The sequence below is a fragment of the Pseudarthrobacter scleromae genome (assembly GCF_014644515.1).
GTDB lineage: Bacteria > Actinomycetota > Actinomycetes > Actinomycetales > Micrococcaceae > Arthrobacter > Arthrobacter scleromae.
In genome coordinates this window covers 1-56134 of record NZ_BMKV01000003.1, presented here as the reverse complement: position 1 = coordinate 56134, position 56134 = coordinate 1, and the positions used below count along the sequence as shown (strand labels likewise).

The 56134-nt window shown below is 65.8% G+C and carries 53 protein-coding genes, 5 tRNA genes and 1 other RNA gene (1 of these 59 cut by a window edge); 23 read left to right on the top strand and 36 right to left on the bottom strand.

The features are described 5' to 3' along the window. Window positions 1–1337, bottom strand: partial view of an isoleucine--tRNA ligase gene (gene ileS, locus IEX33_RS08360; RefSeq protein ID WP_188729328.1) — the start only. It extends 1996 nt beyond the left edge of the window; the window shows 1337 of its 3333 coding nt (coding positions 1–1337); it begins with the start codon at window positions 1335–1337; the stop codon falls past the left edge of the window. Between the two features lie 331 nt (window positions 1338–1668). Here ileS and IEX33_RS08355 point away from each other — a divergent pair, with 331 nt between their 5' ends. Continuing rightward, the gene (locus IEX33_RS08355; RefSeq protein ID WP_188729326.1) at window positions 1669–2748 is read left to right on the top strand and encodes an endonuclease/exonuclease/phosphatase family protein; all 1080 of its coding nucleotides are present in this window, start codon (window positions 1669–1671) and stop codon (window positions 2746–2748) included. 3 nt (window positions 2749–2751) lie between these two features. Here IEX33_RS08355 and IEX33_RS08350 read toward each other — a convergent pair whose 3' ends face one another. After that, window positions 2752–3510, bottom strand: coding sequence for an SDR family oxidoreductase (locus IEX33_RS08350; protein ID WP_188729325.1), 759 nt, complete (start codon window positions 3508–3510; stop codon window positions 2752–2754). Window positions 3511–3625: 115 nt separating this feature from the next. Here IEX33_RS08350 and valS point away from each other — a divergent pair, with 115 nt between their 5' ends. Continuing rightward, a complete protein-coding gene (valS, locus tag IEX33_RS08345) occupies window positions 3626–6247 on the top strand; it encodes a valine--tRNA ligase (protein WP_188729323.1) in 2622 nt (873 codons plus the stop codon). 347 nt (window positions 6248–6594) lie between these two features. On the opposite strand, the gene IEX33_RS08340 is transcribed toward valS, so the two are convergent. The 6 genes from IEX33_RS08340 to IEX33_RS08315 form a co-directional block, all read right to left on the bottom strand. Further along, entirely contained in the window at window positions 6595–7209 is a 615-nt protein-coding gene (locus tag IEX33_RS08340; protein WP_188729321.1) for a mycothiol-dependent nitroreductase Rv2466c family protein, read from the bottom strand. A gap of 146 nt (window positions 7210–7355) precedes the next feature. Next, on the bottom strand, window positions 7356–8636 hold the full coding sequence (clpX, locus tag IEX33_RS08335; RefSeq protein WP_188729320.1) for an ATP-dependent Clp protease ATP-binding subunit ClpX: 1281 nt from the start codon (window positions 8634–8636) through the stop codon (window positions 7356–7358). A 175-nt stretch (window positions 8637–8811) separates the two neighbouring features. Beyond that, window positions 8812–9471, bottom strand: a complete 660-nt coding sequence (locus IEX33_RS08330; RefSeq protein WP_188729318.1) for an ATP-dependent Clp protease proteolytic subunit — start codon at window positions 9469–9471, stop codon at window positions 8812–8814. Window positions 9472–9509: 38 nt separating this feature from the next. Continuing rightward, complete coding sequence (locus tag IEX33_RS08325; protein WP_188730089.1) at window positions 9510–10133, bottom strand: ATP-dependent Clp protease proteolytic subunit; 624 nt, start codon at window positions 10131–10133, stop codon at window positions 9510–9512. 234 nt (window positions 10134–10367) lie between these two features. Next, window positions 10368–11747, bottom strand: a complete 1380-nt coding sequence (gene tig / locus IEX33_RS08320) for a trigger factor (RefSeq protein ID WP_188729316.1) — start codon at window positions 11745–11747, stop codon at window positions 10368–10370. Between the two features lie 81 nt (window positions 11748–11828). Then, window positions 11829–11903 (bottom strand) — tRNA-Pro (locus IEX33_RS08315). 142 nt (window positions 11904–12045) lie between these two features. On the opposite strand from IEX33_RS08315, the gene IEX33_RS08310 reads away from it, so the two are divergent. Further along, window positions 12046–12119: transfer RNA gene (locus IEX33_RS08310), tRNA-Gly, on the top strand. A gap of 171 nt (window positions 12120–12290) precedes the next feature. On the opposite strand, the gene IEX33_RS08305 is transcribed toward IEX33_RS08310, so the two are convergent. From IEX33_RS08305 to IEX33_RS08295, 3 genes are all read right to left on the bottom strand, one after another. After that, window positions 12291–13226: an Fpg/Nei family DNA glycosylase gene (locus IEX33_RS08305; RefSeq protein ID WP_188729314.1), complete on the bottom strand. Its 936-nt coding sequence runs from the start codon at window positions 13224–13226 to the stop codon at window positions 12291–12293. Then, window positions 13226–13720 (bottom strand): ribose-5-phosphate isomerase, encoded by a 495-nt coding sequence (locus tag IEX33_RS08300; protein ID WP_104186080.1) that lies wholly within the window; start codon window positions 13718–13720, stop codon window positions 13226–13228. Before IEX33_RS08300 ends, IEX33_RS08305 begins: the two co-directional genes overlap by 1 nt. An 80-nt stretch (window positions 13721–13800) precedes the next feature. Continuing rightward, on the bottom strand, window positions 13801–14820 hold the full coding sequence (locus tag IEX33_RS08295) for a hypothetical protein (RefSeq protein ID WP_188729312.1): 1020 nt from the start codon (window positions 14818–14820) through the stop codon (window positions 13801–13803). A 167-nt stretch (window positions 14821–14987) separates the two neighbouring features. Here IEX33_RS08295 and pepN point away from each other — a divergent pair, with 167 nt between their 5' ends. Beyond that, the gene (gene pepN / locus IEX33_RS08290) at window positions 14988–17555 is read left to right on the top strand and encodes an aminopeptidase N (protein ID WP_188729311.1); all 2568 of its coding nucleotides are present in this window, start codon (window positions 14988–14990) and stop codon (window positions 17553–17555) included. 9 nt (window positions 17556–17564) lie between these two features. After that, window positions 17565–18038 (top strand): OsmC family protein, encoded by a 474-nt coding sequence (locus IEX33_RS08285; protein WP_188729309.1) that lies wholly within the window; start codon window positions 17565–17567, stop codon window positions 18036–18038. A gap of 8 nt (window positions 18039–18046) precedes the next feature. Here the strand turns inward: IEX33_RS08285 and IEX33_RS08280 are convergent, their stop codons facing one another. Further along, a complete protein-coding gene (locus IEX33_RS08280; protein ID WP_188729307.1) occupies window positions 18047–19039 on the bottom strand; it encodes a Rossmann-fold NAD(P)-binding domain-containing protein in 993 nt (330 codons plus the stop codon). A gap of 119 nt (window positions 19040–19158) precedes the next feature. On the opposite strand from IEX33_RS08280, the gene IEX33_RS08275 reads away from it, so the two are divergent. Both IEX33_RS08275 and IEX33_RS08270 read left to right on the top strand, forming a co-directional pair. Beyond that, the gene (locus IEX33_RS08275; RefSeq protein ID WP_066276677.1) at window positions 19159–19845 is read left to right on the top strand and encodes a mechanosensitive ion channel family protein; all 687 of its coding nucleotides are present in this window, start codon (window positions 19159–19161) and stop codon (window positions 19843–19845) included. A 2-nt stretch (window positions 19846–19847) separates the two neighbouring features. Then, window positions 19848–20297 carry a globin gene (locus IEX33_RS08270; RefSeq protein WP_308421969.1) on the top strand — a complete coding sequence of 150 codons (450 nt, stop codon included), beginning with the start codon at window positions 19848–19850 and terminating at the stop codon, window positions 20295–20297. Between the two features lie 22 nt (window positions 20298–20319). Here the strand turns inward: IEX33_RS08270 and IEX33_RS08265 are convergent, their stop codons facing one another. Further along, window positions 20320–20979, bottom strand: coding sequence for a hypothetical protein (locus IEX33_RS08265; protein ID WP_188729305.1), 660 nt, complete (start codon window positions 20977–20979; stop codon window positions 20320–20322). Between the two features lie 63 nt (window positions 20980–21042). Here IEX33_RS08265 and IEX33_RS08260 point away from each other — a divergent pair, with 63 nt between their 5' ends. Beyond that, complete coding sequence (locus IEX33_RS08260) at window positions 21043–22023, top strand: acyl-CoA thioesterase (RefSeq protein WP_174179897.1); 981 nt, start codon at window positions 21043–21045, stop codon at window positions 22021–22023. 108 nt (window positions 22024–22131) lie between these two features. Here IEX33_RS08260 and ettA read toward each other — a convergent pair whose 3' ends face one another. From ettA to IEX33_RS08245, 3 genes are all read right to left on the bottom strand, one after another. Next, window positions 22132–23814, bottom strand: a complete 1683-nt coding sequence (ettA, locus tag IEX33_RS08255; RefSeq protein WP_104186088.1) for an energy-dependent translational throttle protein EttA — start codon at window positions 23812–23814, stop codon at window positions 22132–22134. Window positions 23815–23866: 52 nt separating this feature from the next. Continuing rightward, window positions 23867–24523, bottom strand: a complete 657-nt coding sequence (locus tag IEX33_RS08250) for a DUF6993 domain-containing protein (RefSeq protein ID WP_188729303.1) — start codon at window positions 24521–24523, stop codon at window positions 23867–23869. A 134-nt stretch (window positions 24524–24657) separates the two neighbouring features. Continuing rightward, window positions 24658–25221 (bottom strand): single-stranded DNA-binding protein, encoded by a 564-nt coding sequence (locus IEX33_RS08245; RefSeq protein WP_188729302.1) that lies wholly within the window; start codon window positions 25219–25221, stop codon window positions 24658–24660. 216 nt (window positions 25222–25437) lie between these two features. On the opposite strand from IEX33_RS08245, the gene IEX33_RS08240 reads away from it, so the two are divergent. Next, window positions 25438–25513: transfer RNA gene (locus IEX33_RS08240), tRNA-Arg, on the top strand. A 120-nt stretch (window positions 25514–25633) separates the two neighbouring features. Here IEX33_RS08240 and IEX33_RS08235 read toward each other — a convergent pair. Beyond that, window positions 25634–26860, bottom strand: coding sequence for an ROK family protein (locus IEX33_RS08235; RefSeq protein WP_188729300.1), 1227 nt, complete (start codon window positions 26858–26860; stop codon window positions 25634–25636). Between the two features lie 131 nt (window positions 26861–26991). Here IEX33_RS08235 and xylA point away from each other — a divergent pair, with 131 nt between their 5' ends. Both xylA and xylB read left to right on the top strand, forming a co-directional pair. Then, entirely contained in the window at window positions 26992–28179 is a 1188-nt protein-coding gene (xylA, locus tag IEX33_RS08230) for a xylose isomerase (RefSeq protein ID WP_188729298.1), read from the top strand. 4 nt (window positions 28180–28183) lie between these two features. Next, on the top strand, window positions 28184–29602 hold the full coding sequence (gene xylB, locus IEX33_RS08225; protein WP_188729296.1) for a xylulokinase: 1419 nt from the start codon (window positions 28184–28186) through the stop codon (window positions 29600–29602). Window positions 29603–29707: 105 nt separating this feature from the next. Here the strand turns inward: xylB and IEX33_RS08220 are convergent, their stop codons facing one another. Genes IEX33_RS08220 through IEX33_RS08210 form a run of 3 tightly spaced genes read right to left on the bottom strand, consistent with a single transcriptional unit; the run spans window position 29708 to window position 32945 of the window. After that, window positions 29708–30547 carry a sugar phosphate isomerase/epimerase family protein gene (locus IEX33_RS08220; protein WP_188730085.1) on the bottom strand — a complete coding sequence of 280 codons (840 nt, stop codon included), beginning with the start codon at window positions 30545–30547 and terminating at the stop codon, window positions 29708–29710. A gap of 14 nt (window positions 30548–30561) precedes the next feature. Further along, entirely contained in the window at window positions 30562–31776 is a 1215-nt protein-coding gene (locus IEX33_RS08215; RefSeq protein ID WP_188729294.1) for a dihydrodipicolinate synthase family protein, read from the bottom strand. Next, on the bottom strand, window positions 31776–32945 hold the full coding sequence (locus IEX33_RS08210; protein WP_188729292.1) for a Gfo/Idh/MocA family protein: 1170 nt from the start codon (window positions 32943–32945) through the stop codon (window positions 31776–31778). The genes IEX33_RS08215 and IEX33_RS08210 overlap by 1 nt, the downstream gene beginning before the upstream one ends. 170 nt (window positions 32946–33115) lie before the next feature. Between IEX33_RS08210 and IEX33_RS08205 the strand changes: the two genes are divergently transcribed. After that, on the top strand, window positions 33116–34204 hold the full coding sequence (locus IEX33_RS08205) for a LacI family DNA-binding transcriptional regulator (RefSeq protein ID WP_188729290.1): 1089 nt from the start codon (window positions 33116–33118) through the stop codon (window positions 34202–34204). Window positions 34205–34206: 2 nt separating this feature from the next. Further along, complete coding sequence (locus IEX33_RS08200) at window positions 34207–34980, top strand: alpha/beta hydrolase (protein WP_188729288.1); 774 nt, start codon at window positions 34207–34209, stop codon at window positions 34978–34980. On the opposite strand, the gene IEX33_RS08195 is transcribed toward IEX33_RS08200, so the two are convergent. Next, on the bottom strand, window positions 34977–35879 hold the full coding sequence (locus IEX33_RS08195) for an aldose 1-epimerase family protein (protein ID WP_188729287.1): 903 nt from the start codon (window positions 35877–35879) through the stop codon (window positions 34977–34979). The two genes, IEX33_RS08200 and IEX33_RS08195, sit on opposite strands and share 4 nt — an antisense overlap. 122 nt (window positions 35880–36001) lie before the next feature. Between IEX33_RS08195 and IEX33_RS08190 the strand changes: the two genes are divergently transcribed. After that, the gene (locus IEX33_RS08190; protein WP_188729284.1) at window positions 36002–36706 is read left to right on the top strand and encodes a DNA alkylation repair protein; all 705 of its coding nucleotides are present in this window, start codon (window positions 36002–36004) and stop codon (window positions 36704–36706) included. Here the strand turns inward: IEX33_RS08190 and mptB are convergent. Then, window positions 36699–38255, bottom strand: coding sequence for a polyprenol phosphomannose-dependent alpha 1,6 mannosyltransferase MptB (gene mptB, locus IEX33_RS08185; protein ID WP_188729282.1), 1557 nt, complete (start codon window positions 38253–38255; stop codon window positions 36699–36701). The two genes, IEX33_RS08190 and mptB, sit on opposite strands and share 8 nt — an antisense overlap. Before the next feature lie 150 nt (window positions 38256–38405). On the opposite strand from mptB, the gene orn reads away from it, so the two are divergent. The 3 genes from orn (at window position 38406) to def (ending at window position 39934) form a co-directional block, all read left to right on the top strand. Then, window positions 38406–39032 (top strand): oligoribonuclease, encoded by a 627-nt coding sequence (gene orn, locus IEX33_RS08180; protein WP_188729280.1) that lies wholly within the window; start codon window positions 38406–38408, stop codon window positions 39030–39032. A 128-nt stretch (window positions 39033–39160) separates the two neighbouring features. Continuing rightward, window positions 39161–39233: transfer RNA gene (locus IEX33_RS08175), tRNA-His, on the top strand. 128 nt (window positions 39234–39361) lie between these two features. Then, window positions 39362–39934: a peptide deformylase gene (gene def, locus IEX33_RS08170; protein ID WP_188729278.1), complete on the top strand. Its 573-nt coding sequence runs from the start codon at window positions 39362–39364 to the stop codon at window positions 39932–39934. A 138-nt stretch (window positions 39935–40072) separates the two neighbouring features. Here def and IEX33_RS08165 read toward each other — a convergent pair whose 3' ends face one another. After that, on the bottom strand, window positions 40073–40813 hold the full coding sequence (locus IEX33_RS08165; protein ID WP_188729275.1) for an alpha/beta fold hydrolase: 741 nt from the start codon (window positions 40811–40813) through the stop codon (window positions 40073–40075). A 73-nt stretch (window positions 40814–40886) separates the two neighbouring features. Here IEX33_RS08165 and IEX33_RS08160 point away from each other — a divergent pair, with 73 nt between their 5' ends. Next, window positions 40887–41585 (top strand): helix-turn-helix transcriptional regulator, encoded by a 699-nt coding sequence (locus IEX33_RS08160; protein ID WP_188729273.1) that lies wholly within the window; start codon window positions 40887–40889, stop codon window positions 41583–41585. Between the two features lie 112 nt (window positions 41586–41697). Here IEX33_RS08160 and IEX33_RS08155 read toward each other — a convergent pair whose 3' ends face one another. From IEX33_RS08155 to rnpB, 5 genes are all read right to left on the bottom strand, one after another. Then, entirely contained in the window at window positions 41698–42495 is a 798-nt protein-coding gene (locus IEX33_RS08155; RefSeq protein ID WP_188729272.1) for an HNH endonuclease family protein, read from the bottom strand. Between the two features lie 113 nt (window positions 42496–42608). Further along, the gene (locus IEX33_RS08150) at window positions 42609–42818 is read right to left on the bottom strand and encodes a hypothetical protein (RefSeq protein ID WP_104186106.1); all 210 of its coding nucleotides are present in this window, start codon (window positions 42816–42818) and stop codon (window positions 42609–42611) included. Between the two features lie 75 nt (window positions 42819–42893). After that, window positions 42894–44372: a glyceraldehyde-3-phosphate dehydrogenase gene (locus tag IEX33_RS08145; RefSeq protein WP_188729271.1), complete on the bottom strand. Its 1479-nt coding sequence runs from the start codon at window positions 44370–44372 to the stop codon at window positions 42894–42896. A 255-nt stretch (window positions 44373–44627) separates the two neighbouring features. Then, window positions 44628–45173: a TspO/MBR family protein gene (locus IEX33_RS08140; protein WP_188729269.1), complete on the bottom strand. Its 546-nt coding sequence runs from the start codon at window positions 45171–45173 to the stop codon at window positions 44628–44630. Window positions 45174–45218: 45 nt separating this feature from the next. Then, an RNA gene (rnpB, locus tag IEX33_RS08135) (RNase P RNA component class A) lies at window positions 45219–45610 on the bottom strand. A gap of 57 nt (window positions 45611–45667) precedes the next feature. On the opposite strand from rnpB, the gene IEX33_RS08130 reads away from it, so the two are divergent. Further along, complete coding sequence (locus IEX33_RS08130) at window positions 45668–46432, top strand: YaaA family protein (RefSeq protein ID WP_188729267.1); 765 nt, start codon at window positions 45668–45670, stop codon at window positions 46430–46432. Between the two features lie 3 nt (window positions 46433–46435). Here the strand turns inward: IEX33_RS08130 and IEX33_RS08125 are convergent, their stop codons facing one another. Next, window positions 46436–47173: a zinc ribbon domain-containing protein gene (locus IEX33_RS08125; RefSeq protein WP_188729265.1), complete on the bottom strand. Its 738-nt coding sequence runs from the start codon at window positions 47171–47173 to the stop codon at window positions 46436–46438. 120 nt (window positions 47174–47293) lie between these two features. Next, window positions 47294–48247 (bottom strand): Nif3-like dinuclear metal center hexameric protein, encoded by a 954-nt coding sequence (locus IEX33_RS08120; RefSeq protein ID WP_377089944.1) that lies wholly within the window; start codon window positions 48245–48247, stop codon window positions 47294–47296. 101 nt (window positions 48248–48348) lie between these two features. Here IEX33_RS08120 and msrA point away from each other — a divergent pair, with 101 nt between their 5' ends. The 3 genes from msrA (at window position 48349) to epsC (ending at window position 50497) form a co-directional block, all read left to right on the top strand. Further along, window positions 48349–48873 (top strand): peptide-methionine (S)-S-oxide reductase MsrA, encoded by a 525-nt coding sequence (gene msrA / locus IEX33_RS08115; protein ID WP_104186111.1) that lies wholly within the window; start codon window positions 48349–48351, stop codon window positions 48871–48873. Window positions 48874–48937: 64 nt separating this feature from the next. Then, a complete protein-coding gene (cysK, locus tag IEX33_RS08110) occupies window positions 48938–49873 on the top strand; it encodes a cysteine synthase A (RefSeq protein WP_104186137.1) in 936 nt (311 codons plus the stop codon). A 39-nt stretch (window positions 49874–49912) separates the two neighbouring features. Further along, window positions 49913–50497 carry a serine O-acetyltransferase EpsC gene (epsC, locus tag IEX33_RS08105; protein WP_188729263.1) on the top strand — a complete coding sequence of 195 codons (585 nt, stop codon included), beginning with the start codon at window positions 49913–49915 and terminating at the stop codon, window positions 50495–50497. 104 nt (window positions 50498–50601) lie between these two features. On the opposite strand, the gene gndA is transcribed toward epsC, so the two are convergent. Continuing rightward, the gene (gene gndA, locus IEX33_RS08100; RefSeq protein ID WP_188729261.1) at window positions 50602–52038 is read right to left on the bottom strand and encodes an NADP-dependent phosphogluconate dehydrogenase; all 1437 of its coding nucleotides are present in this window, start codon (window positions 52036–52038) and stop codon (window positions 50602–50604) included. A 200-nt stretch (window positions 52039–52238) separates the two neighbouring features. Here gndA and IEX33_RS08095 point away from each other — a divergent pair, with 200 nt between their 5' ends. Continuing rightward, entirely contained in the window at window positions 52239–52964 is a 726-nt protein-coding gene (locus tag IEX33_RS08095; RefSeq protein WP_104186114.1) for a FadR/GntR family transcriptional regulator, read from the top strand. A gap of 216 nt (window positions 52965–53180) precedes the next feature. On the opposite strand, the gene IEX33_RS08090 is transcribed toward IEX33_RS08095, so the two are convergent. From IEX33_RS08090 to IEX33_RS08070, 5 genes are all read right to left on the bottom strand, one after another. Next, window positions 53181–53471: a hypothetical protein gene (locus IEX33_RS08090; protein WP_188729260.1), complete on the bottom strand. Its 291-nt coding sequence runs from the start codon at window positions 53469–53471 to the stop codon at window positions 53181–53183. A 148-nt stretch (window positions 53472–53619) separates the two neighbouring features. Continuing rightward, window positions 53620–53692 (bottom strand) — tRNA-Val (locus IEX33_RS08085). Between the two features lie 111 nt (window positions 53693–53803). Then, window positions 53804–54724 carry an NAD-dependent protein deacetylase gene (locus IEX33_RS08080; protein ID WP_188729258.1) on the bottom strand — a complete coding sequence of 307 codons (921 nt, stop codon included), beginning with the start codon at window positions 54722–54724 and terminating at the stop codon, window positions 53804–53806. 6 nt (window positions 54725–54730) lie between these two features. Further along, window positions 54731–55225 (bottom strand): peroxiredoxin, encoded by a 495-nt coding sequence (locus tag IEX33_RS08075; RefSeq protein WP_188729256.1) that lies wholly within the window; start codon window positions 55223–55225, stop codon window positions 54731–54733. Then, window positions 55222–55641 (bottom strand): DUF3052 domain-containing protein, encoded by a 420-nt coding sequence (locus tag IEX33_RS08070; RefSeq protein ID WP_066276773.1) that lies wholly within the window; start codon window positions 55639–55641, stop codon window positions 55222–55224. Before IEX33_RS08070 ends, IEX33_RS08075 begins: the two co-directional genes overlap by 4 nt. Window positions 55642–56134: the final 493 nt, after the last annotated feature.

The window sequence follows — 56134 nt, the reverse complement described above, 5'->3', positions numbered from 1 at the left end:
TGCTTGACCAGCCGGCCCTGGGCGCGCAGTACCTGCGTGATAGGCTTGTTCGCCTCGAAGACCTGCAGGCCCACGATGTCGTGCAGGTCGCCGTGCTTGAAGAGCGGGAGGAATTTGGCGCCCTCGTCCACGGACAGGACTACCGGGATGCCGGCTTCCTCACAGACTTTCTGGTCGTCCTCGCCGTAGGCCGGAGCCTGGTGCACGATGCCGGTGCCGTCAGTGGTGGTGACGTAATCGGCAACCAGGAAGCGCCAGGCGTTCTCCATGCCGTACTTTTCGTTGTCCGCGAAATCGCTCCACAGCGGCTGGTACGCCAGGCCTTCCAGCTCGGCGCCGGTGTGGGTGGAAACAACAGCGGCCTGGGCGGCCTCGAAATCGTCGTAGCCCAGGTCCTTGGCGTAGTTGCCCACGAGGTCCGCGGCCAGCAGGAAGCTGCCCGAGACGGGCGCGTCCGCGGAGGCGGCCTTGATTCCGTTGGGTCCGGCCGGCAGCACGGCGTAGGTGATGGAAGGGCCGACGGCGAGCGCGGCGTTGGTGGGCAGCGTCCAGGGCGTCGTGGTCCAGGCGAGGGCCTGGACGCCGGAGAGCTGCCGGGACAGGTCCGACTCCCCTGCCGTGATGGGGAAGGTTACCGTGACCGTCTGGTCCTGGCGGTTCTTGTAGACGTCGTCGTCCATGCGCAGCTCATGGTTGGACAGCGGCGTCTCGTCCTTCCAGCAGTACGGCAGCACGCGGTAGCCGTTGTAGGTCAGTCCCTTTTCGTGAAGCTGCTTGAACGCCCAGAGGACGGACTCCATGTACTCCACGTTGAGGGTCTTGTAGTCGTTGTCGAAGTCCACCCACCGCGCCTGGCGGGTCACGTAGTTCCGCCACTCGTCGGCGTACTTCATGACCGAGGCACGGCAGGCGTCGTTGAACTTGTCGATGCCCATGGCTTCGATCTGGGTTTTATCCGTCATCCCCAGCTGCTTCATGGCCTCCAGCTCGGCGGGCAGGCCGTGGGTGTCCCAGCCGAACCGGCGCTCAACGCGCTTCCCGCGCTGGGTCTGGTAGCGGCCCACCAGGTCCTTGGCGTAGCCGGTGAGGAGGTGCCCGTAGTGGGGCAGGCCGTTGGCGAAGGGCGGGCCGTCGTAGAAGACGAACTCGTTGCTGCCGGGCTCCCCGCCCGGGGCATCCGCGCTCCGCTGGTCGATACTGGCCTGGAAGGTGCCGTCCTGGTCCCAGTACTTCAGGATGCGCTCTTCGATCTCCGGAAACTTCACGGAGGCGGAAACGGCGGCACCGCCGCTGGGCGAAGGGCCGGTGGAGGCTGAGGCCTTGGGGTAATACGACATGTCGACATCCTGGGTTGAGCTTGGCGAACTGCCGGCTTGCGCCTTCTGTTCCGTTCAGGATGCGAGGACGGATCCTGTGGCGTCCGTCCGGACCCCACGCTCACCGCGGTACCACCTCACTTACCGGCGCTGCACGTTTCCCGGGGGAACGTGTGCCGCGACGGCCACTCATTACTGCTGTGACGGGCTTACCCGTCCGGTTCTACTGGCGCGTGCCCCTGTTGTTCTGCCAGGGCGGTCCGCGTGTTCTTCCGGAAGCTCACCGGTGATTGCCGGGTCATAGCCTTTTGAGTCTACTATTTCCGGGCCCGGGCCACCAATAATGGAACCTATGCGAGAGTACGGGGCCGGGGTGCGCGGCGGCAGGCCTCGCCGGCCGTGGTCCCGGTGGTCGGCTGCCGCCGTCGTCCTGGCCATGCCGGGTGCTGCCCTGGTGTTCCTGCGCATGGTTCCGTGGGACGTCGGCACCCCCTGGGTCCAGCTTCTGGCCATCTTTCCCGCGGGGCTGATCACAACGACGGCGGCGCTTGCTGCCGCCGTCGTCCCCCTCTTCCGTAACACCGGACCCCGCAGGGCCGTGGCCGCTGCCCTCGTGGCGGCGCTGCTGGCCGTACAGCTCGGCTGGGTGCTGGACCGCCTAGTGCCGCCCGGCACGCTGGCCACGCCGCCGTCCGGAAACGTGCAGCCGGCAAACGTCAAGTTCCCTGCCCCGCCAACGGACCTGGCCCCGGGGCCGGTGCTGACAGTCATGGCGGTGAACGTGGGGTACACGGGTGTGGACCCCGGCGCCCTGCTGGCAGAGGTCAGGAACCGCAATGTGGACGTCCTGGCCCTGCCGGAGCTTGCGCCCGCCGGCCTGAAGGCACTGGATAAGGCAGGGCTGGGAACCCTGCTGCCGTCGCGCGCCACGGATGTGGACTGGGACAAGGTTGGAAGCGCCCTCTTCTCGCGGTTCCCCCTCGAGCAGGTGGAACGCGTGCCCGGCTCGGCCTTCCATCAAAGCCGCGCCGTGGCCGGCATTCCCACCGCCTCCGGCCCGGTGCACCTGACGGCGGTCCACGTGGACTCACCGCGCAGGGGGCACATCACGTCATGGCGGGAGGAGCTGCGGCAGCTGGGCGAACTGTGGCAGGCGCTGCCGGACAGCCGGCTTGCCATCCTGCTGGGCGACTTCAACGCGAGCGCGGACCACGGTGAGTTCAGGGATCTCCTGGCCACGGGGCTGTCCGACGCCGCGCAGGTGACTGGTAAGGGGCTGGCCCCCACGTGGCCCGTAAATTCACCGGCCCCGGCTTTCGTGGCCATCGACCATGTCCTGGTCAGCCCCGGCATCGAGGTGGTGGACTTTGACGTGGTCACGCTTCCGGGAACGGACCATGCCGCGGTGGTGGCGCGCCTGGTCCTGCCCTAGGCGCTAGGCCTTGCGGATGAGCTTGTAGTTGGAGGCCTGCGCCACCGGCCGGATGACGATCTGGTCCAGGTTGACGTGGTGCGGAGCGCTGACCGCATAGCGGACCACGTCGGCGACGTCGCCGGCCGTGAGCGGCTTCTCCACGCCCTGGTACACCTTGTCCGCTGCCTGCCGGTCACCAAGCCGGTTCAGGGCGAACTCCTCGGTCTGGACCAGCCCGGGTGCCACTTCGATCACGCGGACGTTGTGCTCGGCTTCCTCCAGGCGCAGTGCCTCCGTCAGGGCACGCTGGGCGAACTTCGCCGCGTTGTAGCCGCCACCGCCCTCGTACGCCGCCAGCCCGGCGGTGGAGGTCAGGTTCAGTATTGTCCCTTCGCCGTTGGCCCGCAGCATGGGCAGGAACGCCTTGATGAGTTTCATGGTGCCCAGCACGTTCACCCGGTACATCCACTCCCAATCCCCGGTGCTGGCGGAGCCGATGGTGTCCGCGCCCCTGGCGCCGCCGGCGATGTTGACCAGCGTGTCGATTCCCCCCGCCTCGGTCACCTGCGACACAAGCCGGGACACGTCGTCGTCCTCGGAAATGTCGGCGGGGAGCGCGACGGCGCCGGTCTCCTTCTCCAGTTCGGCCAGGCGGTCTGCGCGGCGCGCCACGGCAAACACCTTCCAGCCGTCCGCCGCCAGGGCGCGGACAGTGGCCTCTCCGATTCCGCTGCTCGCGCCGGTCACTAAAGCTGCCTTCTTCTGCGAAACGTCAGTCATGGCACCACCATAGCGGGACGGCACGAGGGACGACGCCGACTTTCCCGCCAGGGGGAACTCGCGCCCGGCGCCGCAGCGGGCGGGCGGACAGGCCCGGACATGAAACAATTGGCACATGGCTGAAGACACGCAGGGTACAGACACGCCCACCACCGCCCCCATCAACGTTCCGGACAAGCCGGCCCTCGAAGGCCTCGAAGCTGCCCTCACGCAGCGGTGGCTGGCCGAGGGGACCTACAAGTTCGACCGGGAAACCACCCGGGACAAGGTCTACTCGATCGACACTCCCCCGCCCACGGCGTCCGGATCGCTCCACGTGGGGCACATGTTCTCCTACACCCAGACGGACGTGCTGGCACGCTACCAGCGGATGACGGGCAAGAACGTCTTCTATCCGATGGGCTGGGACGATAACGGCCTGCCCACCGAACGCCGGGTGCAGAACTTCTACGGCGTCCGCTGCGACCCTTCCATCCCGTACAACCCCGACTACCGGCCGCCGGCGCAGCCTGCGAAGAACCAGCGGGACTTCGACGTCGTCTCCCGCCGCAACTTCATCGAACTGTGTGAAGAGCTGGCCGTTGAGGACGAGAAGGTCTTCGAAAACCTTTTCCAGACCCTAGGCCTGTCCGTGGACTGGGAGCTCACTTACCGCACCATCGACGACAACTCGCGGGCAGTGTCCCAGCGCGCCTTCCTGGCCAACCTGGCCGCGGGCGACGCCTACATGGCAGAGGCACCCACGCTCTGGGACGTCACGTTCCGGACCGCCGTGGCGCAGGCGGAACTCGAGGACCGCGAGATGCCCGGCGCCTACTACCGCTACCCGTTCTTCACTGAGGACGGGGAGAAGATCTACATCGAGACCACCCGTCCGGAACTGCTGGCGGCCTGCGCCGCCCTGGTGGCGAATCCCGACGACGAACGGTACCAGCCGCTGTTCGGCAAGAAGGTCACATCCCCCCTGTTCGGCGTGGAGGTTGAGGTCAAGGCGCATCCGCTGGCGAAGGCGGACAAGGGCTCCGGCATCGCCATGGTGTGCACGTTCGGTGACCTCACGGACGTCACCTGGTGGCGCGAACTGCAGCTGCCCACCCGGGCCATCGTGGGCCGCGACGGACGGATCGTCAGCGAGGCGCCTGAGTGGATCACCACCGACATTAGCCGCGAAGCCTTCGCCGCGATTGCGGGCAAGACCGTCTTCAGCGCCAAGGAAGAAGTGGTGAAGCTCCTGACCGCCGCCGAACTGCTCGAGGGCGAGCCCAAGAAGATCATGCACCCCGTGAACTTCTATGAAAAAGGCGACAAGCCCCTTGAAGTGGTCACCTCCCGCCAGTGGTACATCCGCAACGGCGGCCGGGACGAGGACCGCCGCGAACGCCTGATCGCACGCGGGCACGAGATCGACTTCCACCCCGCCTTCATGCGCTCGCGCTACGAGAACTGGATTGCCGGCCTGAACGGCGACTGGCTGGTGTCCCGCCAGCGCTTCTTCGGCGTGCCCATCCCGGTCTGGTACCCGCTGGATGCCGACGGCAACCCGGACTACGACTCCCCCATCGTCCCGTCCGACGAGCAGCTGCCCGTGGATCCGGCTGCGGACGCAGCTCCCGGGTTCGACGAATCCCAGCGCGACGTTCCCGGCGGCTTCACGGGCGACGCGGACATCCTGGACACCTGGGCCACGTCCTCCCTCACGCCCAAGATCGTTGGCGGCTGGAAGCGCGACGAGGACCTCTTTGGCAAAGTCTTCCCCTTTGACGTCCGCCCGCAGGGCCACGACATCATCCGGACCTGGCTCTTCTCCTCCGTGGTCCGCGCGGACGCCCTGGAGAACAGCGCCCCCTGGAAGCACGCGGCCATCTCCGGCTGGATCCTGGACCCCGACCGCAAGAAGATGTCCAAGTCCAAGGGCAACGTGGTGGTACCCACCGACGTGCTGGAGGAGTACGGCTCCGATGCCGTCCGCTACTGGGCTGCCTCCGCAAAGCTCGGAGCCGACACGGCCTACGAGATTGCGCAGATGAAGATCGGCCGGCGCCTGGCCATCAAACTGCTGAACGCATCCAAGTTCGTCCTGAACCTGGGCGCCACGGAAGACTCCGTGCTGTCCACCGACCTTTCCGTCCTGGCCAATCCGCTGGACCGGGCGGTCCTGGCGCAGCTGTCGGAGGTAGTGGCCCAGGCCACCAAGGCCTTTGACAACTACGACTACGCACGGGCGCTGCAGATCACGGAAAGCTTCTTCTGGCAGTTCACGGATGACTACGTGGAGCTGATCAAGGACCGGGCCTACGGCGCCGCCGGTGAGGCCGAACAGGCTTCGGTGCTGGCAGCACTGGCCACCACCCTGGACACCCTGCTGCGGCTCTTCGCGCCCTTCCTGCCCTTCGCCACCGAAGAGGTGTGGAGCTGGTGGCGCAATGGCTCCGTCCACCGCGCCCAGTGGCCCGCACCGCTGGATGTCCCGGGCGGCGATACCGCCATGCTCGCAACAGTTGGGGTGGCCCTCAGCGGCGTCCGCAAAGCCAAGTCCGAAGCGAAGGTCAAGCAGCGCACCGAGGTCCTTACTGCGACCATCACGGCGCCGGAAGCACTGACCGCGCAGCTGCAGGCCGGCCTGGCTGACCTGAAGGCAGCCTCCAACGCCCGCGAGATCATCCTGGCGGTAGGCGAGGGCGAGCTGAGCGTCAGCGACGTGGCACTTGCTGCGACGGAAGAGCCGGCGAAAGCGTAGCGCACGTCCGGCCCTGTTTCAGGGCAAAGGGGAAGCCCCATCAGCGTTTTGCCGTTGGTGGGGCTTCGACTTTTCGGCCATCCGGTGACGTCTTGATGGTCTGGCAGGATCCTCTGAATCTTCAGGTCTTCCTACCACGTCACTGGTAGCTTGCATCTGGCTTTGCCGATGGCTGCGTCAGATGACATATCACTGAATCTTTGGTTCCTGCGTCCCTCTTCTTTCGAAGTGGGTAAGAACCATTGTTGTCCTGCCCACCGGCAAGCGCAAGAGCCCCGGTAGAACTACTTGGTTGTAGTTCTACCGGGGCTCTTGGAGCCCTGCCGTGCGGGCCGGGCGGACCAGGCCTAGGTGAACTCGGGCCGTTCGGTGCGGCTGCGCTTGAGCTCAAAGAAGTGCGGGTAGGCGGCAATGGCTGTGGTGGCGTCCCACAGCTTGCCGGCTTCCTCCCCGCGGGGAATCCTGGTGAGCACGGGACCGAAGAACGCGGTTCCGTTAAAGGCCACGACCGGAGTTCCGACGTCCTGGCCCACCAGCGAGATGCCCTCCTGGTGGCTCGCCCGGAGCTGGTCGTCGAAGGCGTCCGTGGAGGCGGCCGCGGCAAGGGTGGCGGGAAGCCCGCAGTCGGCAAGCGCTTTGGTGATGACCACGTCACGGTCCTGCTCGCCGGATTCGTGGATCAACGAGCCCATGGCATCGTAGAGCGCCTTGACTGTTGCATCTCCATGCTGCTGCTGCGCTGCAATGATCACACGGACCAGGCCCCAGGCGTTGTCCATGGATTCGCGGTAGTCAGGTTCAAGGTCGCGGCCCTCGTTGAGGACCGCCAGGCTCATGACGTGCCATTCCGTTTCGATATCGCGGACGCCTTCCACTTCGCCGATCCAGCGGGAAGTGATCCAAGCGAAGGGGCACAGCGGATCGAACCAGAAATCGGCCTTGTTCTTCACGGAATTCGTCATGGGGCATTCCTTCGCTGGTTTCCGTGGCGCAGGGATGCCACGGTGTGTTCGGGGGTGGTGCGGGGTGTCGGCGCCGAGCCGGTACAGACCGTCCCGGGACTGGCTGGTCGGGGACTGGCTGTTCAGGGACTAGCCATACGGACGAATCAGGCAGACTTACGGCGTTTGGTGACGTGCGGGACGATGGTTGGTTCGGCACCCTTCAGGACAACGTCCTCCGTGATGACCACGCTGGCAACGTCCTCGCGGCTTGGGAGATCGAACATCACGGGCAGCAGGACTTCCTCCATGATGGCGCGCAGCCCGCGGGCGCCCGTCCCGCGCTCCAGCGCCTGCTCGGCGATGGCGTCCAGGGCGGTGTCGTCAAACACGAGTTCAACGCCGTCTATCTGGAACATCTTCTGGTACTGCTTCACCAGGGCGTTCTTGGGTGTGGACAGGATCTGGATCAAGGCGTCGCGGTCCAGGTTGGACACGGTGGTGATGACAGGCAGCCGGCCGATGAATTCGGGAATGAGGCCGAATTTCAGCAGGTCTTCCGGCATCACCTCCCCGTAGGAGTCCACCTTCTTGCTTGCCTCGTTGAGGGGGGCTCCGAAGCCGATACCCTTCCGCCCGGACCTGGATCCGATGATCTCCTCGAGGCCCGCGAAGGCGCCGGCAACGATGAACAGCACGTTGGTGGTGTCGATCTGGATGAATTCCTGGTGCGGGTGCTTCCTGCCACCCTGGGGAGGAACGGAAGCAACGGTTCCCTCAAGGATCTTCAGCAGCGCCTGCTGGACGCCCTCGCCCGAGACGTCCCGGGTGATGGAGGGGTTTTCGCTCTTGCGTGAAATTTTATCGATCTCATCGATGTAGATAATGCCCTGCTCGGCCTTCTTGACGTCGTAGTCAGCGGCCTGGATGAGCTTGAGCAGGATGTTCTCCACATCCTCGCCCACGTAGCCGGCCTCGGTCAGGGCCGTGGCATCGGCGACGGCAAACGGGACGTTCAGCCGCCGTGCCAGGGTTTGGGCCAGGTAGGTCTTGCCGCAGCCTGTAGGCCCGATCAGGAGGATGTTCGACTTGGCGATTTCGACGTCGTCGTGATGCCCGCCATCGGCAAGGCTCCCGGACTTGGGTGCGTGGCCGGCCTGGATGCGCTTGTAGTGGTTGTAGACCGCGACGGCGAGGGAACGCTTTGCGGGCTCCTGGCCGATGACGTATTCCTGCAGGAAATCAAAGATCTCGCGGGGTTTGGGGAGTTCGAAGCTCCCCAGATCGGCAACTTCCGCGAGTTCCTCTTCGATGATCTCGTTGCAGAGCTCAATGCATTCATCGCAGATGTAGACACCGGGCCCGGCAATGAGCTTGCGCACCTGCTTCTGGCTCTTTCCGCAGAAAGAGCACTTCAGCAGATCCGTGCTCTCGCCAATCCGAGCCATATGTGAACCCCTTAGTATCTTGCTGCCAGGCAGCCTCGCACCGTTGCTGGAATCTTCACCAGCCTGCATGGACCGGTTGTGACAACATCCACTCTAGGTCACATTAGCTTCCCAGGGTGGAAGGAAAAGGCCGGTGGGGCCAATTGATTGGCCCCACCGGCCCATTACTTTACCGCTACCTGGTGATTGCCTGCGGTTTGATCTTGCGGGAATCCAGGACCTGGTCGATCAGGCCGTACGTCTGGGCTTCCGCGGCCGTGAGGATCTTGTCGCGCTCGATGTCGTTGTTGACCTGCTCCGACGTCCGTCCGGAGTGGTGTGCCAGCGTGTCCTCGAGCCAGGAGCGCATGCGCATGACTTCGGCAGCCTGGATTTCGAGGTCCGAGGCCTGGCCGCCCTGGCCGCCGGACAGGGCCGGCTGGTGGATCAGGACCCGGGCATTGGGCAGGGCAAGGCGCTTGCCGGGAGTACCTGCCGCCAGCAGGACCGCCGCGGCGCTTGCAGCCTGGCCCAGGCACACCGTCTGGATCTCCGGGCGGATGTACTGCATGGTGTCGTAGATGGCCGTCATGGCGGTGAAGGAACCGCCCGGGGAGTTGATGTACAGCGTGATGTCGCGGTCCGGGTCGGTGGACTCCAGGACCAGCAGCTGGGCCATGACGTCATCGGCGGAGGCATCATCCACCTGGACACCGAGGAAGATGATGCGGTCCTCGAAGAGCTTGGTGTAAGGGTCCTGGCGCTTGAAGCCGTACGGTGTGCGCTCTTCGAACTGGGGCAGGACGTAGCGGCTGGTCGGGAGGTTGCCGGCAGTCGATCCGAAGTTGTAGGTCATTTTTTGGTGCTCCTGATCTAAGTGTTCTAAATGCCGGGTTACTTCTCGGATGCTGACTCGCCGGATGTTCCGTTGGCAGTTCCGCCGCCACCGGACACCGAACCGGCGTGGGCGGCAATCTTGTCGAAGAAGCCGTACTCAAGCGCTTCGGTCGCCGTGAACCACTTGTCACGGTCGTTGTCCTTGAGGATGGTCTCAACGGTCTGCCCGGTCTGCTCGGCAGTCAGTTCGGCCATGACCTTCTTCATGTGAAGGATGAGCTCGGCCTGGATCTTGATGTCAGAGGCCGTGCCGCCAATGCCGCCCGACGGCTGGTGCATCAGGACACGGGCGTTCGGGGTGGCGTAGCGCTTGCCCTTGGTGCCGGACGAGAGCAGGAACTGCCCCATGGACGCAGCGAGGCCGGTGGCAACCGTCACGACGTCGTTCGGGATGAACTGCATGGTGTCGTAGATGGCCATGCCGGCGGTCACGGAGCCGCCCGGTGAGTTGATGTAAAGGTAGATGTCCTTTTCCGGGTTCTCTGCGGACAGGAGCAGCAGCTGCGAGCAGATGGCATTGGCGTTGTCGTCACGCACCTCTGAGCCGAGCCAGATGATCCGCTCCTTGAGGAGCCGGTTGTAGATGTAGTTGTCCTGGGCTGCAGGATCGACGGTCGCCATCCGGGGGGACTCTGGGTGCTGTGACATGTGTACTAACCTCTCGCTGGTGACGGTGACATCACTGAAAATCACTACTTGGACACTAACCGGTTTCACCGGCGTTTTGTTCGCGCAGCCGCGGCTGTTCGCTGACGGCGCACGATCGGCCGGGAAGGTCCGGCAGCGGCCGGATTTTAACGCGAAGGGCCCCCGGATCGTGTGATCCGGGGGCCCTTCGGCGGCGCGTCCTAAAGCCTAGGCCTTGGCCTCTGCCTTGTCTTCGTCAGCTGCGGTCTCTTCGGTTTCAGCTTCAACAGCCTCGGCTGCCGGGGCTTCCTCTTCGCCGCCGGGGCGCACGAAGTCGCTGAGGTCGACAGCCTTACCCTCGGTGTCGGTGACCTCGGCCTGGCCGAGGACAACAGCCAGCGCCTTGCGGCGGCGGACCTCGGAGACCATCATGGGCACCTGGCCGCTCTGGTCGATGATCTGGGCGAACTGGTTCGGGTCCATACCGTACTGGCTTGCCGTGGTGACGATGTAGTCGATCAGCTCGTTCTGGCTGACGTTGACTTCTTCCTTCTCGGCAATGGCGTCGAGGATGATTTCGTTCTGGAAGGCACGGGCCGTGTTGGCCCGGACCTCTTCGCGGTGCTCCTCGGTGTCGTGCTCACCTTCACCGTGTCCGTTGCCCTCCTTGAAGTGGGCCTCGAGCTGCTCCTCGACAACGGAGTCCGGGACGGGAACCTCAACGAGCTCAACGAGCTTGTCCAGGACCTTGTCGCGGGCCTCGACGCCCTGCTCAACAACCTTGGAGTCAGCGGCCTGCTTGGCCAGGTCTTCACGGAGTTCGGCCAGGGTGTCGAACTCGGAAGCAAGCTGTGCGAAGTCGTCGTTTGCCTCGGGGAGTTCGCGCTCCTTGACGGCCTTCACAACAACCTTGACCTGTGCCTCTTCGCCGGCGTGGTCGCCGCCCACCAGGGTGGTGTTGAAGATGGCGTCCTCATCGGCGCTGAGGCCGGTGACGGCTTCGTCGAGTCCGTCGAGCATGGTGCCGGCACCAACCTGGTAGGACAGGCCCGCGGCGGAGTCAACCTCTTCGCCATCGATGGTGGCGGTGATGTCGATGGTGAGGAAGTCACCGTCGGCAGCGGGACGCTCGACCGACTTGAGCGTGCCGAAGCGGCCGCGCAGTTCGTCGAGGGCCTTGTCCACGTCTTCGTCGGACGACTCGGCGGCTGCAACCTCAACCTTGATGCCGGCGTAGTCCGGGAGTTCGATCTCGGGGCGGACATCCACCTCGGCAGCGAACTTCAGGCCGCCGTCGGTAGCCGACGGGTCCGGAACCTCGGTGATCTCAACCTCGGGACGGCTCAGGGGGCGGATGCCGGATTCCTGCACGGCAGCCTGGTACCAGCCGTTGAGGCCTTCGTTGATGGCAGTCTCCAGGACGTAGCCGCGGCCAACGCGCTGGTCGATAAGCTTTGCCGGTACCTTGCCCTTACGGAAGCCAGGGACCTGGATCTGCGAAGCAACGGTCTTGTAGGCCGAGTCGATGCTGGGCTTCAATTCCTCAAAGGGGACCTCAACATTGAGCTTGACCCGCGTGGGGGTGAGGTTCTCGACAGCGCTCTTCACGGTCTAAGTACTCCTGGGTTTGTGGGATGGGTTTCTGCAAACGCAATGTTCTGCCCAGGCCAACAGGTCCGGGCCGCAGAGTCGGGGTGACAGGATTTGAACCTGCGACTTCCTGCTCCCAAAGCAGGCGCTCTAGCCAAGCTGAGCTACACCCCGTAAGTGCACAGGCAAGTCTACGGTCATACGCGCCGAGTTTGCACATTTGACACGTAGGCCATGGATTAGGTTTAGTTGTATCCGGCTTGAACAGCCAGCCCGAAGTCGCAGGCCTGCTAATGTTGCAGATGCAGCTTCTTCCGGGGACGTAGCTTAATGGTAAAGCCTCAGTCTTCCAAACTGATTACGCGGGTTCGATTCCCGTCGTCCCCTCCAGTAATAAAGGCCCCTCAACTGAGGGGCCTTTTTCATGTTCGAAGGACGACGGCACCGGCAAGCCGTCGTGGGGCGTCCTGAGGGCTCAAGTGCCGCAATCCACGGAGGCGGACGGCGTGTCCGTGTCGAAGTGCCCCAGTAAGGTCCGCCCCCGAAACGCCGGCGCCGTGTTCAGGCCTGGCAGGACGGGCACCAGTACAGCTTGCGGCCCACCAGTTCTGCGGCCAGCACCGTGGTGCGGCAGACCCGGCAGGGCAATCCGTCACGCTTGTATACAAAATGCGCGTTGTCCCGGGCGGGAAAGGTGCCGCTTTTCAGTGCGGCGGCTTCGGCCGCGGGTTTGGCCGCCGTGCCGTTTCCCGTCCAGTAGCGGGGTGTCGTGGTGATGATCCTGCCGTCGGCGACGCCGTCGTTCATCACGGAGACGACGTCGCGCCACAGCTTCCGTGCCTCACTGTCCGCAAGGTTACTGCCCGGCAGCCAAGGGTCCAGCCGCCGCCGGAACAGGACCTCCGCACGGTAGACGTTGCCCACGCCGGCAATGATCTTCTGGTCCATCAGGAGTGCGGCCACGGGTGCCTTGCGGCTGTGGAGGTTCGCGGCGAAACGCCCGGAATCGCCCCGGCGGTTGACCAGCGGATCCGGCCCCAGCCGGGCCCGCACCAGGTCAGCCTCGGCCAGGGTGATGGCTTCGCACGTGGTGGCACCCCGGAGGTCGGCCCAGCCGTTCGAGGCGGCAAGCCTGACCCGCACGGCGCCCACCGGTGCCGGCGGACCAGCGTAGGCACCGTCGTCGTTTCCGTCCGCGAAGGTCTCCTGCTCCCCCACGCGGCGCGGCGCTCCGATGCTGGACGATCCGGCGAAAGTGCTGTCGCCGCCGAAGCTCCAGGCCCCGTACAGCCCAAGGTGCACGTGCAGCACCAGGGCGTTGTCGAAGTGCAGGAAGAGGTGCTTGCCGTGCGCTTCGGCCGCGAGGAGCGTGTGCCCGTCCAGCAGCGCAGCACCTGCGCTGAACCTGCCCTGCGGACTGGACACATTGAGCCGCCGGCCGCCGAAGACGTCCCCGAACTGCCGCGCCAGCCTGCGGACGGAATGCCCTTCAGGCACTACTCGATAACCTCGCCGGTTGATTCGTAGGCGGCGATCTTGCCGATGCGGCGCACGTGCCGTTCGTCATTGCTGAATGGCTCCGTCAGGAAGGCCTCAATGAGCTCGGTGGCTTCCGCCACGGTGTGCTGGCGGCCGCCGACGGCAACAACATTGGCATCGTTGTGCTCGCGCGCCAGGACGGCGGTGGAGTGGTTCCAGGCCAGGGCGGCACGAACGCCTTTGACCTTGTTGGCGGCAATCTGCTCACCGTTGCCCGAGCCGCCGAGCACGATGCCGAGGGCGTGGACGCCTGCCTGCTGGTCCGCAACCACCGCAAGGGCGGCGTTGATGCAGAACGACGGGTAGTCATCCTGTGCGTCGTAGGCCTTGGGACCGTGGTCCACCACCTCGTATCCCTTGGCGGACAGGTGCTGCACCAGGTGGGCGCTGAGCTCCATGCCTGCGTGGTCGGTGGCGATATGGACCCGCGGGAAGGCAGGGGAAGAAGTCACGAGCAGAATCCGTTCGGTTGGGGCGCCGGCAGCCGGCCGGGACGGCGCAGGCCAGGGTCAGGACAACAGGGTCAAGGATACTAGGACTCCGGCTGGGAGGCTGGTGGCTGGCCGCCCCCTCCACGGCGTGCCCTTGCGGCAACACGGGTCAGGACTTCAGCCAGCCTGGCAGCGGACGCGGGGCTGCCGCCGCTCACCGCGAGGCGCTGGCCATCAGTTTTGCGGACGACGACGGCGGGGCCGCTGCTGACGAGCATGGCTGAGGTCCCGCCGTGGTGCCGGTAGCCCCACCCGCCATAGTCTGCCGCCTTCACATCCGCCGCGGTGGCGCCGGAGATGGCTCCCGCCGGCACGTTCATGACCGGCACGATGCCGGCCAGGAGGACCTTCAGGCCCTGCCGGTCGGCTTTGATCCGGGCGAACAGGAAAGCGGCGCCCACCACGGCGAGGAGCACCAGGAGCATCCCAAGCCAGGGCACGGCGACCGTGATCAGCGCGGAGGGAAACAGCGACGCTATGGCGATCATGATGAAGACCGAACTGCGGGCATGCACCCAGAGGCGGATGCTGTCCCGCGCCAGGTCCGGGTCCGCTTCCCTGGCGAGGGTGAGCTGGAGCGCGCGGTCATCGTCAAGAGACCACTGCTGGTCGGCCTTGAAAACAAAGGCGATGATGACGCCCAGCGCCACGGCCGCACCGCTTCCCAGCGCTAGGACCGTCATGTCCACATGGGATTCCCGGGCATCTGCCAGCCCTGCCTGCCCCACCAGGCCGGCAGCGACGACGCTGGTGACAAAAAGGCTGAGGAACAGTCCGGCACCCATCATGATCCGTCGCATAATGGCGGGCCTGTTGAGGCTCACAGCCTGGGAGAGGACCAGCCAGCCCGCCGCCACGATCGCCGCCGCCCCCACCCCCACATAGGTGCCGAACGGCGCGAAGGCCGCGGCGCCGTCGTCCGTCCACCTGACGGCGAGCGGCTCGGGAAGGTCCGGCCGGATCAGGAAGGCGCACACCACAAAACCGGCGGCAAGGACCACCGGAAACCCTGCGGCGAAGCGCAGCGCCCTGGCGTCCACCGAATCCATAAGCTTGCCCATGATCCAACGCTACTCCGGCTGTAGGCACCTGGCGTCCTGACTCTTTCCCCGTCCGCTGTGAGCCGCGCTACGTTTCCGGGGGTGAAGGAATGCAAGAATGAGCAGTGCCGCCGCTGGGCACCGCCAGCTGCGCAGACGCAATCTTTCTGGAGGGCCCTGTGCCAGGTATGAATCTCACGCGAGTTGAAGCCAATGAACGTGCCAAACTGATTTCCGTCGAGTCCTACGAGGTCAGCCTGGACCTGACCCGGGGCGGAGACGTCTTCGGCAGCACCACCACCGTGAAGTTCAGCGCCAGCCCCGGGTCCTCCACCTTCATAGACGCCATCACCTCCGCCGTCCACAGCGTCACCTTGAACGGCAGAAGCCTTGATCCCGCCACCGTGGCCGACGGCGTCAGGATCCAGCTGCCGGACCTCGCGGAGCAGAACGAGCTCACCGTCGTGGCCGATGCGCCCTACATGAACACCGGTGAGGGCCTGCACCGCTTCGTGGACCCGGTGGACAACGAGGTCTACCTGTACACCCAGTTCGAGGTTCCGGATTCGCGCCGGATGTTTGCCGTGTTCGAACAGCCCGACCTGAAGGCGGCGTTCACCTTCACGGTCACCGCGCCCTCGCACTGGGACGTCATCTCCAACTCCCCCACGCCCGCACCCCTGGAGACCACGCCCGGGGACGACGGCGGCGCCCGTTCCGTCTGGTCCTTCTCCCCCACGCCGAGGCTGTCCTCCTACGTCACGGCGCTGATTGCCGGCCCCTACCAGTCCGTGCGCAGCGAAGTGGTGAGCTCCGACGGACGGACTATTCCGCTGGGCGTCTTCGCCCGGAAGTCGCTGATGCAGTACCTGGACGCCGAGAACATCTTCGAGCTCACCCGCCAGGGCTTCGCATTCTTCGAGGCGCAGTTCGGCTGCCCCTACCCGTTCGAGAAGTACGACCAGCTGTTTGTTCCGGAGTTCAACGCCGGCGCCATGGAAAATGCCGGGGCGGTGACCATCCTGGAAGGCTACGTCTTCCGCAGCAAGGTCACGGAAGCCCAGATAGAACGCCGAGCCATCACGGTGCTCCACGAGCTCGCCCACATGTGGTTCGGGGATCTGGTAACCATGCGCTGGTGGAACGACCTGTGGCTCAACGAGTCCTTTGCCGAATACATGTCACACCTCGCGGCGGTGGAGGCGACGTCCTTCACCAGCGCGTGGACCACCTTCGCCTCCGTGGAGAAGTCCTGGGCCTACCGCCAGGACCAGCTGCCCACCACGCACCCGATCTTTGCCGAGATCAACGACCTGCAGGACGTCGAGGTCAATTTCGACGGCATCACCTACGCCAAGGGAGCCTCCGTCCTCCGCCAGCTAGTGGCCTGGGTTGGCCCGGAACAGTTCATGGCCGGGGTGCGTGAGTACTTTGCCAAGCATTCCTGGCAGAACACCGAGCTGAGCGACCTCCTGGTGGAACTGGAGAAGGCGAGCGGCCGCGACCTTGACGACTGGGGCCGGCAGTGGCTGGAAACCGCCGGCGTGAACACCCTGAAGCCGGAGCTTGAAGTGGACGGCGGCGGCGTGCTCACGTCCTTCGCGATTGTGCAGTCTGCGGTGGAGGAGTGGCCCACGATCCGGCCGCACCGCCTGGCGGTGGGTTTCTACAACCTCAACGGGTCCGGCAAGCTTGAGCGGGTGCACCGCGAGGAGCTGGATGTCGACGGCGGACGCACCGAGGTGCCCGGGCTGGTGGGGCTTGCCCGGCCGGACCTGATCCTGGTCAACGATGACGATCTCGCCTACGCCAAGGTCCGGCTGGACGAAAAATCCCTGGCAACAGCCACGGCCCACCTGAAGGACTTCAGCCAGAGCCTGCCGCGGACGCTGGTCTGGAACTCGGCCTGGGACGCCGCCCGCGACGGCGAGACACCGGCACGGCGGTACGTTGACCTGGTCCTCGCCAATGTGGCGGCAGAGTCTGATTCCTCGGTGATCCTGGTCCAGCTCCGCCAACTGGCCACCACCCTGAATTTCTACGTTGCGGAGAAGCACCGCGAGGCCACCGCGGTGGCAGCCGCGGACCGGCTGTGGGACCTGGCGTCCGGAGTGGCCGGCGGATCCGACGCACAGCTCCAGTTCGTCAAGTCCTTTGCACTGCTGGCCCGCAGCGGGTCCCAGCTGGACAGGGTGGCGGGGCTCCTGGACGGTTCGGCCACCCTGGAGGGACTGGCCGTGGACCAGGACCTGCGCTGGGAACTGGTGGCCTCGCTGGTGGCCGGCGGACGCCTCGGCCAGGACGGGATTGACGCCGAACTAAAGCGCGACAACACCTCCAGCGGCCAGAACGCCGCGGCCCTCGCCAAAGCTGCCATCCCCACCCCCGAAGCCAAGGCGGAGGCCTGGGACTCCATCGTGGTCAAGGGCGAACTCTCCAACGCGCTCCAGGGTTCAGCGGTCACGGGCTTCATGCGGGTCCTGGACCGCACCCTGCTGGAGCCGTACGCCGAGAAGTATTTCGAGGCCGTGCCGGGCATCGTCGGAGCCCGCACCCACGCACTGGCCCAGCAGATCGTCGTCGGACTCTACCCGGCCCTGCTGACCACCCAGGCGACCGTTGACCGTACGGACGGCTTCCTGGCGGCGCTTCCGCCGGCGAGCGCCGCGCTGCGGCGGATGATGCTGGAAAACCGCGACGGCGTTGCCCGGGCACTGCGCGCCCGCGCGGCTGATGTCCTCCCGGGCGAGGCGTAGGAGGCCGGGATGGGACTCAGTGAGCACCGGTATGGGCTGGCCGTCCAGTGGACGGGCAATACGGGTGAGGGGACGTCCTCCTACCGGGGCTATTCCCGGGACCACGACATCCTTATTCCCGGGTTGCCGGTCCTGAAAGGCTCAGCGGACCCCACGTTCCACGGGGACAAGGAGCGCTACAACCCGGAGCAGCTGCTCCTGGCGGCCCTGTCCCAGTGCCATATGCTCTCCTACCTGCACGTGGCCGTGAAGCACGGCGTGGTGGTCACGGACTACCGCGACGAGGCGTCCGGGCTGCTGAAGCTGAACCGGGACGGCAGCGGCCAGTTTGCGAGTGTGACGCTGCGCCCGACAGTTACGGTGGCGGATCCGGCGCATGTGGAGCTGGCCGGCCGGCTGCACCATGAGGCGAACCAGGTGTGCTTCATTGCCCGCAGTGTGAACTTCCCGGTGGGACATGAACCGGTGACGCTAACGGCCTGATGGCGGACTCAAAGGCTCCGAGGCAGCAGCCCGGCCAGCCGCGCCTCCGTCTCCGGCGCCAGGCCCGCCTTCCGCGGCCGGTCGAGTCCCCGGGCGCGTTCGTCCGTCAACGTGTCAGTCAGCGTTTCCTGCCAGGGCCGGAGCTGCAGGCCCTGGGCCAGGGCTGCGCTGTTGCTTCGGGCCATGAAGCCGCCGTGCCCGGGCGGGAGCCACAGCGGCAGCGAATCCGGGCCTGCCCAGTAGTTGACGCCGTGCTCCGCCAGCCACGTTTCCTCCGCCGGAAGGATCGTGCCGCGGTGGCCCGCAGCGTCCCGGGAAGCGGCAATGAATTCCCCGAAATGTACCTGTTCTCCCAGGGCGTTCAGCGCCCCGGTCACGCTGTCCCCGGCTGCGCACAGGATCCAGGCTGCGAGGTCGCGGACGTCGATGACCTGGGTGGGGCTGGTGTCAATCGCGGGCACGATCACCGGCCGGTTGTCCCGTGCGAACCGGGCAGGCCAGTAGCCGTAGCGGTCTGAGCTGTCCCCCGGGCCACCGATCAGGCCGGCACGGCACAGGTGGGCTTTCCCGACCGCGGCCTGCATGGTTGCTTCCTCGATGGCCACCTTGGATTCGCCGTACGTGTCCGGCGTGGACGGAGTCCCGGCCGCAAGCGCAGGCAGGAGGGGAGCGTCCTCGTCCGCGCCGGGAACCGAAGCAGCCGCATAGACCGAGCAACTGGAGACGAACGTCCAGTGTGCAGCGCGGCCTGCGAGGGCCTCAAGCGCCTCAGTGGCAGGGACAGGGTCGCGGGTGACGTCGACTACGGCGTCCCACTCCCCCGTCGCGTCGGCGTAGGCCTTCGCGCCCCGTGAACGGTCCGCCCTCAGCCAGGATGCACCCTGGGGCGGAACAGCCGAGGATCCGCGGGCCAGGCAGGTGACGTCATGCCCGGCCGCCACGGCGCTGCGGACGATTTCCGCGGAGAGGAAGGCCGTTCCGCCGAGGACGAGAATGCGCATGATGAGAGGCTACGGCGATAGTGTTGAAGGAGAACAGGGCCGTCCGCGCCGGGCGTAACCGGCAGCACGGCACTCCCTTCCCCGGCACAGCCAAACAACAGCAGGAGTACTACCCCCTTATGGTCAGCACGTTGTCCATCCTTCCTTCCGCCGCCAGCGAGCCGGACGGCATCAGCGTCACCGGTATCGTGATCAGCCTCGGCGTCGGCGTTGCCATCTGGCTGGTGGCCACCTTCGTCATCTCCCGCATCACCCGGCGCGTGGCGGCAGGCAGCAACTTCTTCAAGAAACCCACCTTCAGGTGGGCCGCCCCTGCCTTCAGGGCCCTGGACCATGAACGGCGCGTACAGCGTGCGGAAACCATCGGTTCACTGCTCAACAGCATCGTGGGAGTACTGGTGGTGGTCATCACCGGCATGTACGTCCTGCAGAACCTGGACATCAACATCGCACCCCTGCTGACCAGCGTCGGCATCCTGGGTGTGGCCATCGGCTTCGGCGCCCAGCAGCTGATCCGCGACTTCCTGGCAGGTATTTTCATTACCATTGAAGACCAGTTCGGCATCGGCGACGTGATCGAAACCAGCGAGGTGGTGGGCGTGGTGGAATCCATGGGGCTGCGGATCACCCGCGTCCGGTCCGACGACGGCGCCATCTGGTACCTGCGCAACGGCGAGATCCTGCGGGTCGGCAACCGGTCCCAGGGTACGTACGTGCCCCTGCACGAGTCGCCGGACGGCACCACGGACCAGGGCTCGGACCACGGCGCCGAGAACACCAAGACCGAGCAGAAAGCCGGAGAATAGCGATGACGATTCCCATCGAGCCGCAGCGGCCGCAGCTGATGCAGAACGATCCGTTCAGCAAGCCCGGCTACACCGACAACTTCTATGATGCCGTGGGCGGGCACGACACCTTCGTGAAGCTGATCGACGTCTTCTACGACGGGGTGGCGACGGATCCCGTGCTGCGTCCGATGTACCCCGAGGAGGACCTTGCACCGGCGAAGCGCCGCTTCCTGATGTTCCTTGAGCAGTACTGGGGCGGGCCCACCACCTACGGCGAGGAACGGGGACACCCCCGGCTCCGCATGCGGCACATGCCGTTCAAGGTGACTCCTGAGGCCAAGGACCGCTGGCTGTTCCACATGCGCAAGGCTGTGGACGCCCTGGAACTTCCGCCGCTGTACGAGGGCACTTTGTGGGACTACATGGAACGGGCTGCACTGTCCATGGTTAACAGCCCTTCGGCGCCCTGACTGATGGCGCCGTAACAGGCGGTTACAGGAGTCCGCTTCCGGTCCGCGCCAGGACATGGCCGCGGCTGCCCGTGAGGCGGAACCAGCGGCCGGCCCGGTAGAGCTTCTGGTCGCCATCGGCAAGGAACCCGAGGGCCAGTGCTGCGAAAGCGGCGCCGGCGGGCAGCCCCGACGCATCGAGTTCCCGGCCCCACACCGCGGCGCGGGCGTTGTTGACGATCAGGGCACCGGGCTTGTCCGGCACGATTCCGGCCACTTCGGCAATGCCTGCCTCGGCTGCCGCCCGCAGTTCCGCATCGGGCCGCGAGCCGATCAGCTCCCAACCGCTCCGCGGGGCGCCCACGCCCGTCCAGGACTCGGTGACGGTAGACGGCGGCACAGCAAGTTCGACGTCGTCCTGGCCGGCGCGGGCCAAACGGTCCAGGACCGCGGACAATGCCACGGTCACATCCGTCGCCGAGGGTTCTGCCAGGGCCATGGTGCGCAGCCCGAGGATCGTGGGGGTCGATTCGCCCAGGAGCCTCGGCCGGAGCACGCACACGTACGCGGCAAGGACGGAACCTGCCGCCTGAAGCCGGATGGCGCCGTCGTCAATGGCTTTTGCCCGCGTGGCGAAGGTCTTCAGATCGGCAAGATCCTGGGAGTCGGCAAAACGGAAGGACGAGGTGAGGAGATCAGACACACCAAGAACACTACCGGCTGGGGCTTTGTTGAGCAGTGCCGGGGCGCCGTCTAGAGTCGAACCATGACTGAAGCCGACGCCGGACTGCTGGCGCTCCCCAGCGAAGATCCCACCTCATCGCTCATCTCCCTCCTTGACCTTGGTGAGCTCGAGGGGGCGCGGACGGACGAGGACATCTTCCTGGGACCTTCCCAGCAGCAGCCCCACCACCGGGTGTTCGGCGGCCAGGTGCTGGCCCAGTCGCTCATTGCATCCATCAGGACTGTGGCCCCTGACCGTTTTGTGCACTCCATGCACGGCTACTTCCTTCGGCCGGGCGACGCCAACAAGCCCATCACCTTCGGCGTCCAGCGGCTCCGCGACGGCCGGTCCTTTTCGGCACGCCGGGTCCATGCCTACCAGGAAGGCACGCCCATCCTGTCGATGATCGCCTCCTTCCAGGGGGAGGATGAGGGGATTGAGCACCAGTCCACGATGCCCGGCGGCATTCCGGATCCGGAGTCGCTGCCCAGTACCGCTGACCTGCTGGGAAAATTCGACCACCCCGTGGCGCGGCACTGGGCCTACGAGCGCCCCTTCGACATCAGGCATGTGGATCCTCCGCTGTACGTCTCCGCGAAGGGCAAGCGGGAGGCACGCAATGCGGTGTGGATGAAGACTTTCGGGCCGATGCCGGACAACCCCAACCTGCACCGGGCGGCGCTGGCGTACGCCAGCGACTACACGCTCCTAGAGTCCATCCTGCGGCGCCACGGATTGAGCTGGATTACCCCCGGAATGAACGTGGCCAGCCTCGACCACGCGATGTGGTGGCACCGCCCCGCCCGCGTGGACGAGTGGCTCCTGTATGTCCAGGAATCACCCAGCGCGCAGGGCGCCCGCGGTCTGGCGACGGGCAAAATCTTCAACCAGGCGGGCCAGCACGTTGCGTCCGTAGCGCAGGAGGGCATGGTCCGGGTTCCCACGGACCTGAAGAACAAAGTAGTGGGCGCCTTCCAGTCCAAGGTGATGGAGCACCAGATCCGCAAAGCCGGGCGGGACTGACCGGAAATCGGGCGTCCGGAGTAGGACGCGGAACAGGCCGGCACCCAGTGGGTGCCGGCCTGTTCTGCGCTGTTGATGGAGCGTTGCCCCTTGTTATCCCGCCGCGGGTCAGTCGCGGGTGAGGCGGCGGTGCGTGACGCGGTGCGGCTTGGCGGCATCCGGGCCGAGGCGCTCCACCTTGTTCTCCTCGTAGGATTCGAAGTTGCCCTCGAACCAGTACCACTTGGAGGGGTTCTCCTCGTCGCCTTCGTAGGCCAGGATGTGCGTGGCCACCCGGTCCAGGAACCAGCGGTCGTGCGAAACCACCACGGCACAGCCGGGGAACTCGAGCAGGGCATTCTCCAGGCTGCTGAGGGTTTCGACGTCGAGGTCGTTGGTGGGCTCATCGAGGAGCAGCAGGTTGCCGCCCTGCTTGAGGGTCAGCGCCAAATTCAGGCGGTTGCGCTCACCGCCGGAGAGCACGCCTGCCTTCTTCTGCTGGTCCGGGCCCTTGAAGCCGAAGGCGGCAACGTAGGCGCGGGACGGCATTTCGACCTGGCCCACCTGGATGAAGTCGAGTCCGTCGGAGACGACCTCCCAGAGGGTCTTGTTGGGGTCGATGCCCCCGCGGCTCTGGTCCGCGTACGAGATCTTGACCGAGTCGCCGATCTTGAGGTCTCCGCCGTCGAGCGGCTCCAGCCCCACGATGGTCTTGAAGAGCGTGGTCTTGCCGACGCCGTTGGGGCCGATGACGCCCACGATGCCGTTGCGGGGCAGGCTGAAGGACAGTCCGTCGATCAGGGTGCGGTCCTCGAAACCCTTCTGGAGGTTCTTGGCTTCCAGCACCAGGCCGCCCAGGCGGGGTCCCGGCGGGATCTGGATCTCTTCGAAGTCCAGCTTGCGGGTGCGGTCCGCTTCTGCGGCCATTTCCTCATAGCGGGCCAGGCGGGCCTTGGACTTGGTCTGGCGTCCCTTGGCGTTGGAACGGACCCATTCCAGTTCCTCGCTGAGGCGCTTGGCCTGCTTGGCGTCCTTCTTGCCCTGGACTTCCAGGCGGGCACGCTTCTTCTCCAGGTACGTGGAGTAGTTGCCCTCGTAGGGGTACAGGTGGCCGCGGTCCACTTCGGCGATCCATTCCGCCACGTGGTCCAGAAAGTACCGGTCGTGGGTGACGGCCAGGACGGCACCCGCGTAGGAGGACAGGTGCTGCTCGAGCCACAGCACGCTCTCTGCGTCGAGGTGGTTGGTGGGCTCGTCCAGCAGCAGCAGGTCAGGCTTCTGCAGCAGCAGCTTGCACAGGGCAACACGGCGGCGCTCACCACCGGAGAGGTTGGTGACGTCGGCATCCGCCGGCGGGCAGCGGAGTGCATCCATCGCCTGCTCCAGCTGGGAGTCCAGGTCCCAGGCATCCGCGGCGTCGATGGCTTCCTGCAGCTGTCCCATTTCCTCGAGGAGGGTGTCGTAGTCAGCGTCGGGGCTGGCCATTTCCTCGGAGATTTCGTTGAACCGCTGGATCTTGCCGTAGATCTCGCCCACGCCTTCCTGGACGTTGCCCAGGACGGTTTTTTCTTCGTTGAGCGGGGGCTCCTGCAGCAGGATGCCCACGCTGTAGCCGGGGCTCAGCCGGGCCTCACCGTTGGAGGGGGTGTCCAGTCCAGCCATGATCTTGAGGATGGTGGACTTACCGGCACCGTTCGGGCCCACGACGCCGATCTTGGCGCCAGGGAAGAAGGACATGCTTACGTCGTCAAGAATAAGTTTTTCGCCAACGGCTTTGCGGGCCTTGGTCATTGTGTAGATAAATTCCGCCATGGTTCCAAATCTAGTGGGTTGGCAGGCATATCTCACATTCCGCGCGGCAGGCTCAGCTGCCTACAAAGCACTTGCCGCTGGCCAGGACAGGCAGGACGGTCACTGCCACGGCACCGTCGCGGACCTGGCCGATCACGCAGTCACGCCCTTGGAGCACTGCCGCCTCGATGGCATCCGCTTCCAGCCCTGTGGGTGTCCGGCTCTGCGACACTTCAAGGGCCCCCGGTGCAATGCCCGCTCCCGTCAGTGCATCGCTCACCTGGGCAGTGGCGGGTTTGGGTGTTCCCGCCGCAAGTCTGCCCAGCGCGTCAATGAGGGTCTGCCGGACAGTTTCCGTGGCAGCAGCTTCTGCGGCTCCGTTCGAGGCGGTCCCGGAGGTATCCGCCAGGGGTCCGGCGTCCTGCGTCCCGGGAGTGCCGGCGCCTGTCTGATCTGCGGCCGCTGAGCCGGCAGCCTGTGACGGTGCAATTCCTGGCTCTGCAATTCCTGGCTCCGTAACTCCAGGCGCTGCTGAACCGGGTTCGTTGACAGACGGTGTCCCGCCGACACAGCCCGCCAGGGATCCGGCCAGGGCGGCGACGGACAGCGCAGCCAGCAGCCGGCGGATGGGGCGCTGCGGTGACAGCCGTGCAGGTTTCATTGAGCCGGTGCGGGCAACCTGCGGGTCCCCCGCCTTGACAATCTGCCGGGAGTCGAGGGTAAGCCGCATGGAGTCATTCTGCCACGTGGTGGTGAACCTCCTTCGCAACCTGGACGGGAACAACCTCGACGGGCAGGACACGGCCGGGGGGGTGCCGTGTCCTGCCCGCAAAGGCAGCCATGGAAGCGACAGCAACAGCCCTCCTAGACTCCGGATTCGGCGAGCTCCCCCGTTTCCAGGTCCAGGGCAACGATGTCGCCGTTGGTGTCCTCGATGAAGGCAGCCGCCGGATCCGCGCCGCCGGCTGGGTCGTCGTCGCTGTCTTCAGGTTCGTCGAACGGTCCGTCCGCGGCACGGTGTTCGCCCCCGGCGAGGGGAGGCTCCTGGTCCACGAGCGAGAGGATCGGCTTGGCAGAGGAACGGATGAAGTTGGCCGTGCCCCACGTGAGGTCGTGACCCACGGCGTCGGCATCAATGGTGTGTGAGTAGTAGACCCGGCCGTCCCTTTCCCAACTGCGGATTTTCAGCGTGCCGACTACTATGACGGGCTGCCCCTTCCTGATGCTGCAGCCGATGCTTCCCGCCAGGTGGCGGTAGCCCTGAACCAGGAACCAGTTGGTGTGGCCGTCCATCCAGGCGCCTGTTTCCTTGTGACGCCGCCGCGAGGTGGACCCAATCCGGAAGGAAGCGGTGGCCACTCCCCCTGGTGTTGTTCCGCTTTTGATCTCGGTGGCAACGAAACCCCGGATCGTTATTGTGTCGCTCATCTTTACGTCCTGTCTTCATGAGTGATGCCCTAGCAGGCAGGACCAGCATCGCCCGCGCCGCCGGCCGTGATCGATGGCGTGGCCTGCCTATGTGGACAACTCGGCTCAGTACCTGCCTGTGGAGGAAAAGTTTGCATGCCTGCGGCGGTTGACCATGCCGGCGCTCGGGGCAATGTAAACTTTTTGAGGCGCCGGAGATCAGCTCCGGAAGGCAATGCCTCAGTAGCTCAGGGGATAGAGCAGCGGCCTTCTAATCCGCCGGTCGGGGGTTCGATTCCCTCCTGGGGCACCAACCAGAAACACCCCGGTTCACGAACCGGGGTGTTTCGCTTTGTCACCACTGCCCCATCACTTCTGCTCCGCGGAGCATCGGCGGCAAAGCAGCGCCAAGGTTAAGGTCAACGGGTAGGCTTCAGGCCTGCAGCCGATGCGGCGCCTCCACCAACGCCCGGACCACGCTGCCCGCCGCCCCCAGCAGCGCCCCGGCATCCCCCACTGTGGATGTGATGACGTGTTCGGGGGGAAGCGCACCGGGCGCGTACTTCGCCAGGCTTTCCAGGAGCGGGCCGTGCAGCCACTGGTCAAGGACTGCGAAGTGCCCTCCGAGCACCACGGCGCGGACATTGACCACCCGGGACGCCGATGCCACGGCAACCCCCAGCGCCCTCCCCGCCCGCTGGACGGCCGTCAGCGCGGCGGGACTGCCGGCGGCCAGGGCGCCCAGCAGGTCCGCCATGCTTTCGGTCCTGGTCCGGCCCTTGACGGTGATTCCGGCAGCAGAAAATATCGCGTCCTGGCCCGCGACAGTCTCAAGGCAGCCCGTCCCGCCGCAGGAACAGGGTGCGCCGTCGGGGTCCACCACGATGTGCCCCACCTCCCCGGCATTGCCTTCAGGGCCAGTGAAAAGCTCCGAATTCAGGACCAGCCCGCCGCCGACGCCCACTTCGCCCGAGATGAACAGGAAATCCCGCCTGTGCGGACTGTGGGCAAGCTCTGCGAGGGCCGCGGCATTGGCCTCGTTGAAGAGGGAAACCCCCAGTGGCACGCCGGGAAGCAACCGGGCCACATCCAGCTTCGTGTCCACCCAGCCCAGGTTTGGGGCCACAGTGACAGTCGAACTGCCGGCCTCAACAAGGCCGGGAACGGCAAGTCCTCCCCCCAGGACGTCGACCCCCAGGGCAGACGCCGCCAGCCGCACCCCCGAGGCCAGCTCGGCGAGGGCGGACATCACGGCGCCGCTCGCACTGTCCCGGTTGTCCCTTTCCCGGACCTCTTTCACCACGAGATCCCCGGAGAGGCTCGTCACGCCCGCCGCAATGTAATCGACGTTGATCTCCATACCCATGACGCCCCGTGACGGATTCAGCTCCAGCCCCACCCCCGGCCGGCCCCGCTCCCCCTGCCTGCTCAGGCCGACTTCGCGGAGGATGCCGGCGTCCAGGAGATCCAGCACGATGCTCGACACGGATGCTTTTGTCAGCCCTGTGGCCGCAGCCAGCTGGGCCCGGGTCAGGTGGAATCCGGCGGGTGACTGCACCACCCTGCCCAGGACCAGGGCGAGGTTGTTCCGCCGCACGTCCGCCATGTTGCCCGGCGCCCCGGCATCGGACGGTGCAGTAGCAGGCGCGGTGCTCGCCATGGCCGCTCTCCTTGGGTTCGGTCCGGGACCGTTCCTTCGGCCCCTATTGACCCTAGCGTAGTCACGCTTATATAGTTCAAGCGATAAACTAACTTGCCCAACCGGCGGCAAACTGACTGCAAGGATGCATCATGACTCTCTCCCCGACTCCCGCTGACAAGTTCACCTTTGGCCTCTGGACCGTTGGCTGGACCGGTGCCGATCCGTTCGGTGTTGCCACCCGCGCGGACCTGGATCCCGTGGAGGCCGTGCACCGGCTGGCCGAACTCGGCGCCTACGGCATCACGTTCCATGACAATGACCTGGTGCCCTTCGATGCGACAGTCTCGGAGCGGGAGCTGATCCTGAAGAACTTCAAGGCAGCCCTGGCCGAGACGGGCCTGAAGGTCCCGATGGTGACCACCAACCTGTTCAGCCACCCGGTGTTCAAGGACGGCGGCTTTACCTCCAACGACCGCTCCGTCCGCCGCTTCGCCCTGTCCAAGGTGCTGCGCAACATCGACTCCGCCGCCGAGTTCGGCGCCGAGACCTTCGTGATGTGGGGCGGGCGTGAAGGCAGCGAATACGACGGGTCCAAGGACCTCTCCGCAGCCCTGGACCGGATGAAGGAAGGCGTGGACACCGCCGCCGCCTACATCAAGGACAAGGGCTACAACCTGCGCATCGCCCTCGAACCCAAGCCCAACGAACCCCGCGGGGACATCTTCCTGCCCACCGTCGGGCACGGCCTGGCATTCATCGCCCAGCTCGAACACGGCGACATCGTGGGCCTGAACCCCGAAACCGGGCACGAGCAGATGGCCGGACTGAACTTCACCCACGGCATCGCCCAGGCATTGTGGGCCGGCAAGCTCTTCCACATCGACCTCAACGGCCAGCGCGGCATCAAGTACGACCAGGACCTCGTGTTCGGCCACGGCGACCTCACCAGCGCCTTCTTCACCGTTGACCTGCTCGAGAACGGCTTCCCGGGCGGCGGACCCCGCTACGACGGCCCCCGCCACTTCGACTACAAGCCCTCCCGCACCGACGGCTACGACGGCGTCTGGGAATCCGCGAAATCCAACATGTCCATGTACCTCCTGCTCAAGGAACGCGCCCTGGCCTTCCGCGCCGACCCCCAGGTCCAGGAAGCCCTCACCACCTCCGGCGTCTTCGAGCTCGGCGAACCCACCCTCACCGCCGGCGAAACCACCGCCGACCTGCTCGCCGACACCACCGCCTTCGAAGACTTCAACGCCGATAAAGCCGCCGAACGCTCCTTCGCATTCGTCCGCCTCAACCAGCTCGCCATCGAACACCTCCTCAACGCACGCTAGGGATATGGCACTCGTAGCAGGCATCGACAGCTCCACCCAGTCCTGCAAAGTGGTGATCCGTGACGCGGACACCGGAGCACTTGTCCGCCAGGGCCGTGCCAGCCACCCTGAGGGCACAGAAGTCCACCCCGACCACTGGTGGACGGCCCTTCAGGAGGCAGTGGAAGCGGCCGGTGGCTTAGAGGACGTGGCAGCAGTCTCCATTGGGGGCCAGCAGCACGGCATGGTCTGCCTGGACAACGACGGCGGGGTGGTCAGGCCTGCGCTCCTGTGGAACGACACGCGGAGCGCCGGCGCGGCGCTGGAACTGATCACCACCGCCGGCGGCGGCGACGCTGCCGCCGGCGCCCGCTACTGGGCCGGCGCCACGGGCACCGTCCCGGTAGCGTCGCTGACGCTGACCAAACTGCATTGGCTGGCAGTGAATGAGCCGGACAACGCGGCGAAGACAGCGGCGGTCTGCCTGCCCCACGACTGGCTGACCTGGCGGCTGCTGGGCCACGGCCCCGGCAGCGGTCCCGGGAACCTTGAGGCGCTGGCCACGGACCGGTCGGACGCCTCCGGGACGGGCTACTACTCGACAGCGACGGGCGCGTACCTGCCGGAGGTCCTGAAGTCGTCGCTGGGGCATGTTCCGCACCTTCCCGACGTCCTGGATCCCCTGAACGTGGCCGGCAAGACCTCCAGCGGTGCACTTGTAGCCGCGGGCGCCGGGGACAACGCCGCGGCAGCGCTCGGTGTGGGCGCCGGCGTGGGCGATGTGGTGATGTCGCTGGGCACTTCCGGCACGGTCTTTGCCGTGTCCGGCACGCCGGCCGCCGATCCGTCCGGGTTGGTGGCCGGGTTCGCCGACGCCGCAGGGCACTACCTCCCGCTGGTGTGCACGCTGAACGCCACCCGCGTTTTTGATGCCACGGCTGCACTGCTGGACGTGAGCATTGGGGAGTTCAACGAGCTGGCGCTGTCGGCCGAAAATGGCGCCGGCGGCCTGACCCTTGTGCCTTATTTCGACGGCGAGCGCACCCCCAATTTGCCGGATGCCACCGGCTCGCTGCACGGCATTACCCGCGGAAACTACACGCCTGCCAACCTGGCGCGTGCCGCCGTCGAAGGCGTTGTCTGTTCGCTGGCGGACGGGCTGGCAGCCCTCCAGGACCAAGGGGTGGAGGCCCGGCGGATCATCCTGGTGGGCGGCGGCGCCCAGTCCACGGCCGTTCAGCAGGCGGCGGCACAGCTGCTGGGCATCAACATCACCGTGCCGCGCCCCGGCGAGTACGTGGCCGACGGCGCCGCCCGCCAGGCCGCCGGGGCACTCACCGGACATTTCCCGCAGTGGGCGCTTGACGCCGTCGACCTCCCAGCAGGGAGGGACGACGGCGGCGTGCTGGCCCGCTACCGCCGGTACGCCTCGATGCACTCCTAAGGACCCGCGCATGGAAAAGACCCGGACCGCACAGCGGTCCGGGTCTTTTTGGTGGGGCGCAGGCTCCTGCCGTGACGTTAGCAGGAGCCCGCGGTCTGGATCAGGTCAGGCGTACGGCAGGACAAGGTCCGCGTAGCGCTCCTTCACTGTGGACAGGACTGTGTTGCCGTCCGTGTCCCAGATCTCCTGATTGAAAATTTCCACTTCAATGTCCCCGGTGTAGCCGGCGTCGCGCACCCAGGTGCCGATGGTGGCGAAGTCCACCACGCCGTCACCCATGTATCCGCGGGACAGCAGCGGATCGGCGGCGATGGGCATGTTGAAGTCGCACACCTGGTAGGAGGCGATGCGGTCCTCCCGGCCGGCGCGTTCGATCTGCGCCTTGAGTTCGGGATCCCACCAGACGTGGAAAGTGTCGACGGCGACGCCCACCGTGGAGGCGTCGAACGGCGCCGCAAGGTCCAGCGCCTGCCCCAGGGTGGAGATCAGGGCGCGGTCCGCGGCGTACATCGGGTGCAGCGGCTCCAGCACCAGGCGGACCCCGTTCTCCTCTGCGAAGGGAACCAGGTCTGCCAGGCGGTCCGCGACCCGCCGGCGTGCAGCCACCACGTCCTTCTCCCCCGGAGCCAGCCCGCCGACCACCAGGAACAGTTCCCGGGTGTCCAGCGCAACGGCTTCCAGGATGGCCGCCCGGTTGTCCGCGAGTGCCGCGGCCTGCCCCTCCGCGTCCGGCGCGGTGAGGAATCCGCCCCGGCACAGGGAGGAAACGCGAAGGCCGGCGTCCTTGATCAGGCGGGCCGCCTTGTCCAGGCCGGCTTCCTCCACACGGTCCCGCCAGGGACCGATGGCGGGAATCCCGGCGTTGACGCAGCCGTCAACCACCTGGGCGAGGGTCCACTTCTTGGTGGTGGCGCTGTTGATGGACAGGCGCGCAAAGTTTTCCATCCCTGACGTGCTGGTCACACGCCCACCCCGTTGATCCGCAGGTAGTCGGACATCCGGAACGCAGCCAGTGCGGGGTCCCGCAGCAGGCCGGCCTGGTCCGCCAGTTCGAAGGTCCTGGCGAGGTGGCACACGGACCGGCCGGAGTGCAGGCCGCCCACCATCTGGAAGCCGGGCTGCCTGCCGTTGAGCCAGGACATGAACGCGATGCCGGTCTTGTAGTAGAACGTGGGGGCACTGAAGATGTGCTTGCCCAGTTCCCGCGTGGAGTCCAGGATTTCGCGCGCCCTGACGGCGTCGCCGGCGTCATAGTTCTGCAGTGCCACTGAGGCGGCCGGGTAGATCGCTGCGAAGATGCCCAGGAGGGCGTCCGAGTGGTGGGTGCCGTCACCGTCGATCAGTTCGGGGTAGTTGAAGTCATCGCCGGTGTAGAGGCGGACGCCTTCGGGGAGGGCCGCGCGGAGGGCAACCTCATGGCTGGCATCCAGCAGGGAGACCTTGACGCCGTCCACCTTGTCCGCATGGTCCTTGATGAGGCCCAGGAATGTCCCGGTGGCGGTTGCGACATCGTCCGAGCCCCAGTAGCCGGCCAGGGCGGGATCAAACATGGTTCCCAGCCAGTGGAGGATCACCGGCTGGTCCACTTCCTGCAGCAGTGTGGAGTAGACCTTCAGGTAGTCGTCAGGGCCGTTGGCAACCTTGGCCAGGGCACGCGAGGCCATCAGGATGACCTTAGGGCCGGCTTCGGTGATCACGGCGATCTGTTCGCGGTAGGCCTCAAGCACGGCCTTGATGCCGGCTTCGCCGTCCGGCAGGGAGTCGATGTCCAGCTGGTCCGTGCCGGCGCCGCAGGACACCAGGTCCCGGACCGACTTCCCGGCTGTCGCCGCGTTTCCGGCTGAGACCACCGAGGCCGCCTCGACACCTGTCCGCTTGATGAGCTGCTGGGTGGCTGCCCAGTCAAGGCCCATGCCCCGCTGGGCGGTGTCCATGGCATCTGCCACGCCGAGGCCGTAGGACCACACCTCATGGCGGTAAGCCATGGTTGCGTCCCAGTCGAGCCGGGCCGGGGCGCCGGGGGTGTTGTCAGCGAGGACTTCGGGGATGACGTGCGCGGCAGCGTAGGCACGCCGGGCAGTGAGCGGGGCGGTGGGGCGGGCCCAGGAGGTGCCGCCCTGCAGCCGGTATTCGCGGGTGCCGCCGTCGTGGGATGGAAGGATAAGCGAGGTCATTAGAGGGTGATCTCCGGGATGTCGAGGGTGCGGCGTTCATCGTTGGACTTCAGGCCGAGCTCGGCAAGCTGGACGCCGCGGGCGGCGGACAGCAGCCCGAAGCGGTGCTCGCGGCCGGCCACGACATCGCGGAGGAACTCTTCCCACTGCAGCTTGAAGCCGTTGTCCAGCTCGGCATTGGCCGGGACATCCTGCCACTGGTCGCGGAAGGACTCGGTGACGGGCAGGTCCGGATTCCACACCGGCTTGGGGGTGTGGGCGCGCTGCTGGGCGACGCACTTGTTCAGGCCGGCGACGGCGGAGCCGTGGGTACCGTCAACCTGGAATTCCACCAGTTCATCGCGGTAGACGCGCACTGCCCAGGACGAGTTGATCTGGCCGATGACTTCGTCGCCGCCCGGGGTCTCGAGCTCGAAGATGCCGTAGGAGGCGTCATCCGCCGTGGCCTTGTATTCCTTGCCTGACTCGTCCCAGCGCGCCGGGATGTGGGTGGCGGTCTTGGCGTTGACGCTCTTGACCTTGCCGATGATGCCCTCGAGGACGTAGTTCCAGTGGCAGAACATGTCAGTTGTCATTCCACCGCCGTCTTCCTTGCGGTAGTTCCAGGAGGGGCGCTGTGCGGCCTGGATGTCGCCTTCGAAGACCCAGTAGCCGAACTCCCCCCGGATGGAAAGGATGCGGCCGAAGAAGCCTTCGTCCACCAGGCGGCGGAGCTTGACTAGGCCGGGCAGGTAGAGCTTGTCGTGCACGACGCCGGCCGTGACGCCGGCCTCCTTGCCGATGCGGGCAAGTTCGATGGCCTCTTCGAGGGTTTCCGCCGTGGGCTTCTCGGTGAAGATGTGCTTTCCGGCGAGCATTGCCTTCTTCAGCGTGGCTGCGCGGAGGCTGGTCATGGAGGCGTCGAAGATGACGTCCACGGTGGGATCGTTGATGACCGATTCCAGGTCCGTGGTCCATTCAGCGACCTTGTGCTTTTCGGCCAGTTCGCGGATCTTGGCTTCGTTCCGGCCCACGAGGATGGGTTCGACCTGGATGCGGGTGCCGTCTTCCAGGGTGAATCCGCCTGCGTCGCGGATGGGGAGGATGGACCGCAGCAGGTGCTGGCGGTACCCCATCCGTCCGGTGATGCCATTCATGGCGATGCGGATGGTTTTTGTTTCGAAGCCCATGTGTCCTCCACGGTGAGTGAGCAGTTGTACTCAAGCTGATCTGGGAAAGCGCATTCCCACTACGTCAATGATGCACCGAGGGGGTAACAGTTGGCAAGCGCTTTCCGGAAGAACTTCAAACTGCCATAATGTGGTGACCCCTTATTGGCCCCCGTTATCCAGGAGATCCTGTGGCTGCAAGTACCCTTACCGAGGTGGCCCGGCTGGCCGGGGTCTCCCCCGCCACCGCGTCCCGGGTGTTGAACGGCTCGGCACGCAAGCCGGGCAAGGACATCGCGGACCGGGTGCGCCAGGCGGCCGAATCCCTGGGGTACATTCCCAACGCGCAGGCCCAGGGGCTTGCGAAGTCCAGCTCAGGCCTCATCGGCCTGATCGTCCACGACATCGCCGACCCCTATTTCGCAGCCATAGCCAGGGGCGTCCAGGCTGCCGCCCGGGAGCAGCGCAAGATGGTGCTCCTGGCCACCACCGGCGGGGCCCCCGGCGAGGAGCGCGAAGCCGTTGCAGCCTTCGCCGCCCGGCGTGCCGACTCGATCGTCATTGCGGGATCCCGCTCGTGCCGGACCGAGGACCAGGACGACAACACTGAACTCGCGGCGGAGCTTGACCGGTACTGCCGCAACGGCGGCAGGGTAGCCGTCGTGGGCCACGCTGTGGTCGGTGCCACCGCCGCCGAGGGCTATCACGTAGTGGCTGTGCCCAACCAGGAGCTCGCGGGGGCCCTGGCAGGTGAACTCGCTGCCGGCCGGGACAGAGATTTCGTCATTATCGGCGGCCCGGAAGGCCTCCTCACGTCCGACGACCGGATCCGTGGCTTCCAGGAAGGCCTGGCCCGGGCAGGCCGCGCACCCGCCGAGATCCTGCGCACGGCCTTCAACCGCGCGGGCGGCTATGAAGCCGGCCTCCAGCTGGCGGCCAGGATCAAGGCCGGCGCGTCCGGGGGCGGGGAGGCCGCGGCCCCCAAACTGTGCATCTTCGCCGTCAATGACGTCATGGCCATCGGAGCCTCGGCGGCACTGCGCGCTGAAGGGCTGCGGATACCCAGGGACGCCACCATCGCCGGCTTCGACGACATCGAAACGCTGCGGGACTTCCGCCCGGCACTCTCCACCGTACGGCTGCCGCTGGAGGAAATCGGCCGGCTTGCAACCCGGGCTACGGCCCGCCTTTCCGGCGGCAGCGATGCAGACGAGGACGAAGAACAGCCGACCGTCACCGGTGAAGTGACGCTTCGGCGCAGCACCGAGGCGGTGACCTAGGAATGAAGTCCGCACTGACGAGCATCCCTGCGCATCACCCAGCCGGAGGCCGGGGTGCGGGAGGGACCAGTCCGGCCATCCTGGTCCTGCCCGGCGGCGGCTATGCCCGCCAGGCCGACCACGAAGCCGAGCCTGTGGGCGAGTGGCTCGCCGCCCTGGGTATCCACGCGTTCGTGCTGAGGTACCGCGTGGCACCTGACCGGCACCCGGCACCCCTGGAGGACGCCAAGGAGGCCATGCTGCACATCCGCAACGGATCCCACGGCCTCGCAGTGGATCCGGCCCGCGTGGGCGTCCTCGGCTTTTCCGCCGGCGGGCACCTTGCCGCCACGCTGTCCACGTCCACGTCAACCGGAAGCGCCCGCCTGGACGTGCCGGAAGCTGTCCCGGACCTGACCGTGCTGTGCTACCCCGTAGTGTCCTATACGCAGTCCGTACACCAAGGGTCGGTGGACAACCTCCTTGGCAGCGCGCCGTCGTCGGACCTTCTTGATGAACTCTCCGCAGAACGGAACGTGACGGCGGCAACCCCTCCGGCGTTCGTCTGGCACACTGCGGATGACGCGGCCGTCCCGGCCAGCCACAGCCTGGACTACGCGGGGGCGCTCATGCGGGCCGGCGTTCCTGCTGAACTGCACGTCTTTCCCCGCGGGCGCCATGGCCTTGGCCTCGCGGCGGAGGAACCGGGGCCGGACCAGTGGACGCGGCTGTGCGCCGCCTGGCTGGACCGAGCGGGCTGGGCCTCCCCGCCTTCCGCGGCAGTCAGCCGGGACTAGCCGAGTGCCCGGATGGTCCAGGACGCCGCGTGCGACTCCCCGGGCTTGAGGTGGAGCAGGTCAGTGCCTGAGTTGAAGGCGTCCGGCGGGCAGGTCATGGGCTCGACGGCCAGTCCCAGGCGGTCCGGACCCACGGGTTTGTCGGCGGTGTGGATTTGCACCCATGGCCACTCGACACCCCATTCCAGTTCCACGCCCGTTCCCGCCGGGTCCTGTACCCGGACGCGGGCCATCCCCTGTTTGTCCCGGGAGATCCCGGTGAAGGCGTGGTCGATCGTCAGGGAACCAAGCCGGCGGGGGCTGCGGAAGTCAAATTCGTGCCGTTCCACGCTCTTCATGCCTGTCGGGAGGAGACGGTCGGGCGTCACCTCCAGGAATTCGCGTGCCGGCAGCTCAAGGGTCCAGTCATCCAGTTTCCCTTGCCCTGCCGCCAGGTACGGATGCGGGCACACTCCGTAAGGGGCCGTGGCCTGTCCAACATTCACCGTGCTCACCGTGCTGCGCAGCCCGCCAGGACCCAGCGAATAGGTCACGGAGACCTCCAGGTCGGACGGGTAGTGCTGGCCGGCGCCGACCCTGCAGGCCAGCACCACCGAGTCCACGGCTGCCTGCCGCAGCTCCCAGTCCTGCCCGGTGGCGAGCCCGTGCAGTGCGGAGCCGCGCTCGGGCTCGTTGATCACGGCTTCGAAGTCCTTGCCGGCGTAGGTGTACCTGCCGTCCGCCAGCCGGTTGGGCCACGGGACGCAGATGACTCCGCGGTAGTCGGGGATACGCCCCTCCGGACCAAAACCCACCACGAGATCCCGTCCCTGGTGCCGCAACTCCCGCAGCGCGCCCCCGCGGGTAGTGACGAGCGCAGTGTAGGGGCCGCTCGCGATGCTGTGTTCCGTCGATGGCATGGAATTCCTCTAGGCAGGGACGATATTGTTAGCGCTAACCACACTAGCGCACCTGCGCAGATCCCCTCCAGCAGCAACGCCGCACCTGCTCTGCCGCTCCCCGTGCTGGCTAAAGTTGCACCATGAACCATAGGGACGCGGTGAATGTCCGGGTGCTCTCTGCCATCCGCACGGCGCTGCAGGCACGGTCCGATCCCGTGCGGGGAGCCGGTGCGAGGGCCTACATGAAGTCCACGATGCCCTGCCTCGGAGTGCGCGTGCCCGAGGTGCGCCGAATCGCGTCAACTGCGGCCGCCGGGGCCCCCTTCGAGTCGCCGGGCCAGCTCCGTGCCACTGCCCTGGAGCTGTGGCGCGGCGCAACTGCGCGGGAGGAACGGTATGCAGCAATTGACCTGACCGCCAACCGACTGGCTGCCGGGGACATGGGCATGCTGCCGGTCTACGAGGAATTCATCCGCAGTGGCGCCTGGTGGGATTTTGTGGACGGCACGGCTGGACGGCTGTGCGGGCTTCTCCAGGCCAACCGGGCGGAGATGACGGGCGTGCTGCTCCGCTGGAGCACCGATCCGGACTTCTGGATCCGGCGGGCCGCCATCCTGTCGCAGCTCAAGGCGAAGGCCGCAACTGATCCCGTGCTGCTGGCGCGCGTTGTGGAAGCGAACCTGGCGGACCCGGAGTTCTTCATCCGGAAGGCCATAGGCTGGGCACTGCGCGAGTACGGCAAGACGGACCCTGGGTGGGTGGCCGCCTTTGTGGCTGGACACGCCGCAGCCATGAGTCCCCTGAGCCGAAGGGAGGCGGTCCGCCACCTGGCGCCGGCTATATAACGGGGCGTTCGACGACGTTCCCGTGGGTCTTGCGGAACAGCCGGCGGGTGCGCGGATCCCAGAAAATCAGGTACAGGCCGAAGAGCAGGCCGGTCACGGCCGCGGCCACGCGGGCCAGGGCGAGCGCAAATCCCAGGTCCTCGGTCTGCAGGTAGGGAAAGACTTCGAGCTGGTCCGAAATGGCATAGATCATGAAGAAGGAGACAACAAAGTAGAGCGCTTTGACCTGCCAGTCGTTCCTGATGCCGGTCACGGCGAAGAGCGGTATCAGCCAGACGACGTACCAGGACTGGATCATGGGAGCCAGCAGGACCACGGCGGCAAAGGCAAGGGTGAGGCGGCGGATCAGCCGGTCATGGTCCCCGCGGAAGATCTGCCAGGCGATGACACCCACGGCAAGCAGCTTCCCGGCGTCGGACACAAAACCTGCCAGGGTGGCACCGTCGAGTCCGAACGAGTTGGCCAGCGAGGCGACCACCATGCCGATCAGCCCCACAGGCGCGTACCAGATGGAGATGCTCCCCGGGGCTGAGAGGCCATTGATCCAGCCGAAGCCGAAACCGTTGACCAGGCTCATCAAGGCCAGGATGCCCAGGCTTAGCGCTGCCGTCAGGCCCCAGAACCCGAACTTCCGGAGCCAGCCCGCGTCCTTGCCCGCCCACAGGAGCCCAATGAACGGCAGGAAAACAATGGTGATGGGCTTAACTGCGATGGAGAGGGTCACCAGGACAACACCGCGGACAACCCTGTGCGTGGCGGAGTAGTAGAGGCCGGCCAGTGCCAGTCCGATCATCAGTGCGTCATTGTGGACGCTGGCGATGAAGTTCGTCAGGAACAGCGGGTTCGCGGCCGTGAGCCACAGGGCGCGGTGCGGGTTGACCCCGTGCAGCTCCGCGAGTTTGGGTACATAGATAACGCACAGGACCACGCCCGCCAGCGCCACCAGCCGGAACAGCATCACGCTGGCCTCGGGCTGGACGTTGGTGGACCAGACGACGAACTGCTCAATCCACAGGAACAACTGGCCGTACGGAACGGGGGCTTCGGTCCACATCTTGTCCGCGCCCAGCTGGAAGTAGTTGGACAGGGCCGAGATGCCGTTCTCGTAGGGGTTGAAGCCCTCCACCATGAGCCTGCCCTGCCCGATGTAGGCGTAGACGTCCCGGCTGAAGAGGGGCACGCTGAACATCATGGGCAACCCCCATGCCACGACAGCCATCAGGGTGGCTTTGCGTGCCTCGGCGCCCCACACACGCACCCTCTGACCGAGCCTGAGCCAGGCGCGCACCAGGAGCATGCCGCCGACAGCCAGCAGGATGATGGAAAGGGCCACGCCGGCAGCTTCAGCACGCATCCAGATGAACAGCGGCATCCGGCGGAGTTCCGACACCGGAGCCAGCCAGCCCACGCCCAGGGATCCGATCAGCATGAACATGGAGCCCACGAATCCGGCAAGGAGCGGGGAACGGGGATTATCCACTTCCGCACCGCCCGCTGCGGCAGTAGCGGCGGCCGCCGTCTCCCTCGTCGCAGGCACAGGCGCCGTCATCTCAGGAACGTCCAATCTTTCTCGTTTGCGGTTCCGCCTGGCGGGATGGAACCGGCCGGGGCGCGTCACCACGGGAGCGGCACGACCCGCCGCGTCTCCGAAATCCTAGCACCGGCCGGTGGCCGGGAGGTGAAACGGTAGGCTGGTCCGGTGCCTATATCTAACGAACGAATCGTCTGGATCGACTGTGAAATGACCGGTCTGGACATCAAGAACGATGCCCTGATCGAGGTGGCGGCCCTGGTCACCGATTCGGAACTGAACATCCTTGGCGACGGCGTCGATGTGGTCATCAAACCCGATGATGCCGCGCTGGCCCAGATGAACGACTTTGTCCGGGACATGCACACGAAGTCCGGGCTCCTTAAGGAACTCCCCCACGGCAAGACAATGGCCGAGGCCGAGGCCGCCGTCATGGAATACATCTCCAAGTGGGTTCCGGACCCCCGCAAGGCACCGCTGGGCGGCAACTCCGTGGGGACCGACCGGGTGTTCCTGTCCCGCGACATGCCCGCAGTAGTGGAGCACCTGCACTACAGGGTGATTGACGTCAGCACCATCAAGGAGCTCTCGCGCCGCTGGTTCGCCCGAGCCTACTTCCAGTCGCCGGCGAAGAAGGGCGGGCACCGCGCCCTGGGGGACATCAAGGACTCCATTGACGAGCTCCGCTACTACCGCGAGGCTGTGTTCGTGCCCTCCCCGGGACCGGACAGCGCCACAGCGCAGCGGATCGCCAAGCGCATCACGGCGGCCGGAGACGGGCAGCCGGAAACGTAATCTGCGCCACCTTTCGCGGTTTTTTCCGTGAAAACGGCAAAAGTGGACAAAGCACCCCTGAAGAGCAGGTAAGCTATATGAGTTGCCTTTCCAGAGGGCCGGTCCGCCGGTAAATCTGCAGGTACATGGTGGGCTTAGCTCAGTTGGCAGAGCGCCTGGTTGTGGTCCAGGAGGTCGCGGGTTCAACCCCCGTAGCTCACCCTCACGGGACGGTATGTGCAGCCGTCCTCCAAGGAGGCCGCACCGGATATCCGGTGCGGCCTCCTTATTTTTTTGACTGCTGTGCACACTCTCTCTTGCACGAAACACCGCCGAAGGACCACCTGAAGATGACCGTTCTGCCAATCACCATCTGGGGAGAACCCGTACTGCACCGCCGGGCTTCCGAGGTGGAAGTATTCGACGACGAACTGCGCACCCTGATAGCGGACATGTTCGAAACGAATGACGCCGCCAACGGCGTGGGCCTGGCGGCGCCCCAGGTAGGGGTTGGCAAACGAATCTTCGTGTACAAGTACGCCAACGACGACGACGCTCCTCCCAGCGGCGTGGTGGTCAACCCCGTCCTGACGCTGTCAAAGATTTCCGGCGCTGTCCCGGATCCTGACGAGGAAGAAGAAGGGTGCCTGTCCTTTCCCAGCGGACAATACCCGCTCAAGCGCGCCGAATGGGCGCGTGTTGAAGGTTTCGACGGGTTCGGGCAGCCGGTCAAGTTCGAGGCTACGGGCTGGTTTGCCCGCGTGATCCAGCACGAATATGACCACCTGGACGGCAAGCTGTATGTGAACCGGCTCATGGACCGTTACAAGCGCAAGGCCATGAAGCTGGCGAAGAAGAACGGCTGGGGTGTTCCCGGCCTGACGTGGATGCCCGGCGTGGATCCGGACCCGTTCGGCCACTAGGTGTAATGACCGGACACGTTTGCATCGGCTGGCCTGCCCGGTATCGCCCGACCCATCATTGACCGTGGGCCACGAGAACTGGTCCCTTGGAGACGGAAAGGGGCCAGCCGGCTGACTCCTCCAGGCTGTATGTGCAGTTCAGTTGCTTCGGGAAGCCGCTGACTGAATGGCCCTGGCGAGGTCGCGGGGACGGCTCCACATAGGCCAATGCCCCGTCGGGAGGTCAATAACATCGAGGTGCTCGATGTTGGCGACTTCGGCAAACATGGCATGGCCGGCGCGGGCCAGCTCCAGCACCTGCGCGCTCGGGATCGAGCAGCACACGAGGGTGGTCGGGACCTTGCGGCGGGCATCGTTCGTGAGCTCGACGGGCTGACGAAGCACGGGGCCGGGCTCGGGGACGGCCCGGGCCCGAAAACGCTCCAGGACCTCTGCGCTCAGGCCCTCGAGGCTCGCCTGCTGTGCGAGGACGTCGAGGGCCGGCAGCGGAAGCTCCTCCAACTCCTCCGGGATGTCCGGCCCGAAGGCGCTTCCCGCCACCACAGGGCCGGAGTCCACCCACACCACCCGATGGACAAGCTCAGGGCGCCGGTCAAGGACGAGGCTGACGGGAGCGTTCGCCCCGCTGTGAGCGACGAGGATTGCGGGCTGATCCCCGGAGGCGCCGTGGTGAGCGATGACGTCCACAACCGCGGCGGCTTGATCGTCGAGAGTCTTCGCCGCATGCCCCGGATCGTCCACGTCGAGGCCGGGCAGTGTCATCGCGATGACACGGGCGTGGTCGGTTGCCAGGTGTTCAAGCACTTCGTCCCACGCCCAAGCGCCCAGCCAGTGGCCGGCGACGAGAATGATGAGCGGGCTGCCTGCAGTAGTTGTCATGTCAATACCCTCGCAGGCACTTCGGACAAGGGTATGTCACTATTTATGTCATGAATTTGCCGGAGCTTGAACTGTGAAGCGGGTTGAACGGCTCCATGCCCTATCCGAGATGTTGCGGCGCAGCGGCAGGAGGGGGGTGTCCGCCGACCGGTTAGCGGGAGAGTTTGAGGTATCCGTGCGCACAATCAAGAGAGACCTCGATGCGTTAGAGAACAGCGGTGCGCCTGTATGGTCCCGCCCTGGTCCGGGCGGAGGCTACGGATTGGCTACAGGCGGGTCCCTGCCGCCTGTCAGCCTGTCCCCTGCGCAGGCCGTTGCGCTCATGGCAGCCGTGGCCGCTGCACCCGATGCCCCCTACGCCGATCTGGCAGCAGCAGGCGTCCAGAAGATCCTGGACGTCCTCGATCCCAAAACCCGGGCACGGGCCGACGAGCTGGCCCACCGCGTCTGGGTCAACGCGCTTCCCTCCTCTTCGCGCGCAATTAAGTCGGCACTGGATGAGGCGATGGCCGAGCAGCGTGTGATCCGCATTCGCTACACATCGAGAGACGGGACCACGACCACCCGCGACGTTGAGCCGGTGCTGTTCGCCTCCACCAACGGCCAGTGGTACCTGGTTGGGTGGTGCCGATTGCGCAACGCCATGCGATGGTTCACCGTCTCGGGCATCGAGCGGGCCAGCGTCACCAGGACGGCTTGCGGCGGCCACGCCATCCACGAGGTCGGAGAACCCCCAGCAAACGCCAGGCCGGTGCACGGTCGGGGCGAATGAGTAGCTCAAGCACCTCGTCAGTACAACCAGGCCCGACGGCGCGCGCCGCCTGATTGCCTGTGCCCGGCGGCAGCAACGGGTGAGGTCGGACGCGGTGCAGCCGGGTTCCGGCTCAGCGGGCCACAACCGTCTGCTGGCCGGGGCAGGAACCCAGGACGCGCTTCATGGCGTCCTTCTCCGCTTCTGTGACCCACAGTCCGTAGGCGGCCTTCACTGAAACCTGGCGGGCCACATAGTGGCAGCGGATCGACGTGTTTTTGGGAAGCCAGGTGGCGGCGTCACCGGCGCCCTTCTTCTGGTTGGCAGGACCGTCTGCGGCAATGAGGTTCAGTGGATCGTTGGCGAGGTTCTGGCGCTCCCCCGCCGTCAGCGACTGTGCGCCCTTCTGCCAGGCGTCGCCGAGGGCAACCACATGGTCTATCTGGACCGCCCGGCTGCTGTCTGAGCCGCGGCGGAAGTCCACGAACTGCCCGGTGTAGGGCTCATGGAACGTACCGGCTGCCACCCGGCATCCGGAGCCGTCCGTCAGCACTACGTCGGTGAGGTCGCGGCGCAGGATGTCGTTGCGGGTATCGCAGCCGTTCCGGTCCACGTCCTGCCAGGCCTGGCCAAAGGCGTCCCGGCTGTAGTCCGACGCGGCGGCGCGTCCCTTGACGGCCAGCCCGTCCAGTGCGGCGAGGGCAGAACCTGCGGGCACCGGGTGCACAGGCTTAACAGCTTTCATCCACGCGGGATCAAAGACAGGAGCTTCAGTGGGGCCGGAAACCGCAGGCTCCGCTGCGGCAAACTGTCCGGCGGTGAAGAACCAGGACAGGGCCACCATGGCCGCTATTGCAGCTGCCGCCAGGATTCCCCACGCCTGGCGTGAACGCCGTCTCGCCCGCCGATAGGAGGACCAGCTCACGGTCATGGGGTTCCTGGCCTTGCGGTACTCTCATTCACCAGACGAGCCTAGGACACCCGTCCGGCACCCCCGCTGATATCCACAGTGTGGAGGGAGAGTGGAAGGTTACACCGGCGGGGTTACTGCTCCCGCATCACTCTTCGGAGGTCTTCCTCGGCGATAGCCAGCAGCCCTTCGAGCTGGCGCACCCGGTCCTCTCCGACGTCGCCCGTTTTGTGGGCGGCGCGGGCGCCCTCAAGGAGCCGGACAGCCTCCTTGTGGTTGGCTTTGGCGATGTCGAGGGCGTGCTCAAGGGTTGTTTCGTGCTGGAGCGTCGAATCATTTTCCATTCCACCAGTGTGATCCCGTTTCCCGGCTGATTCCAGCATCATCAGCCGGGAAATCGGGAGACCCTGGCCGGAAGCCTAAACGGCGATGGCTGCGAGGGCGGCTGCAGTTTCCTTTGCCGGGAACGACGGCGGGTTCACGCCGGCCATCTCCTCCATGACGCGGACCACCTGGCAGCTGTAACCGAACTCGTTGTCGTACCAGACGTAGAGCACCAGGTTCTTCTCGTTGGAGATCGTGGCCAGGCCGTCAACGATGCCCGCGCGGCGGGACCCGACGAAGTCGGTGGACACCACTTCGGGTGAGTCGATGTAGTCGATCTGCTTGCGCAGGTCCGAGTGCAGGGACATCTCCCGCAAGTAGTTGTTGACCTCGTCCTTGGTGGTCCCGTTCTCCAGGCTCAGGTTCAGGATGGCCAGGGACACGTCCGGGGTGGGGACGCGGATGGAGCTGCCGGTCAGCTTGCCAAGCAGTTCGGGGAGGGCCTTGGCCACGGCCTTGGCGGCGCCGGTCTCCGTGATCACCATGTTCAGTGCCGCCGACCGGCCGCGGCGGTCGCCCTTGTGGAAGTTGTCGATCAGGTTCTGGTCATTGGTGAAGGAGTGGACGGTCTCCACGTGCCCGTGGACCACGCCGAATTTGTCGTTGATGGCCTTGAGCACCGGCGTGATGGCGTTGGTGGTGCAGGACGCTGCGGACACAATCTTGTCCGTATCCTCGATGGTGCCCTGGTTGATGCCGTGCACGATGTTCTTCAGGTCGCCCTTGCCGGGGGCAGTCAGGAGCACCCGCGCAACGCCCTTGCTCTGCAGGTGCTGGGAGAGGCCTTCCGCGTCACGCCAGCGTCCGGTGTTGTCCACCACCAGGGCGTTGCTGATGCCGTAGGCGGTGTAGTCGATGGTGGCCGGGTTGTCCGAGTAGATGACCTGCACCTGGACGCCGTTTGCCGTGATGGTGTTGGCTTCCTCGTCAATCCGGATGGTGCCTTCAAAGGAACCGTGCACGGAGTCGCGGCGCAGCAGGCTGGCCCGCTTGGAGAGATCGTTGTCCGAGCCCTTGCGCACAACGATGGCGCGAAGCCGGAGGCCGTGTCCGCCGCCGGCCTTTTCGATCAGGAGGCGGGCCAGGAGCCGGCCGATCCGGCCGAAGCCGTAAAGCACCACATCGGTGCTGGTGCGGTCATCGCCGCCGCGTTTGCCGACGACGTCGGCCAGTTCCGCGCGGAGGAATTCTTCAAGGGTGGCGCCGTTGCCCTCTTCCTTGAACTTCTGGTTCAGCCGTGCAATGTCGATCGCGGCCGCGCCGAGCTCCAGGTTGGCCAGGGTGTTCAGGAGCGGAGCGGTCTCCTCCAGCAGCAGTTCGTCCTTGCTCATGCGGCGCGCAAAGCGGTGCGCCTTGAGGATGTTCATGGTGGACTTGTTGATCAAACTCCGGCCGTGGATGCTGGTGACCACGTTGTTTTCGCGGTACAGCCGGCCGATCACCGGGATCATGGCCTCGGCGAGGGCCTCGCGGCCCATCCACGTATCAAGACAAGAATCTGACGTCTGGCTCACAGAAATACCTTCCTCGGTTCAGCCGTGTACGTCCTCGTACACGGTTGTCGGCCACCACATGTCGTGCAGGGGCGCCTGCGCCCGCGGGGGTCGGCCCCCGGGCGCCTGGATCACACGCAAAGAAAAACCGCCGGCTGCGAACGCAACTCCGGCGGAAGAACTCCTGCGTCCGCATCCATTCTAAATTGGCTGGCGTCCGTAATTCGGCCCGGATGGAGTGAAATCACTCACAAGGAAGGCCGTTGCGCCAGACGATCAGTTGTGGATGGCCGAATAGAGATTGAGGCTGGAGGAGAAAACCACCCAGGACAGGTAGGGAAGCATCAACAGGCCTGCTGCGGGGCTTACCGGACCGAAGCGCAGGATGAGGAAGGCAACCGAGGCGCCAAGGGCCGCGATCACCAGGAAAGCCGCCCAGAGGGACGCACCGCCAAACACGGGAAAGAGTCCGAAAAAGGCCAGCGGCCATGCGGCGTTGAGCACCAACTGGGTGAGGTAGCCCGCCAGCGTGCCTCCGGTAAGGGCTCCCTTGCGCCAGACCAGCCAGGCGGCCACCGCAACCGCGGCGTACAGCAGCATCCACATGCTCCTGAACATCCAGCCGGGCGGCATCCAGGGGGCCTTGGCCGACACCGCGAACCAGCCGCTGGAATGCAGGATGATGGGGACCGACGCCGCGGCCCATGCGGCCAGGGAGAGCGAAAAGAAGCCGGCCAGGGCAACAGCCTGTTGGCTGCGTCCGGGGACTTGCTGCGGAAGAGCAGCGCCGGGGCTGTCTTGCGGGTCATGATTAGCGGGCACGGTTCAGGATCCCCAACACATCGTCCAAGGTCAAACCAGTGTGGATGGATGGGTTAACCGATACGCCGGGTTCTGTGCTCCCGTTCCGTTGCCGGCACGGGAGTAGCGGCCATCCATCTACGAACGCCGTTGCCGGCGCCCTCCAGCGGCCTACCCGGACACTCGGGCGGGCAGCCCTCAAACGTGTCCTGTCTGGCCTTGCTCCGGGTGGGGTTTACCTAGCCTTCCCGGTCACCCGGGAAGCTGGTGGTCTCTTACACCACCGTTTCACCCTTACCTGGTTCGTGCCGCTTTCAAACCGGCGCGACCCAGGCGGTCTGTTCTCTGTGGCACTGGCCTGCGGGTTACCCCGAGTGGGCGTTACCCACCACCCTGCCCTGCGGAGCCCGGACGTTCCTCGAGCCACTTGCGTGACGCGCGGCCGCCTGGTCAACCCATCCAAATCCCAGTCTACCGGTGGGCTTGCCCTTTCCCGCCGCCGGTAGGATCGGACGGTGCTGATTCTGCTTCCCCCTTCCGAAGGCAAGACACCCGCCGTCCGCGGATCCGCCGTCGACTGGACTTCCCTGAGCTTCCCCGAATTGAACGCCTGCCGCGCCAAAGTGCTGGATGCGCTGGGAACGGTGAGCGCGCACGAGGACGCCCTCGCGCTGCTGGGTGTGGGCGCATCGCTCCAGGACGACGTCGACCGCAACACGCGGCTTCATGCCGAACCGGCGGCGCCCGCCCACCGGATCTATTCGGGGGTGCTTTATGACGCCCTGGGCTACAAAACCCTCACGGCTGCGCAGCGCCGCAAGGCGGACGCGTCCGTCCTGGTGGTTTCCGCGCTCTGGGGCGTTATCCGTTTTGGTGACAGCGTGCCTGCCTACCGGCTGTCCATGGGTACTGCACTGCCCGACGTCGGCCGCCTCGCCTCGTTCTGGAAGCCGCAGCTCACCGATGCCCTTGCCGGAGCGGTGGAGGGGCAATTGCTGGTGGACTGCCGCTCAAGCACCTATGCGGCGGCGTGGGCGCCGCCCGCTGCCCAGACCGTGTCCGTCAACGTTTTCACCGAGGTGAACGGGGTCCGCAAGGTGGTGAGCCACTTCGCCAAGCACACCCGCGGCGAACTGGCCCGGCACCTGCTGGTGCGGAGAGGGAAGGCCCCGGCAGCGCCGTCGGAACTCTTGAAGGCAACGCGGGAAGTGTGGGCCGCGGAACTGGTTGAAGGTTCAGCCCGGAAGCCGCAGGCCCTGAACATCATCCTGCCGGGCTGAGTGTCAGGCCCACTCCTCCGAGCGGACCAGGATGGCGCCGGAGTCCGGGCAGAAGACGATGTCGTCGGCAGCTGCGGCCTTGACCTCGGCAAGGTCGCCGGGGCTCAGCTTCATGCCGGACGCCTCGGAGGTGCCATGGAACAGCCTGGCGGCGCCCACTCCGCGCCTGGCCAGCGTCTTTTCGTAGACGGCCAGCAGGCCGGCATCCAGGCCCGCAGCGAATTCGGAGCGCTGTGCGCGGAGGCCGCCCGCTTCCGCTTCCACGGCGGCCAGTTCCGCGTCCAGCTCGGCGCGGATGGTGCCGAACGACCCCTGGATGTCATCCACAATCCCCTGTTGCCGGGCCTGGGTGGCCCGCAGGGAATCAAGGCGCTCCATCACCTCGAGTTCAATGTCCTCCAGGTCCGAGCGCCGCTTATTGAGCGAGGCGATGTCCTTCTGGAGGGCCACCAGGTCCTTGGACAGGCCGGTGCCGCTGTTCAGCCGTGCCTCGTCCCGCTGGATACGGGAGGCTACCTGTTCCACGTCCGCCTCGGCGCGCCTGAGTTCGGCTTCGGCGTCGTGGACAGCCACTTTCGCGGCGCCCAGCTCACCGTTGGCGACGGAAAGGGCGGCTTCGAGGTCCTTGATGCGCGGATCGGTTTCCAGCGCGCGGCGGCGGTTGGCAAGCGACTTCAGCTTGGCATCCAGCCCCTGCAGTCCAAGCAACTTCAACTGTTCCGCCGGTGCTGCCTTCGCCACTGTTACCTCCGCTTGATTCCTTCCGGCCGGTGCCGGGCGCCTGGACGGCGCTTCCTAGACTCTAGCGCCTGCCCTGCTCCCCAGCTCCCCTGCCCCGCTGTGTCTCCACCGGCTCCGGGCTTAACCCGGGGTGAGGATGAAGTCCCAGGGATCGCTGTTGGTGGTGCTGACCTGGATTTCGACGTCATGGCCCTGGTCGGCGAGGACATTGCCCAGCGCGGCTGCCGCGGCCGGCAGCCACAGCCACTCACTGGCGAAGTGGGAAACGTCAATCAGGTAGGGCCGGCCGTTGTGGGCAGCTTCCCTTGCCTCCGACGCCGGATGGTGGCGGAGGTCCGCCGTGACGTAGACGTCGGCGTTGCTGGCCCTGACCTCGTTGAAGAGCGAGTCACCCGCGCCGCCGCAGACGGCAATGCGCCGTACCAGGCCGTCCTTGTCGCCGGACACCCGCACTCCCCCTGCCACGGAGGGCAGGATGCCAAACACCCGGGCAGCAAAGTCTCCCAGGCTCATGGCCTCCGGCAGGTCCCCTACCCGCCCGATTCCCTCTTCCGGCAGTCCGTTTGCCGCCACGGTGAGCGGGGCCGCGTCCTGCAGGCCCAGGGCGTCGGCCAGGACATCGGAAACGCCCCCGACGGCGGAATCGCCGTTGGTGTGGACGGTCAGCAGGGCTGTGCCGGACTCGATCAACCGGTGGACGGCCCGGCCCTTGGGCGTGGTGGCCGCGACCGAGGTGACACCCCTCAGCAGCAGCGGATGGTGGGTGATCAGGAGCTCGGCACCCCACTCCACTGCTTCTTCAATGACTTCCAGGGTGGGGTCCACGGCAAACATGACCCTCGTGACTGGAGCCGAGGGGTGTCCCGCCACCAGCCCCACCTCGTCCCAGTTCTCCGCCAGGGACTCGGGCCACAGTTCCTCGACGGCCAGGAGCATCTCGCCCAAAGTGGGGACCTGCGTCTGCCCCGCCGCCGCGTCATTGCCGGACGCGTCTTTCCCGGAAGGGGCCTCGCCGCCGCGAGGCCCGCCGTCGTGATTTTCGGGGCCGGTAACGTCGGTGTCCACAGGTTCCATAGTCTTAGTTTTACCCCATCGCGTCCTCCGCGCCGCACGGCGACGGGCGGCGCCCGCGGCGCCCAGGGAATCATCCGGCGCCCCCAACCATTGAAGAGGTCATGAAAACTTTTGTTTTAGGCGGAGGCTGCTTCTGGTGCCTCGACGCTGTCTACCAGAAGACCAAGGGTGTCAGCGCTGTGGTGTCCGGCTACACGGGCGGCCACGATCCCAACCCCGACTATTACTCCGTGTGCAACGGCACCACCGGGCACGCCGAGGTGGTGGCTGTGACGTTCGACGAGGAGATCATCCCGGAAGAGGTGGTCCTTGACATGTTTTTCGCCCTGCACGATCCCACAACGCTGAACCGCCAGGGCTATGACGTGGGAACCCAGTACCGTTCCTCGATGTTCTATGAGACCACCGAGGAGAAGATTCTTTTCGAGGAAGCGATAGACCGCAACCAGTCGCTGTGGGCCCATCCAATCGTCACGGAGGTCAGCCGGCTGCCGCGCTTCCACGTGGCGGAGGACTTCCACCAGGACTACTACGCCAAACATCCCGAGCAGGGGTACTGCCAGGTGATCATCAACCCCAAGCTCGCGAAGGCCCGGAAATATTACTCTGCATGGCTTAACGCTTAGCCACGGTTACGCGGCCTCGTTAGGCTGACCTCAGTATTCACCCCTCAGAGATAGGCGTATGTACATGGCACGGATCTATGACGATGTGACCCAGCTGGTCGGCGGCACCCCGCTGGTCAAGCTCAACCGGCTCAGCGAGGGGCTGGATGCCACCGTCGCCGTCAAGCTTGAGTTCTACAACCCGGCCAACAGCGTCAAGGACCGTATCGGTGTGGCAATCGTCGACGCCGCGGAGAAGTCCGGTGCACTGAAGCCGGGCGGGACCATCGTTGAAGGCACCTCCGGAAACACCGGCATCGCCCTGGCCATGGTGGGCGCGGCCCGCGGCTACAAGGTCATCCTGACCATGCCGGAGACCATGTCCACCGAGCGCCGCGTCATGCTGCGCGCCTTCGGCGCCGAGATCGTCCTGACCCCCGGCTCAGAGGGAATGCGCGGCGCCGTGGAGAAGGCCCAGGAAATTGTGGCCAACACGGAAAACTCCATCTGGGCCCAGCAGTTCGCCAACGAAGCCAACCCTGAAATCCACCGCAACACCACGGCGGAGGAAATCTGGGCTGACACCGACGGCGCCGTGGACATCTTCGTTGCCGGCGTGGGCACCGGCGGAACCGTCACCGGCGTTGGCCAGGTCCTGAAGGAGCGCAAGCCCGGCGTCCAGATCGTGGCGATCGAACCCAAGGACTCCGCAATCCTCAATGGCGGCGCCCCCGGCCCGCATAAGATCCAGGGCATCGGGGCCAACTTCGTGCCCGAAATCCTGGACACCAACATCTATGACGAGGTCCTGGACGCCACCCTCGAGGACTCCGTCCGCGTGGCCCGCGAGCTCGGCGTCAAAGAAGGCATCCTCGGCGGTATCTCCTCCGGAGCGATCGTCTGGGGTGCACTGGAGCTGGCGAAGCGCCCCGAAAACGCGGGCAAGCTGATCGTCGCCATTGTCTGCGACTTCGGTGAGCGTTACATCTCCACCGTGCTCTATGACGACATCCGCGGCTGACCCGGCCGCTCTTCGCCCGTTTCCTGTAGAAAGAACTCTGTGGGCTTTTTCGCAAGACTAAAGGAAGACCTCGACGCCGCCCGGTCCCACGACCCGGCGGCTCGAGGTTCTTTCGAGAACTTTTTCGCATATTCCGGGCTGCATGCCATCTGGATCCACAGGCTGACGCACCGGCTGTGGCAGAATCCGGCCCTGCGTTTCCCGGCGCGGCTGCTCTCGCAGCTGGGCCGCTTCCTGACCGGGATCGAGATCCATCCGGGGGCCACCATCGGCCGCCGCTTCTTCATCGATCACGGCATGGGCGTGGTCATCGGCGAAACCGCGGACATCGGTGAGGACGTGATGATCTACCACGGGGTCACCCTGGGTGGCCGGTCACTCGCACGGATCAAGCGCCACCCCACCATCGGCGACCGCGTGACCATTGGCGCCGGTGCAAAGATCCTGGGGCCCATCACCATTGGCAGGGACAGCGCCGTCGGCGCCAACGCCGTGGTGGTCAAGGACGCCCCTCCCGAATCGATCGTCACCGGCGTTCCCGCGAAGTGGCGCCACCGTGACGCACAGCGCGAAACCAAGCCGGCGGTTGACCCGGCGGAATACGACATCGAATACCGCATCTGACGGGGCCGGCCCTTGGGCTGTCCAGCAAAACAAGAGCAAGAAGAAAAGGCGGGCAGTTTCCGGATCACCGGAAACTGCCCGCCTTTTGTGCCCTGAGGCGGAACCTAGTGGGTGTCCACCGCTTCGATTTCGGACTTGTCCTCGCCCCACAGGGTGTGGAACGTGCCTTCCGCATCGACGCGGCCGTAGGTGTGGGCGCCGAAGAGGTCGCGCTGGCCCTGGATGAGGGCTGCGGCGACGCGCTTGCGGCGCAGGCCGTCGTAGTAGGCCAGTGAGGAGGAGAAAACCGGAACCGGGATTCCCAGTTGGACAGCCGTGGCCACCACGCGGCGCCAGGCGGGAAGGGCGCCGGCGATCGCTTCCGTGAACGCCGGAGCGAACAGCAGGTTGGCGGGCTTCTCTTCAGCGGCGTAGGCCTTGGTGATGTCCTTGAGCAGTTCTGCGCGGATGATGCAGCCGGCCCGCCACAGCGAGGCGATCTCGTCCAGCTTCAGGTCCCAGTTGTATTCCTTGGCTGCCGAGGTGAGCATGTCCAGGCCCTGGGCGTAGGAAACCAGCTTGGAGGCGTAGAGCGCCTGGCGGACGTCCTCGACGAAGGTCTCCGGGATTTCGACGTCGGCCTCGTGGCCTGCCAGCAGTTCCTGGCCCAGCTTGCGCTGGCCGGCCTGGGAGGACAGTGCACGGGCGAACACGGATTCGGCGATGCCGGAGACCGGGGAACCCAGTTCCAGGGCCGAGATAACGGTCCAGCGGCCGGTGCCCTTCTGGCCTGCTGCGTCCACCACGACGTCCACGAACGGCTTGCCGGTCCTGGCATCCACGTGGCCCAGGACCTCGGCGGAGATTTCGATCAGGAAGGAGGACAGCTCGCCCTTGTTCCAGTCGCTGAAGATCTTGGCCTGCTCCGCGGGCTCGATGCCGGCACCGGAACGGAGCAGGTCGAAGGCTTCGCCGATGACCTGCATGTCGGCATATTCGATGCCGTTGTGGACCATCTTGACGAAGTGGCCGGCGCCGTCGGTGCCCACCCAGGCGCAGCAGGGCTCGCCGTCGACCTTTGCGGAGATCTTCTCGAGCAGCGGGCCGAGGGCTTTGTAGGACTCCTTGGAACCGCCGGGCATGATGGAGGGTCCGTTCAAGGCACCTTCCTCGCCGCCGGAAACGCCGACGCCCACGAAGTGCAAGTCCTTCTTGGCGAGGGCGGCCTCACGGCGGCGGGTGTCCTCGTAGTGGGAGTTTCCGGCGTCGATGATGATGTCGCCGGGTTCCAGCAGGGGCTCAAGCTGTTCGATCACGGAGTCAACCGGCTTGCCGGCCTTCACCATGATGAGGACCCGGCGCGGCTTCTCGAGAGAGTCCACCAGCTCCTGCAGGGTTTCGGTGCGGATGAAGTCGCCGTCCGTACCGTGCTTTGCCAGCAGGGCGTCCGTCTTTTCGACTGAGCGGTTGTGCAGGGCGACCGTGAAGCCGTTGCGGGCCAGGTTGCGGGCCAGGTTGGCGCCCATCACCGCGAGGCCGGTGACACCGATGTGTGCAGACATCAAAACTCCAATTCGTACTGTGCGATGGATGTGCAGTGGCTCCCGGTGCTCGGAAGACCGTTGCAGACCAAGGGTCTGAATAAAGCATATATATTCATGAAGTCACAGGAAAGTAACGCCCACGTAATGGAACAGTTTGTGTCGCTGACAGTCAAGGACGGCTGCTTCCCGGCCGACCTGTTCCCACTAGGCTTAGCTGCATGACCAGCAGCCTGCACCACCGTGCCATTGAGAACCTGGGCACGCGCATCATCTCGGGCGAGCTTCCTGCCGGCCACATCATGCTTGCCGAAAAACTTGAGGATGAGCTCAAGGTTTCGCGTTCGGTGATCCGCGAAGCCGTCCGTGTGCTGCAATCCCTTGGGCTGGTGGAAACCACCAAGCGGGTGGGAATCCGGGTCCTGCCGCCGAGCCGCTGGAACCCCTTTGACCCGCAGGTCATCCGCTGGCGGCTCGCCAGCAAGGCGCGCGGTGCCCAGCTGCGGTCCCTGGCCGAGCTGAGGTCGGCCGTGGAACCGGCAGCTGCCGAACTTGCCGCGCAGAACGCCCCCGCGCCGCTGCGGCTGGAGCTGGTGGATGTTGCCCATGCAATGCGCGACGCCGGCCACAGGGGGGAAGTGCCACGCTTCCTTGAGCTGGACATCCAGTTCCATTCGCTGCTGCTCTCCGGATCCGGGAACGAGATGTTTGCGAACCTCATGGGCCAGGTGGCCGAAACCCTGACGGGCCGGACCGTGCATGGGCTGATGCCCGACCATCCGCACGAGGCAGCACTGCAGTGGCACGTGGATGTGGCGGAGGCAATTGCCCGGGGCGACGCCGGCGCTGCCCGCGAGGCCTCCGACAAGATCATGAGGCGGACCATGTCGCAGATGTCAGACACCTGGACGGAACAGCCCCGGGTTTTTATCCCCGTGCACCGCTGACCCCGGCCCGCGGTTCACGGTCCGCGGCCGGAGCATCGAACCGCTGCGGCATTCCAGGCGCACGGCAGTTGGTGCATGACACAGCAGGAATCGGCTTTTTGTTTCCGTAAGTTCACGGTATATTCAATTCAGGCCCTCCACCGCGGCATCCCCCAATAGTCGCGGTGGAGGGTTTTCCATTGCCCTGAAAGGCCTGTTCCGGCCGTCGGGCCTCCCCTAGGCGGCATCTGCAACCGCCTCCCGGAGCCGCCAGCCCCCGCCCAGCCCGTCCCTTTCCAGGAGCATGGTGGTGAGGGCTGACCCCGTGTTCCTGCCCAGCCGGACCTGGAGCTGGAGGACCTCGACGTCCACCCTGCTGAGCCCCTTGGGCATCCGGCGGCGCGTCTCCCACCAGTTGACCCGTTCGAACCACCTCACCGGTTCGGCACCCACGGCCCATTCCCTGCCACCGCTGAGCACCGCCGTCGGCCTGCCGTCGGCGCCTGTCCTCACAATCACGTGTTCCATGCCTGCAAGCTATGGCAGGGGGCCGACATTCACGCCGGGCCGGAACACCAGGCGGGCAACTTCTGCAGTAACAAGGGGGCAGTAGTAAAGAGGCAACAAAAAAGCCCCGCAGTTTCCGCCTTAAGGCGGAAACTGCGGGGCTTGCCGGTGGGTCCTACCGGGATCGAACCGATGACATCCACGGTGTAAACGTGGCGCTCTACCAGCTGAGCTAAAGACCCATGGTTGCCGGATCAGGCGCTGCTGCGCCCTGACCAACGAACATAGACTCTACCCGACGCCGGGCATAAAGTGCGAATCGGCGCACCCTCCCTGCCCATTCCGCCGCCCGGCTATACCGGCGGAAGCTCAGCGGCGAGCCAGGTCAACGATTCGCTGACACCGGCTTCAAGCTTGACGGTCGCCTTGTCGTCCCCGCGCGTGGCCCCACGGTTGATGATGACCACCGGTTTGCCGTCCTTCGCCGCGTGCCTGACAAACCGGAGGCCGCTCATCACCGTGAGGGAGGAGCCAGCAACCACCAGCGCCGCGGCGTCGTCAACCATCCGGTACGACGTTTCAACCCTGTCCTTGGGCACGTTCTCCCCGAAGTACACGAAATCCGGTTTCAGTGTTCCTCCACAGGCGGGGCACACAGCAACAACAAAGCTGCTGATCAGGGTCTGGTCCTCCACTGTTGAATCGGCATCCGGAGCCATTTCCACCAGGCCTGATTCCTTCGCCCGGTCAAGGAAGCCGGGATTCAATTCCTCCAGCATTCCTGCCAGCAGGCGGCGGGAGTAGGTCCGGCGGCAGTCCAGGCACACTATCTGGTCATACCGGCCATGGAGGTCCACAACATTCACGCTGCCGGCGTCCTGGTGGAGCCGGTCCACGTTCTGCGTAATGAGGCCCGTCAGGTGTCCACGGCGTTCCAGTTCGGCAGCGGCACGGTGGCCCTGGTTGGGATCAGCGTGGCGGAGGTGTGACCATCCGATGTGGTTTCTCGCCCAGTAGCGCTGGCGGTTCGCGGCCGCCTTGACGAACTCCTGGTAGGTCATGGGTGTCCGCGGCGGCGACCCCGGCCCACGGTAGTCGGGAATACCCGAGTCGGTGCTGAGGCCGGCACCGGTAAGGAGGGCGAACCGGCCCCCTGCCAGCAGGTCCCTGATGCGGACCAGGACCTCGAGCTCATCGGCGGAAGGCATGGCGGGAGGAACCGGCGGCATGCTGGCAAAGCCCGTGAGGCCCACACCATGCCGCTGCTCAGCCATAATCCGTCAGGCCTTATCCAGCCCGGCCAGCGCCTTGCGGTATTCGCCGAGGTCCCGGGCCCGTCCGCGCGGGTTCACCACGGTGTAGCGGATGGCGCCCCCGGCATCGATGATGAACGTGCCCCGCAGCGCCATTCCGCTCTCGGGGTCGAAGACACCATAGAGGCTTGCCGCAGCACCGTGGGGCCAGAAGTCCGCCAGCAGGTCGAAGGTATACCCCTCCTGCTGGGCGTAGGCCCGCAGGGTGAACTTACTGTCAACGGAAACCGCCAGGACAATGGCATTCCCGTCTTCGAACAGGGCCAGATTGTCCCTGATTTCGCAGAGCTCGCCGGTGCAGATGCCGGAGAAGGCAAACGGATAAAACACCAGCACCACGTTCTGGCCGCGGAAGGCGGATAACCTGACCGGTTCGCCGTACTGGTTGACGAGTTCAAAGTCGGGTGCCGGAGCGCCAACGGCGGGGACGGCAACGGAGGCAGCGGCAAGCGCTGCCGTCACTTGTTCTTCCTGCTCACCAGCCGCGTTGCGCTCCAGTCCTTGGACACGCCTGCCGACGTCGTCACGTGCAGTCCGGCGGTCGGCGCCGCTTCCTGGATGTCCGCCGGGGAGACGTATCCAGTCCTTCCGGACTTGGGTGTCAGGACCCAGACGACGCCGTTTTCGCTCAGCGTGGTCAGCGAATCCATGAGGCTGTCCACCAGGTCCCCGTCGCCGTCGCGCCACCAGAAAACGACGGCGTCCGCCACTTCATGGTCGTCCTCGTCCAGCAGCTCGGAACCCGTCAGGTCCTCAATATCGTCACGCAAGTCGAAATCGACGTCGTCGTCGTAACCGAACTCCTGAATCAGATCCCCATTCTTGAAACCCAATTTTTCCGCCACATTTACCGAAGTGGCGGCGTCGGCCTCGCTCACGTGTACCTCCAATGCCTTATATGCGCAGTGCGCATAGTGATTTCCATTACTCCCAGCCAACACCCTTTGTGCCTGAGCTTCAAGCTGCCGCCCCCGTGATGTGGCATATTCTGCGTCACACCAGGTTCCGCCAACCCGCAGCACAGCGGCTTTTCGTCACACAACCAGTATGACGGCGAAATACAACCGGGCCGCCCAAGCCGCGGCTACGCATCGCGTTGGGGACAGAGTTAGAGTGGCAGGTGACAACTATGCCTGCGGGGCAACAACCCTGTAACTCCAATGCAGACGTAGGAATGCTAGGACCCTGCCCGGCACACATGACCGGGCTGTTGTAACCGATACGTCGCACACGGCGTATGTACGCCGGGCGGTCACCCTGCCCGGCCTGAGTGCGCCATCAATGCGCGCAAAGAGAGGTTGGACGTGGCTGCAGGAGAAGATACCTCCCATATCCTCAGCGGGTTGACTAACCAGCTGCCTGATCGTGATC

Excerpts from the sequence above, each read along its gene's own strand:
- IEX33_RS08195 (WP_188729287.1), bottom strand. The coding sequence starts at position 35,879 with ATGCCATCGACGGAACACAGCATCGCGAGCGGCCCCTACACTGCGCTC.
- IEX33_RS08355 (WP_188729326.1), top strand. The coding sequence starts at position 1,669 with ATGCGAGAGTACGGGGCCGGGGTGCGCGGCGGCAGGCCTCGCCGGCCG.
- IEX33_RS08295 (WP_188729312.1), bottom strand. The coding sequence starts at position 14,820 with ATGGGCAAGCTTATGGATTCGGTGGACGCCAGGGCGCTGCGCTTCGCC.
- valS (WP_188729323.1), top strand. The coding sequence starts at position 3,626 with ATGGCTGAAGACACGCAGGGTACAGACACGCCCACCACCGCCCCCATC.
- IEX33_RS08200 (WP_188729288.1), top strand. The coding sequence starts at position 34,207 with ATGAAGTCCGCACTGACGAGCATCCCTGCGCATCACCCAGCCGGAGGC.
- IEX33_RS08270 (WP_308421969.1), top strand. The coding sequence starts at position 19,848 with ATGACGATTCCCATCGAGCCGCAGCGGCCGCAGCTGATGCAGAACGAT.
- pepN (WP_188729311.1), top strand. The coding sequence starts at position 14,988 with ATGAATCTCACGCGAGTTGAAGCCAATGAACGTGCCAAACTGATTTCC.
- IEX33_RS08280 (WP_188729307.1), bottom strand. The coding sequence starts at position 19,039 with ATGCGCATTCTCGTCCTCGGCGGAACGGCCTTCCTCTCCGCGGAAATC.
- IEX33_RS08090 (WP_188729260.1), bottom strand. The coding sequence starts at position 53,471 with ATGGAACACGTGATTGTGAGGACAGGCGCCGACGGCAGGCCGACGGCG.
- IEX33_RS08260 (WP_174179897.1), top strand. The coding sequence starts at position 21,043 with ATGACTGAAGCCGACGCCGGACTGCTGGCGCTCCCCAGCGAAGATCCC.
- IEX33_RS08250 (WP_188729303.1), bottom strand. The coding sequence starts at position 24,523 with ATGCGGCTTACCCTCGACTCCCGGCAGATTGTCAAGGCGGGGGACCCG.
- IEX33_RS08155 (WP_188729272.1), bottom strand. The coding sequence starts at position 42,495 with ATGACCGTGAGCTGGTCCTCCTATCGGCGGGCGAGACGGCGTTCACGC.
- IEX33_RS08215 (WP_188729294.1), bottom strand. The coding sequence starts at position 31,776 with ATGACCTCGCTTATCCTTCCATCCCACGACGGCGGCACCCGCGAATAC.
- IEX33_RS08080 (WP_188729258.1), bottom strand. The coding sequence starts at position 54,724 with ATGGCTGAGCAGCGGCATGGTGTGGGCCTCACGGGCTTTGCCAGCATG.
- clpX (WP_188729320.1), bottom strand. The coding sequence starts at position 8,636 with ATGGCTCGGATTGGCGAGAGCACGGATCTGCTGAAGTGCTCTTTCTGC.
- IEX33_RS08285 (WP_188729309.1), top strand. The coding sequence starts at position 17,565 with ATGGGACTCAGTGAGCACCGGTATGGGCTGGCCGTCCAGTGGACGGGC.
- IEX33_RS08210 (WP_188729292.1), bottom strand. The coding sequence starts at position 32,945 with ATGGGCTTCGAAACAAAAACCATCCGCATCGCCATGAATGGCATCACC.
- IEX33_RS08330 (WP_188729318.1), bottom strand. The coding sequence starts at position 9,471 with ATGACCTACAACTTCGGATCGACTGCCGGCAACCTCCCGACCAGCCGC.
- IEX33_RS08120 (WP_377089944.1), bottom strand. The coding sequence starts at position 48,247 with ATGGAACCTGTGGACACCGACGTTACCGGCCCCGAAAATCACGACGGC.
- xylA (WP_188729298.1), top strand. The coding sequence starts at position 26,992 with ATGACTCTCTCCCCGACTCCCGCTGACAAGTTCACCTTTGGCCTCTGG.
- IEX33_RS08235 (WP_188729300.1), bottom strand. The coding sequence starts at position 26,860 with ATGGCGAGCACCGCGCCTGCTACTGCACCGTCCGATGCCGGGGCGCCG.
- mptB (WP_188729282.1), bottom strand. The coding sequence starts at position 38,255 with ATGACGGCGCCTGTGCCTGCGACGAGGGAGACGGCGGCCGCCGCTACT.
- IEX33_RS08165 (WP_188729275.1), bottom strand. The coding sequence starts at position 40,813 with ATGACAACTACTGCAGGCAGCCCGCTCATCATTCTCGTCGCCGGCCAC.
- IEX33_RS08325 (WP_188730089.1), bottom strand. The coding sequence starts at position 10,133 with ATGGCGACCGTCGATCCTGCAGCCCAGGACAACTACATCTACAACCGG.
- IEX33_RS08190 (WP_188729284.1), top strand. The coding sequence starts at position 36,002 with ATGAACCATAGGGACGCGGTGAATGTCCGGGTGCTCTCTGCCATCCGC.
- IEX33_RS08245 (WP_188729302.1), bottom strand. The coding sequence starts at position 25,221 with ATGAGCGACACAATAACGATCCGGGGTTTCGTTGCCACCGAGATCAAA.
- IEX33_RS08095 (WP_104186114.1), top strand. The coding sequence starts at position 52,239 with ATGACCAGCAGCCTGCACCACCGTGCCATTGAGAACCTGGGCACGCGC.
- msrA (WP_104186111.1), top strand. The coding sequence starts at position 48,349 with ATGAAAACTTTTGTTTTAGGCGGAGGCTGCTTCTGGTGCCTCGACGCT.
- IEX33_RS08220 (WP_188730085.1), bottom strand. The coding sequence starts at position 30,547 with ATGGAAAACTTTGCGCGCCTGTCCATCAACAGCGCCACCACCAAGAAG.
- IEX33_RS08150 (WP_104186106.1), bottom strand. The coding sequence starts at position 42,818 with ATGGAAAATGATTCGACGCTCCAGCACGAAACAACCCTTGAGCACGCC.
- IEX33_RS08275 (WP_066276677.1), top strand. The coding sequence starts at position 19,159 with ATGGTCAGCACGTTGTCCATCCTTCCTTCCGCCGCCAGCGAGCCGGAC.
- IEX33_RS08350 (WP_188729325.1), bottom strand. The coding sequence starts at position 3,510 with ATGACTGACGTTTCGCAGAAGAAGGCAGCTTTAGTGACCGGCGCGAGC.
- IEX33_RS08340 (WP_188729321.1), bottom strand. The coding sequence starts at position 7,209 with ATGACGAATTCCGTGAAGAACAAGGCCGATTTCTGGTTCGATCCGCTG.
- xylB (WP_188729296.1), top strand. The coding sequence starts at position 28,184 with ATGGCACTCGTAGCAGGCATCGACAGCTCCACCCAGTCCTGCAAAGTG.
- ettA (WP_104186088.1), bottom strand. The coding sequence starts at position 23,814 with ATGGCGGAATTTATCTACACAATGACCAAGGCCCGCAAAGCCGTTGGC.
- gndA (WP_188729261.1), bottom strand. The coding sequence starts at position 52,038 with ATGTCTGCACACATCGGTGTCACCGGCCTCGCGGTGATGGGCGCCAAC.
- def (WP_188729278.1), top strand. The coding sequence starts at position 39,362 with ATGACCGTTCTGCCAATCACCATCTGGGGAGAACCCGTACTGCACCGC.
- cysK (WP_104186137.1), top strand. The coding sequence starts at position 48,938 with ATGGCACGGATCTATGACGATGTGACCCAGCTGGTCGGCGGCACCCCG.